Annotated in this window: 43 protein-coding genes, 1 tRNA gene and 1 pseudogene; 28 read left to right on the top strand and 17 right to left on the bottom strand. The window is 60.1% G+C overall.

Going from position 1 to position 49690, the window contains the following annotated elements; translation table 11 throughout:
* Nucleotides 1-95: 95 nt before the first annotated feature.
* From FBY03_RS21000 to FBY03_RS20985, 4 genes and pseudogenes are all read right to left on the bottom strand, one after another.
* A pseudogene (locus tag FBY03_RS21000) lies at nt 96-470 on the bottom strand (response regulator); the annotation flags it as partial.
* Nucleotides 471-1017: 547 nt separating this feature from the next.
* Entirely contained in the window at nt 1018-2868 is a 1851-nt protein-coding gene (locus FBY03_RS20995) for a multicopper oxidase family protein (RefSeq protein ID WP_147174292.1), read from the bottom strand.
* Nucleotides 2869-3150: 282 nt separating this feature from the next.
* Nucleotides 3151-3834: an SCO family protein gene (locus FBY03_RS20990; protein WP_147174291.1), complete on the bottom strand. Its 684-nt coding sequence runs from the start codon at nt 3832-3834 to the stop codon at nt 3151-3153.
* Between the two features lie 23 nt (nt 3835-3857).
* Complete coding sequence (locus FBY03_RS20985; RefSeq protein WP_256678011.1) at nt 3858-5354, bottom strand: multicopper oxidase family protein; 1497 nt, start codon at nt 5352-5354, stop codon at nt 3858-3860.
* 1363 nt (nt 5355-6717) lie between these two features.
* Between FBY03_RS20985 and FBY03_RS20980 the strand changes: the two genes are divergently transcribed.
* The 6 genes from FBY03_RS20980 to FBY03_RS20955 all read left to right on the top strand — a co-directional run bounded on the left by FBY03_RS20980 (nt 6718) and on the right by FBY03_RS20955 (nt 14251).
* Nucleotides 6718-9126, top strand: a complete 2409-nt coding sequence (locus FBY03_RS20980) for a PAS domain S-box protein (RefSeq protein WP_147174290.1) — start codon at nt 6718-6720, stop codon at nt 9124-9126.
* Nucleotides 9123-9752: a response regulator transcription factor gene (locus tag FBY03_RS20975; RefSeq protein ID WP_147174289.1), complete on the top strand. Its 630-nt coding sequence runs from the start codon at nt 9123-9125 to the stop codon at nt 9750-9752. The genes FBY03_RS20980 and FBY03_RS20975 overlap by 4 nt, the downstream gene beginning before the upstream one ends.
* A 150-nt stretch (nt 9753-9902) precedes the next feature.
* Nucleotides 9903-11015 (top strand): ABC transporter ATP-binding protein, encoded by a 1113-nt coding sequence (locus FBY03_RS20970; protein ID WP_147174288.1) that lies wholly within the window; start codon nt 9903-9905, stop codon nt 11013-11015.
* Nucleotides 11016-11058: 43 nt separating this feature from the next.
* A complete protein-coding gene (locus tag FBY03_RS20965) occupies nt 11059-12093 on the top strand; it encodes an ABC transporter substrate-binding protein (protein WP_147174287.1) in 1035 nt (344 codons plus the stop codon).
* 69 nt (nt 12094-12162) lie between these two features.
* Nucleotides 12163-13410: an ABC transporter permease gene (locus tag FBY03_RS20960; RefSeq protein ID WP_147174286.1), complete on the top strand. Its 1248-nt coding sequence runs from the start codon at nt 12163-12165 to the stop codon at nt 13408-13410.
* Between the two features lie 13 nt (nt 13411-13423).
* Entirely contained in the window at nt 13424-14251 is an 828-nt protein-coding gene (locus FBY03_RS20955) for an ABC transporter permease (RefSeq protein WP_147174285.1), read from the top strand.
* Between the two features lie 36 nt (nt 14252-14287).
* Here the strand turns inward: FBY03_RS20955 and lhgO are convergent, their stop codons facing one another.
* The 4 genes from lhgO to FBY03_RS20935 all read right to left on the bottom strand — a co-directional run bounded on the left by lhgO (nt 14288) and on the right by FBY03_RS20935 (nt 17966).
* Complete coding sequence (lhgO, locus tag FBY03_RS20950) at nt 14288-15517, bottom strand: L-2-hydroxyglutarate oxidase (RefSeq protein ID WP_147174284.1); 1230 nt, start codon at nt 15515-15517, stop codon at nt 14288-14290.
* 95 nt (nt 15518-15612) lie between these two features.
* A complete protein-coding gene (locus FBY03_RS20945) occupies nt 15613-15828 on the bottom strand; it encodes a carbon starvation induced protein CsiD (protein WP_256678010.1) in 216 nt (71 codons plus the stop codon).
* A gap of 68 nt (nt 15829-15896) precedes the next feature.
* Complete coding sequence (locus FBY03_RS20940; protein ID WP_147174282.1) at nt 15897-17387, bottom strand: Fic family protein; 1491 nt, start codon at nt 17385-17387, stop codon at nt 15897-15899.
* A 491-nt stretch (nt 17388-17878) separates the two neighbouring features.
* Nucleotides 17879-17966, bottom strand: a tRNA-Ser gene (locus FBY03_RS20935).
* Between the two features lie 187 nt (nt 17967-18153).
* On the opposite strand from FBY03_RS20935, the gene FBY03_RS20930 reads away from it, so the two are divergent.
* From FBY03_RS20930 to FBY03_RS20905, 6 genes are all read left to right on the top strand, one after another.
* Complete coding sequence (locus FBY03_RS20930; protein WP_147174281.1) at nt 18154-18822, top strand: Bax inhibitor-1/YccA family protein; 669 nt, start codon at nt 18154-18156, stop codon at nt 18820-18822.
* A gap of 110 nt (nt 18823-18932) precedes the next feature.
* Nucleotides 18933-19325 (top strand): sulfurtransferase complex subunit TusD, encoded by a 393-nt coding sequence (gene tusD, locus FBY03_RS20925; RefSeq protein ID WP_147174280.1) that lies wholly within the window; start codon nt 18933-18935, stop codon nt 19323-19325.
* 1 nt (nt 19326) lies between these two features.
* Nucleotides 19327-19686 carry a sulfurtransferase complex subunit TusC gene (gene tusC, locus FBY03_RS20920; RefSeq protein ID WP_147174279.1) on the top strand — a complete coding sequence of 120 codons (360 nt, stop codon included), beginning with the start codon at nt 19327-19329 and terminating at the stop codon, nt 19684-19686.
* Nucleotides 19686-19985: a sulfurtransferase complex subunit TusB gene (tusB, locus tag FBY03_RS20915; RefSeq protein ID WP_147174278.1), complete on the top strand. Its 300-nt coding sequence runs from the start codon at nt 19686-19688 to the stop codon at nt 19983-19985. Before tusC ends, tusB begins: the two co-directional genes overlap by 1 nt.
* Nucleotides 19982-20317 (top strand): TusE/DsrC/DsvC family sulfur relay protein, encoded by a 336-nt coding sequence (locus FBY03_RS20910; protein ID WP_147174277.1) that lies wholly within the window; start codon nt 19982-19984, stop codon nt 20315-20317. The genes tusB and FBY03_RS20910 overlap by 4 nt, the downstream gene beginning before the upstream one ends.
* The gene (locus FBY03_RS20905; protein ID WP_147174276.1) at nt 20314-21297 is read left to right on the top strand and encodes a glycosyl transferase family protein; all 984 of its coding nucleotides are present in this window, start codon (nt 20314-20316) and stop codon (nt 21295-21297) included. The genes FBY03_RS20910 and FBY03_RS20905 overlap by 4 nt, the downstream gene beginning before the upstream one ends.
* A 151-nt stretch (nt 21298-21448) precedes the next feature.
* Here FBY03_RS20905 and cysG read toward each other — a convergent pair whose 3' ends face one another.
* From cysG to ftsK, 6 genes are all read right to left on the bottom strand, one after another.
* Nucleotides 21449-22843: a siroheme synthase CysG gene (gene cysG, locus FBY03_RS20900; RefSeq protein ID WP_147174275.1), complete on the bottom strand. Its 1395-nt coding sequence runs from the start codon at nt 22841-22843 to the stop codon at nt 21449-21451.
* Between the two features lie 139 nt (nt 22844-22982).
* Entirely contained in the window at nt 22983-24263 is a 1281-nt protein-coding gene (gene serS / locus FBY03_RS20895; protein ID WP_147174274.1) for a serine--tRNA ligase, read from the bottom strand.
* Nucleotides 24264-24278: 15 nt separating this feature from the next.
* Nucleotides 24279-24653, bottom strand: coding sequence for a fluoride efflux transporter CrcB (gene crcB / locus FBY03_RS20890; RefSeq protein ID WP_147174273.1), 375 nt, complete (start codon nt 24651-24653; stop codon nt 24279-24281).
* Complete coding sequence (locus FBY03_RS20885; RefSeq protein WP_147174272.1) at nt 24650-25975, bottom strand: replication-associated recombination protein A; 1326 nt, start codon at nt 25973-25975, stop codon at nt 24650-24652. Before FBY03_RS20885 ends, crcB begins: the two co-directional genes overlap by 4 nt.
* A 19-nt stretch (nt 25976-25994) precedes the next feature.
* A complete protein-coding gene (lolA, locus tag FBY03_RS20880; RefSeq protein WP_147174271.1) occupies nt 25995-26621 on the bottom strand; it encodes an outer membrane lipoprotein chaperone LolA in 627 nt (208 codons plus the stop codon).
* 31 nt (nt 26622-26652) lie between these two features.
* Entirely contained in the window at nt 26653-29055 is a 2403-nt protein-coding gene (ftsK, locus tag FBY03_RS20875) for a DNA translocase FtsK (RefSeq protein ID WP_178090737.1), read from the bottom strand.
* A 248-nt stretch (nt 29056-29303) separates the two neighbouring features.
* On the opposite strand from ftsK, the gene trxB reads away from it, so the two are divergent.
* The 4 genes from trxB to infA all read left to right on the top strand — a co-directional run bounded on the left by trxB (nt 29304) and on the right by infA (nt 32127).
* Nucleotides 29304-30254: a thioredoxin-disulfide reductase gene (trxB, locus tag FBY03_RS20870; RefSeq protein WP_147174270.1), complete on the top strand. Its 951-nt coding sequence runs from the start codon at nt 29304-29306 to the stop codon at nt 30252-30254.
* Between the two features lie 111 nt (nt 30255-30365).
* Nucleotides 30366-31046, top strand: coding sequence for a leucyl/phenylalanyl-tRNA--protein transferase (aat, locus tag FBY03_RS20865; RefSeq protein ID WP_147174269.1), 681 nt, complete (start codon nt 30366-30368; stop codon nt 31044-31046).
* A gap of 54 nt (nt 31047-31100) precedes the next feature.
* Nucleotides 31101-31808 carry an arginyltransferase gene (locus FBY03_RS20860; RefSeq protein ID WP_147174268.1) on the top strand — a complete coding sequence of 236 codons (708 nt, stop codon included), beginning with the start codon at nt 31101-31103 and terminating at the stop codon, nt 31806-31808.
* 100 nt (nt 31809-31908) lie between these two features.
* The gene (gene infA, locus FBY03_RS20855) at nt 31909-32127 is read left to right on the top strand and encodes a translation initiation factor IF-1 (RefSeq protein WP_002553999.1); all 219 of its coding nucleotides are present in this window, start codon (nt 31909-31911) and stop codon (nt 32125-32127) included.
* A 61-nt stretch (nt 32128-32188) separates the two neighbouring features.
* Here the strand turns inward: infA and clpA are convergent, their stop codons facing one another.
* Together clpA and clpS are read right to left on the bottom strand one after the other, a co-directional pair.
* A complete protein-coding gene (gene clpA, locus FBY03_RS20850) occupies nt 32189-34459 on the bottom strand; it encodes an ATP-dependent Clp protease ATP-binding subunit ClpA (RefSeq protein ID WP_147174267.1) in 2271 nt (756 codons plus the stop codon).
* A gap of 29 nt (nt 34460-34488) precedes the next feature.
* Nucleotides 34489-34851, bottom strand: coding sequence for an ATP-dependent Clp protease adapter ClpS (gene clpS / locus FBY03_RS20845; protein WP_147174266.1), 363 nt, complete (start codon nt 34849-34851; stop codon nt 34489-34491).
* A 229-nt stretch (nt 34852-35080) separates the two neighbouring features.
* Between clpS and cspD the strand changes: the two genes are divergently transcribed.
* On the top strand, nt 35081-35344 hold the full coding sequence (gene cspD, locus FBY03_RS20840; protein WP_147174265.1) for a cold shock domain-containing protein CspD: 264 nt from the start codon (nt 35081-35083) through the stop codon (nt 35342-35344).
* A gap of 70 nt (nt 35345-35414) precedes the next feature.
* On the opposite strand, the gene icd is transcribed toward cspD, so the two are convergent.
* The gene (gene icd / locus FBY03_RS20835) at nt 35415-36671 is read right to left on the bottom strand and encodes an NADP-dependent isocitrate dehydrogenase (RefSeq protein ID WP_025166331.1); all 1257 of its coding nucleotides are present in this window, start codon (nt 36669-36671) and stop codon (nt 35415-35417) included.
* A gap of 365 nt (nt 36672-37036) precedes the next feature.
* Between icd and FBY03_RS20830 the strand changes: the two genes are divergently transcribed.
* From FBY03_RS20830 to FBY03_RS20780, 11 genes are all read left to right on the top strand, one after another.
* Nucleotides 37037-39262: an NADP-dependent isocitrate dehydrogenase gene (locus FBY03_RS20830; RefSeq protein WP_147174264.1), complete on the top strand. Its 2226-nt coding sequence runs from the start codon at nt 37037-37039 to the stop codon at nt 39260-39262.
* Nucleotides 39263-39397: 135 nt separating this feature from the next.
* Entirely contained in the window at nt 39398-39844 is a 447-nt protein-coding gene (locus FBY03_RS20825; protein WP_147174263.1) for an NUDIX hydrolase, read from the top strand.
* A gap of 72 nt (nt 39845-39916) precedes the next feature.
* The gene (gene mnmA / locus FBY03_RS20820; protein ID WP_147174262.1) at nt 39917-41035 is read left to right on the top strand and encodes a tRNA 2-thiouridine(34) synthase MnmA; all 1119 of its coding nucleotides are present in this window, start codon (nt 39917-39919) and stop codon (nt 41033-41035) included.
* Nucleotides 41032-41652, top strand: coding sequence for a high frequency lysogenization protein HflD (gene hflD, locus FBY03_RS20815; protein ID WP_147174261.1), 621 nt, complete (start codon nt 41032-41034; stop codon nt 41650-41652). The genes mnmA and hflD overlap by 4 nt, the downstream gene beginning before the upstream one ends.
* Nucleotides 41653-41655: 3 nt before the next feature.
* Complete coding sequence (locus tag FBY03_RS20810) at nt 41656-42513, top strand: DMT family transporter (protein ID WP_147174260.1); 858 nt, start codon at nt 41656-41658, stop codon at nt 42511-42513.
* An 87-nt stretch (nt 42514-42600) separates the two neighbouring features.
* The gene (gene purB / locus FBY03_RS20805) at nt 42601-43971 is read left to right on the top strand and encodes an adenylosuccinate lyase (RefSeq protein ID WP_147174259.1); all 1371 of its coding nucleotides are present in this window, start codon (nt 42601-42603) and stop codon (nt 43969-43971) included.
* A 78-nt stretch (nt 43972-44049) separates the two neighbouring features.
* The gene (locus tag FBY03_RS20800) at nt 44050-45216 is read left to right on the top strand and encodes a cupin domain-containing protein (RefSeq protein ID WP_147174258.1); all 1167 of its coding nucleotides are present in this window, start codon (nt 44050-44052) and stop codon (nt 45214-45216) included.
* Nucleotides 45209-45634 (top strand): GNAT family N-acetyltransferase, encoded by a 426-nt coding sequence (locus FBY03_RS20795; protein WP_147174257.1) that lies wholly within the window; start codon nt 45209-45211, stop codon nt 45632-45634. Before FBY03_RS20800 ends, FBY03_RS20795 begins: the two co-directional genes overlap by 8 nt.
* 122 nt (nt 45635-45756) lie before the next feature.
* The gene (locus FBY03_RS20790) at nt 45757-46398 is read left to right on the top strand and encodes a histone acetyltransferase HPA2 (protein ID WP_147174256.1); all 642 of its coding nucleotides are present in this window, start codon (nt 45757-45759) and stop codon (nt 46396-46398) included.
* Nucleotides 46395-47204: a secretin N-terminal domain-containing protein gene (locus tag FBY03_RS20785; protein ID WP_147174255.1), complete on the top strand. Its 810-nt coding sequence runs from the start codon at nt 46395-46397 to the stop codon at nt 47202-47204. The genes FBY03_RS20790 and FBY03_RS20785 overlap by 4 nt, the downstream gene beginning before the upstream one ends.
* 513 nt (nt 47205-47717) lie before the next feature.
* Nucleotides 47718-49313, top strand: a complete 1596-nt coding sequence (locus FBY03_RS20780; RefSeq protein ID WP_147174254.1) for an isocitrate lyase — start codon at nt 47718-47720, stop codon at nt 49311-49313.
* Nucleotides 49314-49690 lie beyond the last annotated feature (377 nt).

Below are 49690 nucleotides of genomic sequence, written 5' to 3'. Positions count from 1 at the left end.
CAGCAGGGTGCAGGGGCTGGTGTGTTTGGCGACTGCCAATTTACCTGCATCCCTGACTGTCAATCCTCTCTTCCCCGCGACAATGCGAAGATCCTGATATAGCGCTGCCCGCCGAACACCAGACGAATCGCCTGGACCATTTCCTCGAGGCCTGCGCCCTTGGTCAGGTAGCCTGCCGCACCGGCCTGTAATAAACGCGTAGGGAACGGATCTTCTTCGCAGGCGGTGACCGCGACGACTTTCAAATCGGGGTGGCTGCGAATGAGTTTGCGGGTGGCTTCAAGACCGCCGATACCGGGCATCCTGACGTCCATCAGCACTACATCCGGCTTGAGCTCACGGGTCTTGATCAGCGACTCTTCGCCCGACTGCGCCTGGCCAACGACTTGCAGGCCCTCGATATCGGCCAACATGCGCGTGATGCCCGTACGGACCAGATCGTGGTCATCGACCACCAGCACCCTAATCAAGCGGACACCTCGTTCTGCGTCAGCCGCTCAATGCAGCGCTCTAGATGGGTTGCCGCTGTCATAGCAATAAGCCTCCAGCCGGCTCTAAATTGGCGGAAGATCGCCAAAAACTAAGCGTCAAAAATACTACAAAATATTGATCCGACAACAGAATTACGCAAGCCAGGAAACACGACGCTCAAGCCAGAGTCAAAAATAAATCATCCTATATCAATAACTTACGATTAACTCGCACATCGGAATAGCTTTCCGAGTTTTTCGAATCGCCATGAATTTCGAGCTGCCGGGAGTATACACAAGGAATTTGCATCATGGGCGCCGGGGCTTTGGCAGAACCGAGCAACCGATAGAATTGCCGCAATAGACAGCCCCTGCAGTCGCAACGACTTAGCCATAGCGGCGGCATGGGCTGAGTGCATCAGGGGCGCGGCGCACTCCTCGGTTTGTTGAATATCATCGGCTGAGCGGCACCTGCTGTTGAGGGCGGTTGCGGTGAGGGATCAAGTCATCGTAAACATGCCCCTCAACGCTTGATATCCGCAGGCCCTCAACTACTACCACTGCCACTGTTATCCTCCTCGATGTCCCAGCGCACCATCATCGCGTGGTCTTCGTGGATCAGGTTGTGGCAGTGCATCGGGTGCTTGCCGAGGAAGTCGCGGAAACGTATGAGCACCCTGATAGTCGAGCCACCTTCGAGCACGAAAACGTCTTTGCGCCCCTGCTCATGGGGCGGCACCGGCACCTCTTTGCCTTCTCGGGTCTTGCTGAGAATGCGCCCCTCCTCGAAGTGGATGTGGATGGGGTGGGCCCAGCCGCCGGAGTCATTCACCAACTCCCAGACCTCGGTTGCGCCTTGCCTGATCTTGGCGCGAGTGACGGTAGGGTCGAAGAACTTGCCGTTCACCGCCCACATGCCGTTGCGCCGTTCGAACTCCCAGCGACGCACCTTGGCATTGTCGATTTCCTCCTGGTCGAACGGGCGCAACTCACGTAACACGGCGGGCACCCGGCTAACGTCCTGCTCTGGTGGGTAACGATCGACGATGATCTTCAGCACACGGGTGCCAGGCTTTTCCACGTCCTTGGGCAAACGGGTCTTTTCCTGGCGCAGCCGATTCACCAGGTACAGCTCGGTGCCGATGGGGTATTGGGAAAAGTCCACGACTATATCGGCACGCTCGGTCACGCCGAGCCGAACCTTGAACTGGTCGAGCAGTGGCGCCGGCAGCAAGTTGCCGTCATTAGCGATGTACGTGAAGCGCTGCTCCTTGTCGTCCGGCGTGACCAGATAGAACTCGTAGAAGCGACTCGGCCCGCCATTGAGCAAGCGCAGGCGGTACTTGCGTGCAGCCACCCTCAGCACCGGTTCGATGTAGCCGTTGACTGTCACTTTGTCACCGAGCACCCCTTCCGGATTGACCTGATCCCAGAACAGGATCCCATTGCGGTCGAACAAACGGTCGGAAAAATCCAATGGGTAATCGTAGGGGTAGCTGGGTAGGCGCAGGGCGCTTGGGCTGGGGTCGTGCTCATTACCCGAGTCGATGTGATCGAAAATCAGATAAAAGCCCATCAGGCCACGCACTACGTTAGGCGCGGTAAAGTCCAGCGTGTGATCGTGGTAAAACAGCGTGCCCAGGGCCTCACGCGGGTCGCCGATGCCGTTCTGCTGCTCATCGTAGCCGGCGTAGATATTGGCGTAGAAGTGATCCTTGAACTCCCCGGGCGAGGCCAGGGTCGGGCCGGCCTTGTTGGCGCTGTAGTAGTCGCCTGGAAAGCCATCGCTCTCCGATGCGGTGTGCGCGTTGTGCAGGTGGGTGGAGATCTCCGGCGAGCCGAAGCCCACATGGTCCTGCGGCAGGCGATTGTGAAAGCGGACTATGGTCGGTTGGCCGTAGTAGGCGAAGATAGCCGGTCCAGGTGTGGTTGCCCCCGGCACCTTGCCTTCATAGCCCCAGATGCGCTGTGGCGGATAGGCGGGATTGAAGACCCAGGCGGGATTTTCCTTGGCGCTCAACTCGTAATGGACCGGCGAGTACTGCCGCGCAGTTACGTACAGTTCATTCCAGCGCTGATGCGGGGCGCGACCGGCCTCACCGGCGGCAGTGTTCGCAGCCTCCATGGGCGGTGGGTCGAGAGTGACGGGTTGCAGCTGATCGACCGACGTGGGCAGTTCGATCTGCCAGGGAAGGGTTGGTGGGCTGGTCAGCTGTGCTGCCGGTGCATCGTCATTCTCGTCAGCTCTACCTCGACGACTCTTGGCGCCGCTGTCGGATGCACTCAGTAACAGAGGGGCCGCCAGTGCCGCGCCCGTCAGTTTAAGGAAGCTGCGCCGAGCTGCGCCTTGGGCCGAGTCCTCCACACTGGGCGTCTGCGTAGCCTCAGCGACTGGCATGCGCGCGACCTCCGATTCGCTCGCGTGTAGTTCTCTCTGTTCGTCTACCAAGGATCGGGATTTCATGGGTATAACCCTCTCACCCCAAGCTGTTTATCCTCCCTGCTGACTTGCCAGCCCCTGGCCAGAAAAAATCATCTCAGTGCCAGTAATAGGCCGAACCTCCTAGTGACAGGCGCCAACGACCTGGCGGACGCTGAGCACTCCGCCCCGACGCGTCGAGCCGCAACCAGGGCATAACGCCCTGGCCAGGCCCGTGCTTTGCACAAACAGCGGCTGTACCTAACCGAGACCGCTAGCAGCGCTCTCGGGCCGGTATGCCGTATGCACCATGCTGGAATCGACATGGTTGATGGTGGCCAAAATCCGCTCAGGCTCAGCCAGCGCCGGGGCCATGGTCCAGCGTTCGCTGCGATCGTTACCAATGCGCAACATGCCGGTGTGAGTCCCGAGGTTCCTATCAACTTCCTCGACCGGGTCATAGAAGCCCAAACCATAACGCAGGCGTTTGATATCTGCCTCCGCACCCGTTAGAAACTGCCAGCCGGGCTGCACGCGATGCATCTCGGCATAAGCCTTGAGTACCTCAGGCGTATCCATCAACGGTTGCAGGCTGATCGAGTACATGAAAATGTCGCGCCCCATGCGCTCGCCCAGGAGCTTTTGAACCTTGAGCAGGTTGGCGGTCATGGTCGGGCAGATGTCGCCGCACTGTACGAACATGAAGTTGATGACGGCTATCTTGCCGCGCACCAGGTCGTCGTAGAAGCGAACTCGTTTGCCCTCGTGGCTGTCGAGCCAGACGTTGGGAAAATAGCTGGTCTGCGCGTCGTCCACATTGGCGTCGGCCATGTCGATATCGGCCGACTCGAATACCTCATGCGCCTGCAGCGCAGCGCTATTCCACAACAGTCCGCCCAGTGCCGCCGTGCCTATTCCGGCCAGGAGCTTTCTTCGAGTATTCATAGAAATTCCTCCAGTCTCAGCGACTAGTCGTCTTCTTTGATGTCCCAGCGCAACATCATTGCGTGGTCTTCGTGGATCAGGTTATGGCAATGCATGACGTACTTGCCGACGTAATCGCGGAAGCGTATGAACAGCCGGATGCTCGACATGCCCTGGAGCAGATACACGTCCTTGCGCCCCTGTTCGTAAGGCGGCACCGGCACGGCGACCCCATCCTTGGTCTTGCTGAGGATGCGCCCCTCCTCGAAGTGGATATGAATCGGGTGACTCCAACCGTCATCGATGTTCACCAGCTCCCAGACTTCGGCGCCGCCCTTGGGGATCACCGCCCGCGCACTGTTCGGGTTGAAGAACTGCCCATTGATCGCCCACATGCCGTTCTTGCGCTCGAACACCCAGCGGCGCACCGGCGCGGCGGCGATTTCCGCCAAATCGAGCGGCGGTTGCTCGCGCAATACATTGGGCACCTGACTCAGGTCCTGCTCTGGCGGATAGCGGTCGACGACAAACTTCAGCAGCTGGGTCGCCGCGCCTATGCCATCGGGCATGCGGCTCCTGGTCTGCACCAGGCGATTGACCAGATACAACTCGGTACCGATCGGGTACTGCGAGAAGTCGATGACGATGTCGGCACGTTCGGCCACGGCGATGCGCACGCTGGTCTGATTCTTCAGCGGGGCCGCGAACAGATTGCCGTCGTTGCCGATATGGGTGAAGGTCTGTGATACGCCGTTGGCTTTCTGCAGGTAGAACTCGTAGATCCGGCTGGGGCCAATGTCGAGCAGGCGGAAGCGGTATTTGCGCGCGGCTACCTTGAGTACCGGCTCGATCTTGCCGTTGACCGCGATCTTGTCGCCGAGTGTGCCGTCCGGCTCGACCTGATCGTAGATCAGCCGGCCACCGGCATCGAAGCGGCGGTCGCCAAAGCTCAGCGGGTAATCGTAGGGGTGGCTCGGCAGGCGTAGGGCACTGGGGTTGGGGTCGCGCTCATTGCCCGAGTCGATGTGGTCATACAGCAGATAGAAACCGGCCATGCCGAGGTACAGGTTGGGCGCGGTGAAGTCGAAGGTATGATCGTGGTACCAGAGGGTGCCCAGGGCCTCGCGCTCGTCGCCGATACCGTTCTGCATCTGGTCATAGCCGGCATAGATGTTCGAGTAGAGATGATCCTTCCACTGCCCCGGTTCAGCCAGCGTCGGCCCCGCTTTGAGTGGGCTGAAATAGTCACCGGGAAAGCCATCACTCTCCGAGCCGGTGTGCGCATTGTGCAAATGCACCGAGATCTCCGGCGAACCGAAGCCAGTATGATCCTGCGGTAAGCGGTTGAAAAAACGCACCACCACAGGCTGACCATAGCGGGCCATGATGGTCGGCCCCGGTGTAGTCGCCGCCGCACCTGCACCTATGGCGTAGCCCCAAATGCGCTGCGGTGGATAGGCCGGGTTGAACACCCAGGCCGGGTTTTCCTTGGCATGCAGCTTGTAGTGGACCGGCGGATACTGTCGCGGGGTGGCATACATCTCAGCCCAGCGTTGATGTTTGTTCCGCCCGCATTCACCTCTGTCGACTTGCGCCTCGCCCGTCGGGGCCAAGCCTAGGGTAGCGGGCTGCAGCGGAGTGATAGCGCTGGGCAGTTCCTCGACCCAGGGAATGGTTGGTGGGCTGGGCGGCAGTACCACCGGGCCGGGTTCCGGAGCTGGGGCAGGTGTCGGATTCGGTGCGCGACGTCGCCCGGCGCTGCTATCGGGCGACGCGAACAGCAAGGGTGCCGCCATGGCAGCGGCGGTGAGCTTGAGAAAGGACCGCCGCCCCTCGCCCTTCGCCAGCGATCCGGGAGCGCTCGATTGAGGTTCCCAGCCCCCAGCCTTGATGGAAACTTGCCAGGTTCCCGGTTCTAGCTTGTCCACGTTTGCCAAAAATTTCGAATTCATGACCCTACCCTCCCAACATTGTTCTCACGCGACCATGCCTCTGGTATGGCCAGGTAAAAATCGTGCTCCGCACGAAGCGAAGAAAACTGGGTGGCGCCCATGGCAATAAATTGCGGACATGCACGCCTGCGCTGAATCGCGTCTGCTCGTCAGTGCTCTGTTGTCTGCTGGGAGAGAGGGGTCAAGCTAATGGCAGCACTGCGGTACGTTACCGGGGCTGCCACTCAGAGAAAGGCGGCCCACGTAAGTGAGCCGAAAAAGCCAGATCGGATACATACGCCATTACGACTCGAATGAGTGTCACCCTGTCCATGACGCACTCCCGTTGTGTTGGTGTTGGCACCTACTGCACTGCCCGCCCTGCGTAAAGACTTGCAAATTCGTCCCTCTCCCACGCTTAACTAAAGGATCGACCTTCCACCTTGTCAAGGATTTGTCGGAATCAATATCAAGTCGACATCAGATTCTTATCACTTTGTTTTTACTTGATTATTTATATTGAATGGCATTTAGCCATCATCCTGCACGGCATTTGAGCAATAACAGCGCTGGCACGCCTTCGCGCCGAACTGCTGGACAACCACGGCGATAATCGGATGAAACGTACAAGAGCGGCAGAGCTCTGAGGCCCGCACCTCACTGCCATGGCCCTCCAGCGACGAGCCCGGCAGTGAGCCTGACCCGCACAGCAGCGCAACTGGATCGCCCTCGGCTCGAGCCACATCGCGCCCTGGCAGGCACTGTAAACGGCTCAGAACAAGCCTCTGCCGCCGTAGGTCAAGCTGCGCGCAGGAGGCTCTGGCCAGTAACCGCCATAGCCACGGATCGCCATGGGCTGCGTTATGCGTGATGATAAAGGCCGCCACAGATCGACCAACCCACAAGCTGAACGGCGCGCCCCGGGTGAAGCACACCGGCGCGCCTCTGCAGCTTAGGCAGGACTCTTTCCAGAATGAACCGACCGTTCCCCCGCTTCGTCTTGCTGCTTGTGGCGTGCCTCGGTCTGGCCTGCGCGAATGCTGCGCCGCCGCCCGTGCGCCCGGCGTTCAACCCGCAACAACAGGCCTGGCTCGAACAGCATCGCGAACTGCGCGTCGGCCTGCTCATGCAGGCCCCCTGGGCTCAGTACAATCAACGCCAGCAGCGGCTCTCCGGTGCCAATGTCGAATTGATGACCCGCCTGCTCCAGGCGATGGATGTGACGCCGGTTTGGCTACGCTTCTCCAGCCAGGCCAAGCTGGAGGCAGCGGCGCGGCGCGGCGAGCTGGATCTGGCGCCGGGGCTGCAGCAGACCCCCAGGGGCTTACGTCAATGGCTCTACTCTGACCCCTACATGCGCGTGCCGCACCTGATCGTGGGTGAGCAGCGCGGCCACAGTGCAGTCGACCTCGACCGTCTCGAGCGCACCCAATCCATCGCGCTACGCACGCCCAGCCCGGCGGCTGACTACCTGAGCGGCACCTACCCCAATCTGTTACTGCTGGCGGTCGGTTCGGAGCGTGCTGCCTTGCAGCGCTTAGTGCGGCAGCAGGCGAACTACGCGGTGGTGGATGAAGCCCGCCTCAGCCTGCTGTTACGCGAACCGCAGTTTGCCGGCCTGAACATCGTCGGCGATATTGGCCTGCCCCAATTGCTGCGCATCGCCAGCCGCCGCGACGAGCCGCTGCTGGCGGAGATTGTCGAGCTGAGTCTGCAGGCCCTGCCCGCCCGCGCGGTGGATCAATTGCGCGAGCGTTGGCTGCCGCTGAAATACCCACAGGTCAGCGACTCCCTGGCTTTTTGGCGAGGGCTGAGTCTGTTGCTGCTGATAGCCGGACTCGGCGCCAGCGCGACCACCCTGCACCTGCACCGGCAGCGGCGCGAACTGGAGGGCCAACTGCTTACTAGCCGCCATGAGCTGAGCCAGCGCGAGGTGGCTGAACAGGCCCTGCATTTGAGTCAGTTCTCCATCGACCACAGCACGGTCGGGATTCTCTGGGTCAACTGGGACAGCCATGTGCGCTACGCCAACCATGCCACCGAAACCATGCTCGGTTATGCGCCCGGGACGCTGGTGGGCCGGCCGTTGCGCGAGCTGGAACCGAGCCTGGACATGGATCGCTGGTTGAACTTGTGGCGCAAAGTGCGCAGCCATGATGAAGCCCCGCAGAGTTTCGAGATCGACTGTCGGTGTGTCGATGGCAGTCACCTGCCGGTGGATGTTTCGCTGAGTTTTCTGCGTTTTCGCGATGCCGAATACCTGGTGGTATTTCTCACCGACGTCACCGAGCGCCGCCGCGCCAGCGCAGCGCTGCAGGAGAGCGAGGCACGCTTCAAGGGTATCGCCGGTAGCGTGCCCGGGCTGGTGTTCCGCCTGGAACGAACGGTCGCCGAACAACCGGTGGTATTCGCCTACATCAGCGAAGCCAGTGCGGAACTCGTCGGCTATCCGGCGGCAGAGTTGCAGCAGGCCGACCGCGGCATCCGTAGCCTGGTTCACCCGGACGACCAGCTCAGCTATCGGCGCAGTCAGGACGCCGCACTTGCCGGCAACAGCGACTGGTCCTGGCAAGGGCGCATCATTACCCGGGACGGTCAGGTGCGTTGGGCCGACATCAAGGCCACCGCGCGCAGCCTGGGCGAGGGTCGCATGCTGTGGGACGGCATCGTCTGGGACATCACCGAGAACAAGCAGGTGGAGCTGGAGCTGGCCGAGTCGCGCGGTCGCCTGCGCCAGTTGTCCGCGCACCTGGAGAGCGTGCGCGAGGAAGAGAAGGCGCGCATCGCCCGTGAGGTGCACGACGAACTGGGTCAGGTACTCACCGTGCTCAAGCTGGAGACCGCCATGTGCGAGCTGGCCTTCGCCAACCAGGTAGCGGGACTGGACGAGCGTCTGGAGAGCATGAAGCGCCTAATCGCCCAGCTGTTCCAGCTGGTGCGCGATGTCGCCACCGCCCTGCGTCCACCAATCCTTGATGCCGGTATCGCCTCGGCCATCGAGTGGCAAGTACGCCGCTTCGAGGCTCGCACGCAAATCCCCTGTCTGGTCGAGGTGCCCGATAACCTGCCTAAACTGACCGATGCCAAGGCCATCGGCCTGTTTCGCATTCTTCAGGAGGCCTTAACCAACGTCATGCGCCACGCTGAGGCACATAGCGTGCAGGTGCACCTGAGCCTGGAAAACGATGAGCTGTGCCTGCACGTCAGCGATGACGGCAAGGGCTTCATTCCGGGACCGCGCGAGGCCGGACAATCGTTCGGCCTGGTCGGCATGCAGGAGCGGGTACTGATGCTCGGCGGCAGTTTGCAGATTGACAGCCAGCCCGGCGAAGGGACTACGCTGTGCGTGCGAGTGGCCCTGGGCGAAGAGGAAATGGCGTGATCCGAGTATTGGTGGCAGAAGACCACACCATCGTACGTGAAGGCATCAAACAGTTGATCGGCATGGCCCAGGATCTCGAAGTCGTGGGTGAGGCGAGCAATGGCGAACAGCTGCTCGAGTGCCTGCGGCGGGCCCCCTGTGATGTGGTGTTGCTGGACATTTCCATGCCGGGTGTCAGCGGGCTGGAGGCTATTCCACGGATTCGCGCCTTGGCCAATGCGCCGGCCATCCTGGTATTGTCCATGCACGACGAGGCGCAAATGGCCGCCCGTGCGCTCAAGGTGGGCGCCGCCGGTTATGCCACCAAGGACAGTGAACCTGCCCTGTTGATTACCGCCATCCGCAAGGTGGCCGGCGGCGGGCGCTACATCGATCCAGCGCTGGCAGACCGCATGGTGTTCGAGGTCGGCCTGACCGACTCGCGGCCACCGCACGCGCACCTGTCTGAGCGCGAATTTTCGGTGTTCGAGCGCCTGGTGCGTGGCGAAGGCGTCAACGACATCGCCCTGCACCTGGCCGTCAGTAACAAGACCATCAGCACCCACAAGGCCCGCCTGATGCAGAAACTGGGTTTGCATTCGGTGGCCGACCTGGTGCGTTACGCCATGGAGCACAAACTGATCTGAGTCGGCAGCCGCCTTACTTGCTGTAGGGCAATCCCTACAGCAAGTTCTCCGATGGCCTGATAACCACTTGTCATCCCGCCCGATTTCCGCCGCCTTGCATCGGCCCTAGTCTGTGCTCAACAGCGTGCAGACAACAACAAGGGTGCGGCGATGACCGAGTCTCAGGCAAACGATGTGCTGGTGAGCTTTCGTGGCGTACAGAAGAGCTACGATGGCGAAAACCTGATCGTTAAAGATCTCAATCTGGATATCCGCAAAGGTGAGTTCCTCACCCTGCTCGGCCCTTCGGGATCGGGCAAGACCACCAGCCTGATGATGCTGGCCGGTTTCGAAACGCCGACTGCCGGCGACATCCTGCTCGGCGGTCGTTCGCTCAACCGGCTGCCACCGCACAAACGTGACATCGGCATGGTGTTCCAGAACTACGCCCTGTTCCCGCACATGACAGTGGCCGAGAACCTGGCCTTCCCCTTGTCGGTGCGCGGCATGTCGCGCACCGACACCAAGGAGCGGGTCAAGCGCGCGCTGTCCATGGTGCAACTGGACGACTTCCGCAATCGCTATCCAGGCCAGCTATCCGGTGGTCAGCAACAGCGCGTGGCCTTGGCTCGGGCACTGGTGTTCGAGCCGCAGCTGGTGCTGATGGATGAACCCTTGGGTGCCCTGGATAAGCAGCTGCGTGAACACATGCAGATGGAGATCAAGCACCTGCACCAGCGCCTGGGCGTGACCGTGGTCTACGTGACCCACGATCAGGGCGAGGCGCTGACCATGTCCGACCGCGTCGCGGTGTTCCATGAGGGCCAGATCCAGCAGATCGCCGACCCACGCAGCCTCTATGAAGAACCGCATAACACCTTCGTCGCCAACTTCATCGGTGAGAACAACCGCCTCAATGGTCGACTGGTCAGCCAGGATGGCGATCGCTGCGTAGTCAGCCTGGAGCGCGGCGAACAGGTAGAGGCGCTGGCGGTCAATGTCGGCCAACAAGGTGCGCCAGTCACCCTGTCGATCCGCCCTGAGCGCGTGCGCCTGAATGGTTCCAGCGAAACCTGTCGCAACCGCTTCTCTGGGCGCGTAGCGGAGTTCATTTACCTCGGCGACCACGTCCGGGTGCGCCTGGAAGTCTGTGGCAAGAGCGATTTTTTCGTTAAACAACCGATTGCAGAACTCGACTCTGCCCTGGCAGTGGGCGATGTCGTGCCCATCGGTTGGCAGGTCGAGCACGTTCGCGCGCTCGACCCGTTGTTAGAGGGGCACTGATCCTTACGCGTTTTACCAACCCAGCACTGTGGAGAAAACAACAATGACCAAGATTCTCTCTCTCACCGCCCTAGCTCTGGCCGTGACCTGCACGGCACCGGCGATGGCCGCCGACTTGACGGTGATTTCCTTCGGTGGCGCCAACAAGCAGGCGCAGATCAAGGCCTTCTACCAGCCCTGGGAAAAGAACACGGGCGACAAAGTTATTTCGGGCGACTACAACGGTGAAATGGCTAAGGTGAAAGCCATGGTCGACACCAACAGCGTGTCGTGGAGCCTGGTAGAGGTGGAGTCGCCGGAACTGTCGCGCGGCTGTGACGAAGGCATGTTCGAGGAGCTCGATCCCGCCCAATTCGGCAACGCCGAGGACTTTGTCCCCGGCGCAATCCAGCCCTGCGGCGTCGGTTTCTTCGTCTGGTCCACTGTTCTGGCCTACAACGCCGACAAGCTCAGCGCCGCGCCAAGCGGCTGGGCCGACTTCTGGGACACCCAGAAATTCCCGGGTAAGCGCGGCCTGCGCAAGGGCGCCAAGTACACCCTAGAATTCGCCCTGATGGCCGACGGCGTGGCGCCGAAGGATGTCTATGGCGTGCTGGCCACCAAGGAAGGCCAGGACCGGGCCTTCGCCAAGCTCGACCAGATCAAGCCGAGCATCCAATGGTGGGAAGCCGGCGCCCAGCCGCCGCAGTTCCTCGCCTCCGGCGACGTGGTAATGAGTTCGGCCTACAACGGCCGTATCGCCGCGGTACAGGACGAAAGCAACCTGAAGGTGGTGTGGAACGGCGGCATCTATGACTTCGACAGCTGGGCCATCCCCAAGGGTGCCAAGGATCTGGACGCCGCACAGAAATTTGCCGCCTTCAGCGTGCAGCCCGAGCAGCAGAAGATTTACTCGTCGAACATCGCCTACGGCCCGGCCAACAAGCAGGCGATCAAGCTGCTCGACCCCAAACTGCTGAAAGACATGCCGACCACGCCGGAAAACATCGCCAATCAGGTGGCCATCGACGTGACCTTCTGGGCTGATTACGGCGAGCAGCTGGAGCAGCGCTTCAACGCCTGGGCCGCGCGCAACTAAGCGACGTCCCGGTTGAGCCCCTCTGCCTGTGGCGCAGAGGGGCGTTCCCCCTGAATTTCGGAGTTCGCTATGGCCATTGCAGTGCCCCTGACCGAGGTTGCCGGCCCCTCCCTGAAGAGCCGCCTGGCGCGTGCCGAACGCTTCAACCGCCTGAAAGCTCAGGCGCTGATTGCGCCGCTGCTGCTGTTTCTCGTGCTAGTGTTCCTGGTGCCGATTGCCGCGCTGCTCTACAAGAGTGTGAGCAATCCCGAGGTGGTGGGCACTATGCCGCGCACCGTCGAGGCCATCGCCGACTGGGATGGCAAGGCGCTGCCCGCTGAGCCGGTATACCGGGCGATCAGCCTGGACCTGGCCGAGGCGCGCAAGAACAGGACCATTGGTGACTTGTCAAAGCGCATGAACATGGAGCAGGCCGGTTACCGCAGCCTGATGATGAAAACCGCTCGCGCCTTGCCGCTCAAGAGCGAGCCGACGTCCTATAAGGATGCCCTGGAGGGCATGGACGAACGCTGGGGCGATCCGGCCTATTGGCAGGTAATCCGCCGCAATACCAGTAGCATCAGCCCCTATTACCTATTGGCTTCACTGGATCATCGCATCGACGATCTCGGTGAGTTGGCGCCCGCCTCGCCGGACCAGGCGATCTACCTGGAAATCTTTGCCCGCACCTTCTGGATGGGTTTGGTGATCACGGCTATTTGCCTGCTGCTGGCCTACCCCCTGGCCTACCTGCTGGCCAACCTGCCGACCCGGCAGAGCAACCTGCTGATGATCCTGGTGCTGCTGCCCTTCTGGACCTCGATTCTGGTCCGCGTGGCAGCCTGGATCGTGTTGCTGCAATCCTCCGGCTTGATCAATGGTGCATTGCTCAGCCTGGGCATCATCGATAAGCCCCTGCAGCTGGTGTTCAACCGCGCCGGGGTCTACATCTCCATGGTGCACATCATGTTGCCGTTCATGATTCTGCCGATCTACAGCGTGATGAAGGGCATCTCGCCGACCTATATGCGCGCCGCCATTTCACTCGGTTGTCATCCGTTTGCCAGCTTCTGGCGGGTGTATTTCCCGCAGACCCTGGCCGGCGTCAGTGCCGGTTGCTTGCTGGTGTTCATCCTGTCCATCGGCTACTACATCACCCCGGCGCTACTCGGCAGCCCGAACGACCAGATGGTCAGCTACTTCGTGGCCTTCTACACCAACGTCAGCATCAACTGGGGCATGGCCACGGCACTCGGCGGTCTACTGCTGCTCGCTACCCTGGTGCTCTACGTGGTGTACAGCTGGCTGGTCGGCGCAAGTCGCCTGCGCTTGAGTTGAGGAGAGAGTCGAGATGCTAAGCCCCTATATGTCGCCGATCGAACGCGTCTGGTATTACGCACTGCGCAGTCTCTGCGGCCTGGTGCTGCTGTTTCTGATCCTGCCGGTGCTGGTGATCATTCCACTGTCCTTCAACTCCGGGAGTTTCCTGGTCTACCCACTGCAGGGCTTTTCCCTGCAGTGGTATCAAGACTTTTTCGAGTCCGCCGGCTGGATGCGCGCCCTGAAAAACAGCTTGATCATCGCACCCGCAGCCACGCTGATTGCCATGCTGCTGGGCACCCTGGCCGCGATCGGCTTGACCCGTGGCGATTTTCGCGGCAAAGCCCTGGTGATGAGCCTGTTGATCTCGCCCATGGTGGTGCCCGTGGTGATTGTCGGCGTGGCCAGTTACCTGTTCCTGGCGCCGCTGGGCATGGGCAACAGCTATGTGTCGTTGATCCTGGTGCACGCGGTACTAGGTGTGCCCTTCGTGATCATCACCGTGTCGGCGACCCTGCAGGGCTTCAACTACAACCTGGTGCGCGCCGCCGCCAGCCTCGGTGCGTCACCGCTCACCGCGTTCCGCCGGGTGACCCTACCGCTGATCGCCCCCGGGATGATTTCCGGCGCGCTGTTCGCCTTCGCCACCTCGTTCGACGAAGTGGTGGTGGCCCTGTTCCTCGCCGGCCCGGAGCAAATCACCCTGCCGAGGCAGATGTTCGCCGGTATCCGCGAAAACCTCAGCCCGACCATTGCCGCGGCAGCGACCTTGCTGATCGGCTTCTCCATCCTGTTGCTGCTGACCCTGGAATGGTTGCGTGGGCGCAGTGAAAAACTGCGTACCCAACAACCTGCTTGAACCGCCTGGAACAAGCGACTGTCATGACCCTGCAGTTCAAGCAGGCTGCCTGGTCTTGGCAAAACTGGGCAGTCCCTGCAGCTGTGCATCAATCTGCTTGATGATGTAAGCCCCGATCGGGATGGCCGAGGTCGCCGCCGGCGACGGTGCGTTGCAGACGTTGACGCTGCGCCGAGTATTGCGGAACAGGAAATCCTCGATCAGCTTGCCGTCCTTGGACACCGCCTGGGCGCGGACGCCGGCCGGGTACGGCTTGAGATCCTGTACCTGGAGGCTGGGGCAGTACTTGCGCACCAGCTGCAGATAGCCGCGTTTGTACAGCGAGTTCTTCATCTCGATCAGTCCGGGCCGCAGGTTGTCCTTGAGCACCTTGAGGATGCCCGGGGTGGTCAGCATCTCGAAGGTGTCGGTCAGGGAGATGTCGCGCTTGCGGTAGTCCTCGCGTTTGAGCGCCAGCACCGCATTCGGGCCGACCGTCACGCTGCCATCGATCATGCGGGTCAGGTGCACGCCGAGGAACGGCATGGATGGATCGGGAATCGGGTAGATCAGGTGGTTGACGATGCGGTTGTGCTGCTCAGGCAGCAGGTAGTACTCGCCACGGAACGGACAGATGCTGAAGCCCGGATCAAGGCCCAGCAGGCGCACCATGCGGTCGGCCATCAGGCCCGAGCAGCTGACCATAAAGCGCCCGCTGTAATCGCCGGTCTCGGTATGTACCCGCATCTCGCTCGCCAGTTCCTGCAAACCGCTGACTTCAATTCCATAGCGAATCTCGCCGCCGCGCTTCTGGAATTCGCGGGCCATGGCCGCGGTGACCTCGGTATAGTTGACGATGCCGCTGGAGGGCACGAAGATCCCGCCAATTCCGCTGATATTGGGTTCGCGCTCCCTGAGCTGCTCCGCAGACAACCACTCGCGCTCCAGGCCATTGGCTGCGGTGCGCTCCCACAGCGCGCGCATGCGCTGCATTTCCACCTCATTGGTGGCGACCAGCAACTTGCCGCACTCATCGTAGGCAATGCCCTGCTCATCACAGAACGACTTGGTGGCGCGATTGCCCTCCAGACAGAACTGAGCTTTCAGGCTGCCCGGCGTGTAATAGACCCCCGCGTGGATGACGCCGCTGTTGTGCCCGGTCTGGTGCTTGGCTGGCCCGGACTCTTTCTCGAGCAGCAGGATTTTCGACTCTGGGTAGGCCTTGATCAGCTGCATGGCGGTCGACATACCAATGATGCCGCCACCGATGATCACGAAATCGTACACAGCGTTCACCTCTAGCAGACCGGCGTTATCGCGCGGCCAAACAACCAGGGCTACACGAGAGCGTTCTGGTTCGATTGTTTGCGCCCAAGGGGCGATTATTGACCCTGCTGGTGACCCAGTTTCGGATAACTGAAATACCCGCGCCGACGCATCAGCTCGCGACACCAACCTGGATGAGCGATAAAGCGATCACGGCCGTACTGCCAGTACAGCTTGTTGATCGGCAGCAAGGATTTGCATTCCAGCGCCTGCCCCGGCCACTCAGCCACAGTCTTGCTGAAAACCTCCACCTTCGCCTTGGCGAAAGTCAATTCGAAGAGACCTGGCGATGGCGCAGAGGCTCGATGATTAGCGAGCAACCCGACTCCGCACCATGGGCTCAGTCAGCAGCGTCCTGGGCCGTAGGCAACACCTTCCTGGCTTGCTCTTCGATGCAATCGAACGCCCCGGGGGGCACGCTGTATTCGAATTGCTTACGCCTGTGCTTCGACACAACGCCCCGATTATCGAGGCACATCATCACCAGCCTGGACAGATCGCTGCCACGTATGTCGAAGCGCTCGTTCACGGCCTTGATCACCCGGTCGTAGCGCTCGAGAAACTCAGCTTCCTCACGCAGCTCGACCTCCAAGGCATGCTTGGCCATGCGCAGGGTGAACTCGACCGAGGCCGTCGCATCCCAGAACCGGTAGATACTCGACTGGCCTAGGAAGTCGAAGGCCAGTCGATCGCCATCCAGCCAGGTAACGCTCCAACGTTCGCGCGCTGGCCGCGAGAACTCCTGCAGCGTCAGCAGGTAGTCCTGCTCCTGCCGCTTCATGGCGACCGAAACCGGCAGCAGCAGACCATTGTCCAGCGCACCGGCCCGGCACAGGGTCTGGTGGATGAGGAAGCGCGAAAGGCGGCCATTGCCATCCATGAACGGGTGCAGGAAGACAAAACCAAACGAGGTCACTGCCGCCACGACCAGCGGGTCGACCTGCGCAGCAGCCTCGTTGGCGAAGGCCATCAACTCATCCATCAGTTCGCGCAATAGCTCCGGTGCAGGCGGCACATAGCTGACGCCGGCAGCGCCGCGCAGGCCGTTATGCAAGTGGTTCTGTTGATGGCGAAACAGCGCGGCTTGGTCCAAGGGATTGGAGACCGTGCTGTTCTGCAATTCGACCAGGTACTCCTCGGAGAGCGCGCGGCGGTCATGGGCCTGACGCAGGAGCTGGATAAATCGTCGCGACTTATCCTCCGTGGGCGCCTCTTTTTCAATCGCGAAGGAATCACTGGTTTCGTGCAAGTAGGCCCAATTGATCGCCCGATCCATCATGTCCCTGGGCAACGAGGCCATGAACTCCTGTGCCCGCGTCAGGATGTCCGCATCCAGTAGTTTCTGGATGGCCGGGGTACGCTCGACCGTCGCGCAATAGCGCAGCGAACCCAATCCATTGAAATCGATTCGCCAGCGCGCATTGCGCACGGAAAGGCCCGTTATGTAGTGTTCGGGATCGAACAGCGGCGCCACAGCCCCGCGCACCGGGGCCGGTTGGTCGAGTTGCTGAGCGCTAAAAGCTTCCCACAGAAAGCACGCCTTGCGGATATAGATGCCGTTAGGCGACTGGCCAAGCGCGTCGAGTAACGCACCGGGCTCTATCCGCGGCAATGCCTCGGCCAGTATTGCCAGATTCACCCCTTCGTGCTTGAGCGCGAAGAGAATATGCTGGAGGTACTCGCCTTCTCCGGGTGCGATATTGCGCGGGATGGCCAGGCAGCCGTTGATCTCCGTCTTACGGGTCACGGGTTTGATGATTGCCGGCCTTTTCGGCGCAAATGCAGTGAGCCCCAGCGCCTCTCGTAGATAGGCATATCCCACGGCGGACATGGCGGTCCCTCGGTAAATGTGCAATCGGCGGGGTACAGGTAGTTTTTTTTACACGATCGAAGTTTTTTTTACAAATAACAGTTTTTTGCGTTTATTTCTTACACCCGCAAATCCCCTCCACCAGGAAAGAGCTGATCGTCGAAGCGAGTGATTGCCACTGACTTCCAGCTTTAACAGTTCGACTGGCAACGTCTTGATGCCCCAGCCACTGTTGAGCAGTGATCAGCGCCCCTGCGTGTTCCGTTGCACAACCTTCACCGGGAGGATGCTGGTGACCCATAACGGGAAAACCAAACAGGCTATCCAGTGCGCAGAAAAGCGCGACTTGAAATCATAGAAGGGGCGAGATGCATCGACGCGCGCCAGCCCTAGCTGACAGGTAACGCAGCGGGAAAATATTCGTGCGCAGTTGAAGTGCGAGAATAGCTGGAGGGAACAGCGGACCACAGAAACGACAAGGCCCCGAAATACGGGGCCTTGGTGCATCTGTATGGCGGAAGCGTAGAGATTCGAACTCTAGGACAGTTTCCCGTCGGCGGTTTTCAAGACCGCTGCCTTAAACCACTCGGCCACGCTTCCAAAATTTTTACGGCAATGTTCATGGCCGTTTTTTAATCGCCCAATCACGCCTTGGCTTGACTGAGGGCGGCAATCTTACCGGAACGCAACACACTGTCAAACTCTAAAGGTTGGCAGTGTGCATGGCTCTGTTATGATCCCCACAACCCTGATTCATGGATCTACTAGTCTTTACAGGAGTGTCGCCATGCGCGAACAAGATTACGCACTCAGTCACACGCAGGTTGAGCAGCAGGAAGTCAGCCGCGTCTTGCGCAACACCTACGGCCTGCTGGCCATCACCCTGGCCTTCAGCGGCCTGGTGGCTTATCTGGCGCAACGCGCCAACGTGCCTTACCCGAACTTTATCGTGGTGTTGGTCGGCTTCTACGGTTTGTTCTTCCTCACCGCGAAGCTGCGCAACTCGCCATGGGGCCTGGTTTCCACCCTCGCCCTGACCGGTTTCATGGGCTACACCCTCGGGCCGATCCTCAACCGTTACATGGGGATGTCCAACGGCGCGGAAGTGGTCAGTTCGGCCTTTACCATGACGGCGCTGGTGTTCTGTGGCCTGTCCGCCTATGTGCTGACGACCCGCAAGGACATGAGCTTCCTCAGCGGCTTCATCACCGCGGGTTTCTTCGTCCTGATCGGCGCCATGCTGGCGGGCTTCTTCTTCCAGATCAGCGGCCTGCAATTGGCGATTAGCGCTGGTTTCGTGCTGTTTTCCTCGGCCTGCATCCTCTACCAGACCAGCGCGATCATCCACGGCGGCGAGCGCAACTACATCATGGCGACCATCAGCCTGTATGTGTCGATCTACAACCTGTTCGTCAGCCTGCTGCAGATTTTCGGCATCATGGGCGGCGACGACTGATCCCTAGTGGTAGCCTGAAAGCCCGCTTCGGCGGGCTTTTTCATGCCTGCGGGGAGCATCTTGCGCGCTGAGGCATTATCATTCCGCCAGATATCTTCGCTGGACCTTCCATGAAATTTGCCATTGCCCTCTTCTCCGCGCCGCATGCGCCCTCCTCGCGTCGCGCCTTGCGCTTTGCCCAGGCAGCCTTGGCTGGCGGCCATGAGATAGTGCGGCTGTTTTTCTATCAGGAGGGTGTACACAGCGCCTCGAGCAATGTCGTCACCCCGCAAGACGAGCTGGACGTATCCGGCGAGTGGCGCGATTTCGTCCGCGAGCAGCAGCTGGACGGCGTGGTGTGCATTGCCGCTGCGTTACGTCGTGGCGTGCTGAATACCGAGGAAGCTCAGCGCTACGAGCACCCTGCCGCCAACCTGAGCGATCCCTGGGCGCTTTCCGGGCTCGGCCAATTGCATGAGGCGGCACAAATGGCGGATCGTCTGGTGTGTTTTGGAGGGCCTTGAGATGAAAAAATCGCTGCTGATCATCAGCCGCCAAGCCCCCTGGTCAGGCCCAGGCGCGCGCGAAGCGTTAGACATCGCCCTCGCCGGCGGCGCCTTTGATTTACCCATCGGCATGCTGTTTCTCGACGATGGGGTGTTTCAGCTGACTGCCGCGCAGCAGCCCAAAACCCTGCAACAGAAAGACTTGAGCGCTAACTTGCAGGCGCTGCCGATGTTCGGCGTAGAGTCGCTGTATGCGTCCGCGCGCAGCCTGCAAGAGCGCGGTTTGGCTGAGCAACCCCTGACGCTGGCCGCAAAGGCCCTGGATGATGCCGCGCTCGCTGCCCTTATCGACCGATATGACCAGGTGATCACCCTCTGATGGCCACGTTGCATGTGCTTTCTCATTCCCCCTTTAGCGACAGTCGCTTGAGCAGTTGCCTGCGCCTGCTGGGCGCCAACGATGGCTTGCTGCTTAGCGGCGATGCGGTCTACGCTTTGCAGCCCGGTAGCGCGCAGCGCCAGGCCCTGGAGTTGATGCCAGACAACATTGGTCTATTTGCCCTGGACGAAGACCTGACCGCGCGGGCCGTCAGCGCGCCGCAGCGGGTACAGGTGGTCGACTACGCGGGGTTTGTCGAGCTCAGTTGCCGCTTCGACAAGGTCAATAGCTGGCTATGACTCAGTTGATCGTCGACGGCCGCAGCATTGCACTGGATAAAGACGGCTACCTAGTTAATCTCGATGACTGGTCCGAGGCCGTAGCCACAGCCCTGGCGCAGCAGGACACGCTGAATCTGAGCGCAGAACACTGGGAAATTCTGCAGCTGTTGCGCGCGTTCTATAGCGAGTTCCAGCTGTCGCCGGCCAATCGCCCCCTCATCAAGTACGTGGCCCTCAAGCTCGGCCCGGAAAAAGGCAATAGCCTGCACCTCAATCGCTTGTTCAATGGCGCTCCCGCCAAGCTCGCCGCCAAGCTGGCGGGTCTGCCCAAACCGACGAATTGCCTATGAACCTTGTCACGCCCCCGGAACACCCCTTCGCTCAGTTCGTGCGCATCCTCGGCAAAGGCAAGCGCGGCGCGCGCAACCTCACGCGCGCAGAAGCCCGTGAAGCCATGGGCCTGTTGCTCGACGACAAGGTCGAGGACACCCAGCTCGGTGCCTTCCTCATGCTACTGCGGCACAAAGAGGAAAGCGCCGAGGAAATGGCCGGCTTTGCCGAAGCGGTGCGCGAGCGCCTGCAGGCGCCGCCGATAGCCGTCGATCTGGACTGGCCCAGCTATGCCGGCAAGAAGCGCCATCTGCCGTGGTTTCTCCTGGCCGCCAAAGCACTGGCGCAGAGCGGCGTGCGTATTCTGCTGCACGGCGGCGGCGCGCATACCGCCGGACGCCTGTACAGCGAACAAGTGCTCGCACAACTGGCTATTCCGTTGTGCCGCAGTTGGAGCGAAGTCGAACGAGCGTTGCAGCAACAGCAATTGGCCTTTATCCCGCTGGGCGACTGGATGCCACGGCTGCAACGGATGATCGACCTGCGCAACACCCTCGGCTTGCGCTCGCCGATCCACTCGCTGACCCGGATTCTCAACCCCTTGGCGGCACGCTGCGGCCTGCAAAGCATCTTTCACCCGGGCTACCAGGCGGTACACCGCGAAGCCAGTCAGTTGCTCGGCGATACGGCCATTGTGATCAAGGGCGAAGGCGGCGAGATCGAAATCAATCCGGATGCCACCAGCCACCTGTACGGCACGGCGAGTGGAGAAAACTGGGATGAAGACTGGCCGCCACTGTCGCCGCAACGTCACGTCAAACCCGAGTCGCTGAACCCTGCGCACTTGCAGGCATTTTGGCGGGGCGAAGTCGCGGACGCTTACGGCCAACTCGCCGTGCTGAGCAGCATGGCACTGGCGTTACGCGGTCTTGGTACACCGCGAGACGAGGCCTTCAGCCGAGCGCAGCAGTGCTGGGATGCGCGCGACATATCGAAATAACCGCATGAGCAGGCAGATTTTTGCGGTTTTCAATCGGCCTACTCTGGTTAGACTGGATCCCTAAGCCGTACGGCTAAAGGGGTCGGGAATGGGGTTATTGGTCGAAGGGCAGTGGCAGGATCAGTGGTATAGCGCTTGCCGTAGCCGCGACTTAAACCTCGGTCTGAGCGCCTTCGAACCAGGCCAGTTTGTCGCGCAACTGCACCACCTCACCGACTATCACCAAGGTCGGTGCATGCACGTTGTGCTGCGCGACCAGCTCCGGCAGATTGGCCAAGGTGCCGGTAAACACTCGCTGATTGCTGGTGGTGCCTTGCTGGATCAGCGCTGCCGGCGTGCTGGCGGCGCGTCCGTGGGCAATCAGTTGCTGGCAAATCACCGGTAAGCCGACCAGGCCCATATAGAACACCAGGGTCTGACTTGACGCAGTGAACTCTGCCCACGGCAGATCGCAGCTACCGTCCTTGAGGTGGCCGGTGACGAAGCGTACCGATTGCGCGTAATCGCGGTGGGTCAGCGGAATCCCGGCATAGGCCGCGCAGCCGCTGGCTGCGGTGATGCCGGGCACCACCTGAAAAGGAATACCCTGAGCCGCTAATTCTTCGATCTCTTCGCCACCCCGGCCGAAGATAAATGGATCGCCGCCCTTCAAGCGCAGCACCCGCTTGCCTTCTTTGGCCAGGGTGACCAAGCGCTGATTGATCTGATCCTGCGGCACCGAATGGGCGGATCGCTGCTTGCCGACATAGATGCGCTCGGCATCGCGGCGACACAATTCGATAATTGCCGGCGCGACAAGGCGGTCGTAGAGCACCACATCGGCCTGCTGCATCAAACGCAGTGCACGGAAGGTCAACAGATCGGGATCGCCCGGACCGGCACCGACCAGATAGACCTCACCCAAGGCCTGCGGTATGGCGCCGGCCACTTTCTGCGTGAGCAAACGCTCACCCTCATGCAACTTGCCGGCAAACACGCTCTCGGCGATCTGCCCTTGAAATACATCCTCCCAGAACACCCGGCGTTGCTGCACATCAGGCAGCAGGCCTTTAACCTGAGCGCGGAAGCGTTTCGCCAACCCTGCCAGCTGGCCGTAAGTCGCTGGAATCCAGGTTTCGATCTTGGCGCGGATCAGTCGCGCCAACACCGGAGCATCACCCCCGCTACTGACGGCGACGATCAGCGGCGAACGATCGACGATGGCCGGGAAAATCACGCTACACAGCTTCGGCGCGTCCACCACATTGACCGGGATACCGAGCGCCTGAGCCTGTGCGGAAATCTGCGCATTCAAGGGTTCGTCATCGGTGGCGGCAATGATCAGCGCCACACCCTCCAGGTCGCTTGCCTGATAGCCTCGCAGCAACAACTGATTGGCGCCCTGCCCGGCGAGCTCGCGCAGATCGTCCCGCACCTCTGGCGCGACGACTCTCAGGGTAGCCCCGGCGTCCGCCAGCAAGCGGGCTTTGCGCAGCGCCACTTCACCACCACCGACCACCAGCGCCAGGCGATCGTGCAGTTTGTGAAACAGGGGAAGGAAATCCATGGCAAATACCCAAGATGCGCCATCCTGGCGGATGGCTTAGAGAAAAGTAGCCTGCGATCTTACGGCGGACACGGGAGAACCTGGCCAGCGCAGGCCATGCGAGCGTGGTTGAGCCCGCATAGCCGAAAGCTCAGCGGTTTTAGCCGATTACCTCGATGCCGGCCATATAGGGCTTGAGCACGTCCGGAACGCGGATCGAGCCATCGGCCTGCTGGTAGTTCTCCAGTACCGCCACCAGGGTGCGGCCTACGGCCAACCCGGAACCATTCAAGGTGTGCAGCAACTCGGGCTTGCCGGTTTCCGGGTTACGGTAGCGCGCCTGCATGCGCCGCGCCTGGAAGTCGCCACAGTTGGAGCAGGAGGAGATTTCCCGGTACTTGTCCTGACTCGGCACCCAGACTTCCAGGTCGTAGGTCTTGGTCGCACCGAAGCCCATGTCGCCGGTGCACAAGGCCAGCACGCGGTACGGCAGTTCAAGCAGTTGCAGCACCTTCTCGGCATTGCCGGTGAGTTCTTCCAGGGCCGCTTCGGAAGTGCTCGGCTCGACGATCTGCACCATCTCGACTTTGTCGAACTGGTGTTGGCGAATCATCCCGCGGGTGTCGCGTCCGGAAGCGCCGGCTTCGCTACGGAAGCACGGGGTGTGGGCGACGAACTTCAACGGCAATTGTTTGGCATCGACAATCTCGCCCGCGACGATATTGGTCAGCGACACTTCGGCGGTCGGAATCAGGTACAGGTCGGCCTCGTTTTCGCGGCTGATCTTGAACAGATCCTCCTCGAACTTCGGCAACTGACCCGTGCCTTGCAAGGCAGGAGCTTGCACCAGGTACGGGGTATAGGCCTCTTCGTAGCCATGTTCGCCGGTGTGCAGGTTGATCATGAACTGCGCCAGGGCACGGTGCAGTCGAGCGATAGGCCCTCGCAACAAGGCGAAACGGGCGCCGGAGAGCTTCGCCGCGGTCTCGAAGTCCAGCCAACCATGCTGTTCGCCCAGGCTGACGTGATCCTGGATCGCGAAATCGAAGGATTTCGGCGTGCCCCAGCGGCGTACTTCGACATTGGCCTCTTCATCCTCGCCGACCGGCACCGACTCGTGTGGCAGGTTGGGGATGTTCAGCAGCAGGCTGTCCAGTTCGCTCTGAATAGCGTCCAGTTCCTGCTTACCGGCGTCCAGCTCGCTGCCCATGCGGTCGACATCGGCCAGCAATGGCGCGATATCCTCACCGCGCTGCTTGGCCTGGCCAATGGCCTTGGAGCGACTGTTGCGCTCGGCCTGCAGTTGTTCGGTGCGGGTTTGCAACGTCTTGCGCTGGGCTTCCAGCGCTTCGAAACGCGCCACATCCAGTTCGAAGCCGCGCGTCGCCAGGCGTTGGGCAATTTCGTGGAGTTGGCTGCGCACCAATTTGGAATCAAGCATGTTCGTCTCTCATCATCAGAGTTTGGTCAGGGACAAGCCCGCCCAGGTGGCGAGCAGGCCGCCGAACACGCTGAGTGTCACATAGCCAATGGCCAGCAGCAGTTGCCCGCTTTCCAGCAAGCGCAGCGTGTCGAGGGAAAAGGAAGAAAACGTCGTCAGGCCACCGAGAAAGCCAACCAGCAAACCGGCGCGCAACTCCAGCGGAACATCCGGACGGAGCAGGAACAGGCCATAGAAGTAGCCAATCAGTAAACAGCCGACGATATTGACCAGCAAGGTGGCGATATTGAAGTGCTGCGGCCAATGGCTGTTGATCCAGTTGGCGGTCGTGAAGCGCAGCAGGCAGCCGGCTGTACCGCCTGCAGCGACCGCAACAAACACGCCGATCATGGCTTTCTCCGCTGCCGCGGGCTGACGCGATCTTGGGCGGCGAGATGATTCAGCTTGTCGCGGATCTTCAATTCCAAGCCACGTGCAACCGGCTGGTAGTACTGGCGCGGTGGCAACTGCTCGGGGAAATAATCCTCACCCGCCGCATAAGCCTCTGGCTCATCGTGGGCATAGCGATACTCGTCGCCATAGCCCAACTCTTTCATCAGTTTGGTCGGAGCATTGCGCAAATGCAGCGGCACTTCCTGCGAACCATGTTCAGCGGCATCGCGCATGGCCGCCTTGAAGGCGTTGTACACAGCATTGCTCTTCGGCGCGCAGGCCAGGTAGACGATGGCCTGCGCCACGGCCAACTCGCCTTCCGGGCTACCCAGGCGCTCCTGCACATCCCAGGCATTCAGGCACAGTGTCAGCGCTCGCGGATCGGCATTACCGATGTCTTCGCTAGCCATACGCACCACGCGACGGGCGATATACAACGGGTCGCAGCCACCATCGAGCATGCGCGCGAACCAGTACAAGGCGCCATCGGGGCTGGAGCCACGCACCGACTTATGCAGTGCGGAAATCTGGTCGTAGAACGCTTCACCGCCCTTGTCGAAACGCCGACGGCTGTCGCCAAGCAGGTCGAGCAACAGCTCGTGGCTGATTTCGCCGCCGTCTTCGGCCAGGTCCGCGGCGTTTTCCAGAAAATTCAGCAGGCGCCGGCCGTCGCCATCCGCCGCGGCCAGGAGAATCTTGAAGCTTTCCTCCGGCAGACTCAGTTGCCGCTCAGCCAGGCCTTTCGGGTCGCTCAAGGCGCGGGCCACCAACTTGCGCAGCGCCGCTTCGTCAAGGCTTTTCAGCACATAGACCCGTGCGCGCGAGAGCAAGGCGTTATTCAACTCGAACGAAGGATTTTCGGTGGTGGCGCCGATAAAGATCAGCGTGCCGTCCTCGACGTAAGGCAGGAAGGCGTCCTGTTGCGACTTGTTGAAGCGGTGCACTTCATCGACGAACAAAATGGTGCGCCGACCGTACTGTGCGGCGTGCTGCTGGGCAATCTCGACCGCCTGACGGATTTCCTTGACCCCGGAGAGCACCGCGGAAATCGTCTCGAAATGCGCATCGGTCACCTGGGCCAATAAACGCGCCAGAGTCGTTTTGCCGACACCCGGTGGTCCCCAGAAGATCATCGAGTGCAGCGCGCCCTGCTCCAGCGCCTCACGCAGCGGTTTACCACGGGCGAGCAGGTGCTCCTGACCGACATACTCGTCCAGAGTGGCCGCGCGCAAACGGGCAGCCAGTGGTTGCGCGACAGGAGCCTTGCTAAATAGATCCATGGAACCGGGCTAAGACCTCTTACTCTTGAATGACGTCCACGCCGTCCGGAATGTCGAAGCTGAACTGCCCGTCATCCAGTTTCTCGTTCATCTTCACACTGAGGAACAAAATATTGGTGCGCTGGCCGATGCTGTCGATCAACTGCATGTCATTCAACACGCCACTGCGAAACGACAGACGCAAGCTATCGAACAGGGTGTCCTTGGCCTTGGGCTTGAGAATGAAATCGACCACGCTACCGCCTTCCTTGTAGCTGATGTCGAAATTCTCGCTGATCTTCGAGACGTCACCCGACAGCAACAGTGCAGGCGTGTGCGTCAGGCGCTGGTCGAGGGTCTGAATGGTTACCTGTTGCAGGTCCGGATCGTACAACCAGACCTTCTTGCCATTGGATACCAGCAACTGCTCCATCGGCTCGTCGGTGTGCCAGCGAAACAAGCCAGGGCGCTTCAACACCAACTGGCCCGCGGTTTCCTGCAGCTGAGTGCCGCTACCGTCCAGGGTCAGTTGCGAGAAGCGCGCACTGATGGTTTGAGCCTGGTTGAGCAATTGCGTCAGACGCTGCACCGCCGCCTCGTCGGCCGCCAGGGCAGACATGCTGGAAACGCTTAGAACAACCAACAACAGCATGCGAATCAGGCGCATGAAAGTCCTCTTAAAAGTCGATATGTAGGCGTTAGTCGCGAACGGGGCTCGGCGCGATCACTTCACGCGAGCCGTTGGTATTCATGGACGTCACCACGCCGGCCATTTCCATGGCTTCAATCATCCGCGCGGCGCGGTTGTAGCCAATCTTCAGCTTGCGCTGTACCGCGGAAATCGAAGCGCGGCGACTTTCGGTGACAAAGCGCACGGCCTCGTCATACAGCGGGTCTGACTCACTGCCCTCGCTACTGCCCTCGCTGCTACCGTCAAAGCCACTGCCAGCCTCTTCAACGCCGGCGAGGATGTCTTCGATGTAATCCGGGGTGCCACGCTGCTTCCACGCATCGACGACACGGTGCACCTCTTCATCGGAAACGAAGGCGCCGTGCACCCGAATCGGCAGTCCGGTACCGGGCGGCAGATAGAGCATGTCACCATGGCCAAGCAATTGTTCGGCGCCACCCTGATCGAGAATGGTACGCGAATCGATCTTGCTCGACACCTGGAAGGCCATACGGGTCGGGATGTTGGCCTTGATCAGGCCGGTGATCACGTCTACCGATGGCCGCTGGGTGGCGAGAATCAGGTGAATACCCGCAGCCCGCGCCTTTTGCGCGATGCGCGCGATCAATTCTTCGACCTTCTTGCCGACGATCATCATCATGTCGGCGAACTCGTCGACCACTACCACGATAGTCGGCAGTGGTTTCAGCAGCGGCGCCTCATCGTGAATGCTTTCGCGCTTGTACAGCGGATCTTCCAGCGGTTGTCCGGCATCGATGGCGTCTTTGACCTTGCGGTTGAAGCCAGCCAGGTTGCGTACGCCCATCTTCGACATCAGCTTGTAGCGCCGCTCCATCTCGGCCACGCTCCAACGCAGGGCATTGGCCGCCTCCTTCATGTCGGTCACGACCGGGCAGAGCAAGTGCGGGATACCCTCGTAGATCGACAGTTCGAGCATTTTCGGGTCAATCATGATCATCCGCGCCTCCTCCGGCGTGGATTTGAACAGGATCGACAGGATCATCGCGTTGACCCCCACCGACTTGCCCGAGCCGGTGGTGCCCGCTACCAGCAGGTGCGGCATGCGCGCCAGGTCGGTAATCACCGGTTTGCCACCGATGTCATGCCCTAGAGCCAGGGTGACCGGCGACTTGGCTTCATCATATTCGGGCGAGGACAGCACCTCGGAGAAGCGTACGATCTGCCGGTCTTCGTTGGGTATCTCGATGCCGACTGTGGTTTTACCCGGAATGACTTCCACCACCCGCACACTGATCACTGCCAGCGAACGGGCCAGGTCTTTGGCCAAGTTGGAAATGCGGCTGACTTTTACCCCTGCGGCCGGCTGTATTTCAAAGCGCGTGATCACCGGACCGGGATGAACCGATTCGACCAGCACCTCGACACCAAACTCCTTGAGTTTGATCTCCAATAGGCGCGACATGGCCTCGAGAGACTCTGGCGAATATTTCTTCTGGACCTTTTCCGCCACATCGAGGATAGCAATCGGCGGCAGCGTGCCCTCCACCGCGCTATCGACGAACAACGGCGCTTGCTTTTCTTTCAGCACACGCTTGCTCGGCTCAGCGGTTTTCGCTGCAGCAGGCGGGGTAATGATCGGCGCGATGCGGTTCTCACGCTCGCTCATGTGCTTGCTCAGGGTTTCTTCGCGAGCGAGCAGGCGCTCTTTGACTTTGGCTTGCTCACGGCGGTCATGCACCATCGGGGCTGCCACGTTGCTAACCTGCTCATCGACTTCGCGTAGTTGCAGTGCCAGCTGTTTGCGCTCGACCCGAGCGCTCCACCAGCGGTTGACCAGATTCTGGATCAATTCGAACAAGTCCAGGGTGATCTTGCCGGTCAGGTCCATCACTTTGAACCAGGACAAGTCGGTAAATACCGTCAAGCCAAAGAGAAAAAGTGCAATAAACAGCAGGGTACTGCCCTGCACATTCAGCGCGCCTTCGGCCAGCTGACCAATACTTTCACCCAGGGCACCACCAGCTGAAGCCGGCATGCTTGAACCGGCGTCAAAATGGATATCGGCCAACGCCGCCCCCGACAACACCAGGAATACCAAGCCGATCAGTCGCCAGGAAAACAGCCAGCCACTCCAGTGCCAGGGTTTATGGCGGTCGCGAAACACTTGCAGGGTCTTAACCCCGAGCAATAGCGGAAACAGATAGGCGAAATAGCCCAGGGCCATGAATAGGATGTCGGCGAACCACGCACCGGCGCGACCGGCTGCGTTGTGCACCTGTTCCACATTGCTGGTGTGCGTCCAGCCTGGATCGGCCGCATCGTAAGTCAGCAACGCCATCCACAGATAAAGGCAGAGTGCGCCAAGGGCAATCAGTGCGCCCTCTTTCAATCGGTAGGGCAGTTGCTGGCGCCAGATCGGTGCCTGAGCTGTAGTGCTAGAGTTCTTCAAAACGCATCTATTCCTGCGCCGATGGGGCGCGCCGAATCATCGGTTAACGGCGAAAGTGAGGCCTATTGTACGGGTTTGTCCGACTGCTGCCACACAGCCCTGCTAGGGTAAACTCTGTACCGTCGGAGCCTCGTGTCGCTGACTCCTGTTCACCCTCTGCTTCGGTGTAGCATAGCCGGCATCATCTTCCGTGCGGCTCAATTGGAGCATGCATTCTCTTTTGTGACAAAGGCTTATGAGGTGTTTTTATGAGCGAAGTCAAGCATTCACGCCTGATCATCCTGGGCTCCGGCCCTGCCGGTTATAGCGCTGCCGTATACGCCGCTCGCGCCAACCTCAGACCTGTAGTCATCACTGGTATCGAACCTGGCGGCCAGCTCACCACCACCACCGAAGTGGATAACTGGCCGGGTGACGTCGAAGGCCTGACCGGCCCGGCGCTGATGGAGCGTATGCAAAAGCACGCCGAGCGCTTCGATACCGAGATCATCTATGACCACATCCACACAGCCGAGTTGCAGGCTCGCCCTTTTACCCTCACAGGCGACAGTGGCACCTACACCTGTGATGCCTTAATCATCGCCACCGGCGCCTCGGCCCAGTACCTAGGCCTGCCCTCGGAAGAAGCCTTTGCCGGCAAGGGTGTTTCAGCCTGCGCCACCTGCGATGGATTCTTCTATCGCAACCAAGTGGTTGCCGTCATCGGTGGCGGCAACACGGCCGTGGAGGAAGCGCTGTACCTGGCCAATATCGCCAAGGAAGTGCATCTGGTCCATCGTCGCGACAAACTGCGCTCGGAAAAAATCCTGCAGGACAAACTGTTCGACAAAGCCGCCAACGGCAACGTTCACCTGCACTGGAACCACACCCTGGATGAAGTGTTGGGGGATGCCAGCGGCGTGACCGGAGTGCGCCTGAAGGATACGACCAACGGGATAGCCAAAGAGTTGCCGCTGACCGGCGTATTCATCGCCATCGGTCATAAGCCCAATACCGACCTGTTCCAGGGCCAGCTGGAAATGCGCGACGGCTACCTGCTGATCAAGGGTGGCAGCGAAGGCAATGCCACCGCAACCAGCATCGAGGGCGTCTTTGCCGCCGGCGACGTCGCCGACCACGTTTACCGTCAAGCCGTCACCTCGGCTGGTGCGGGCTGCATGGCAGCACTGGATGTCGAGAAGTTTCTCGACGACAACTGATAGCCCCTGGGCGGGTGCCTGGGAGCCTGTCGGACTTGAGCGCCCGCAAGTAGGGCGGCATCAGTCCGACAGGCTCCTGGCATCCGCCCTACCCTCTTCCGGCTGCGCTAAATGCTGACCTGGCTGCAACGCGACTCACTGAATTTTCCACCCCTGAGCAAGGCCCTGCGCGAACCCAATGGTTTACTCGCAGCCGGCGGTGACTTGAGTGCTGATCGTTTGATTCAGGCTTATCGCCACGGCTGCTTCCCCTGGTACCAGGAAGGCCAGCCCATCCTCTGGTGGTCGCCCGACCCGCGCACCGTGCTTTTCCCGCATGAGCTGCATATCTCTCGCAGCTTGCACAAGGTGCTGCGCCAAGCACGCTATCAAGTGACGTTCGACCAAGCCTTTGCTGCCGTCATCCAGGCTTGCGCCGCGCCGCGCGAATACGCTGAGGGCACCTGGATCACAACAGATATGCAGCATGCCTATCTTCAGCTGCATAAGCGCGGCATAGCCCACTCGGTCGAAGTCTGGCGCGATGGCGAGCTGGTCGGCGGGCTGTATGGGCTGGCGATGGGTCAACTGTTTTTTGGCGAGTCGATGTTCAGTCGCGGCGACAACGCCTCCAAGGTCGGCTTTGCCACCTTGGTCGAGCACCTGAAAACCTGGAAATTTGCGCTTATCGACTGCCAGATGCCGACCCAGCACCTGCATAATTTCGGGGCCCGCGCCATCGCCCGAGCCGACTTCAGTGACTACCTGAAATACCACCTCGACCAGCCCAGCGGGGCGGACTGGCTTATCTAGGCGTGTGCGGCAGCCTGGCATACACTTACTTTAGGCTTCTCCCGAGACGCAATCATGACCGAGCTGGCTCGTTTAAAGTTTTACGCCACTCAGCCCCATCCGTGCAGCTATCTGCCCGAAGAGCAGGCCACGACGCTGTTCCTCGACCCCAGCCAGCCCATGGATGCGGACGTCTACGCCGAGCTCTCGGAAATGGGTTTTCGGCGCAGCGGTGACCACCTGTACCGCCCCCACTGCCAACGCTGCACAGCCTGCGTGCCGGCACGAATTCCCGCCGCACAGTTCACCCCTAACCGTCAGCAACGGCGGATCATCAAACGCAACCAGGACGTGCAGGTACGCGCAGTACGCCCGGCCTTCACCGAAGAGTATTACGACCTCTATGCTCGCTACATCGAGCGACGGCATGCCGATGGCGACATGTACCCACCTAGCCGCGAGCAGTTCTCGACCTTTCTGGTGCGTGACTTGCCATTTTCTTGTTTCTTCGAGTTCCGCAAGGACAACCGACTATTGGCGATCGCAGTAACCGACGCCCTGCCCAACGGACTTTCTGCGGTTTACACGTTTTATGACCCTAGTGAAGAGCGCCGAAGCCTGGGTCGATTCGCCATCCTGTGGCAGATAGGCGAAACCGCACGACGAGGCCTATATGCCGTCTATCTCGGCTACTGGATCAAAAATTGCCGAAAAATGAATTACAAGACGCAATATCGCCCGATTGAGCTGTTCGTCAATCAACGCTGGGTCACGCTTACCTGAATTCCTTGGCGGAAACCTCTATTTTCGGGCACAATGCACGCCGCTTTTGCCTGGGGCCAGTTGCACCGGGCCATTCATTGGATACCGAGGGCTTTACTGCATGTCGAAAGAAGACAGCTTCGAAATGGAAGGCACTGTCGTCGACACCCTGCCCAACACCATGTTTCGTGTGGAGTTGGAAAACGGGCACGTCGTTACCGCGCACATCTCCGGAAAAATGCGCAAGAACTACATCCGCATTCTGACTGGCGACAAGGTTCGCGTTGAGCTGACACCTTATGACTTGAGCAAAGGTCGCATCACCTACCGCGCTCGCTAAGTTTAAGCACCAGTAAAAACGCCCGGCATAGCCGGGCGTTTTTGTCAGTAGAAAATAGCCTTCAAGCCATTTCGGCAGTGGTTTCAAAGTCGAAAGTCAGCTCGCCATTGCTGATATCGATATGCACCACGCCACCATGCTCAGCCAGCTCGCCAAACAGAATCTCTTCCGCGAGCGGACGCTTGATCTTATCTTGAATCAAGCGCGCCATCGGTCGAGCCCCCATCTGCACGTCGTAGCCTGTCTCCGCCAGCCAGTTGCGAGCAGCATCGCTGACCTCAAGCATGACGCGTTTGTCCTCGAGCTGCGCCTGCAACTCGGTGAGGAACTTGTCGACGATGCTCTTGATCACCTCATGGCTCAGGCGACTGAACTGGATAGTAGTATCCAGACGGTTACGGAACTCCGGCGTGAAGCTCTTCTTGATCACTTCCATGGCATCGGACGAGTGATCTTGATGAGTGAAGCCGATAGAGGCCCGCGATGCGGTCTCCGCGCCCGCGTTAGTGGTCATAATCAGGATGACGTTGCGGAAATCTGCCTTACGCCCGTTGTTATCGGTCAGCGTGCCGTGATCCATTACCTGCAGCAGCAGGTTGAAGACTTCCGGATGCGCCTTCTCGATTTCATCGAGTAGCAATACGCAATGCGGCATCTTGGTGATCGCCTCGGTCAGCAAACCACCCTGATCGAAGCCGACATAACCCGGCGGAGCGCCGATAAGGCGAGAAACGGTATGCCGTTCCATGTACTCGGACATATCGAAACGCACCAACTCAATCCCCAAGGCTTTGGCCAATTGACGCGCCGCCTCGGTTTTACCGACCCCGGTAGGACCGGCAAACAGGAAAGAGCCAACAGGCTTATCCGGCGCCTTGAGACCGGCGCGCGACAATTTAATCGCCGTTGAAAGCGAGTCAATCGCCGCATCCTGACCAAACACCGTGAGCTTGAGGTCGCGCTCAAGGTTGCGCAGCAACTCCTTGTCCGAGCTGCTGACATGCTTAGGCGGAATCCGTGCAATTTTAGCCACAATATCCTCGACCTGCGCCACCTCAATGCGCTTGACGCGCTTATCCACCGGCTGCAGACGCTGATAAGCACCCGCCTCGTCAATCACATCGATGGCCTTGTCCGGCATATGGCGATCATTGATGTAGCGCGAGGCCAACTCCGCGGCTGCACGCAAGGCTTCGTCGCTGTACTCGATGCTGTGGTGTTGCTCGAAACGCGCTTTCAGGCCGCGCAGAATACCGACTGTGTCCTCGACGGAGGGCTCGACTACATCGACTTTCTGGAAGCGCCGCGCCAGGGCGCGATCCTTCTCGAAAATACCGCGAAACTCCTGGAAGGTGGTCGAGCCAATGCAGCGAATTTCCCCAGAAGAAAGCATCGGCTTGAGCAGATTGGATGCATCCATCACCCCACCTGAGGCCGCTCCCGCACCGATGATGGTGTGGATCTCGTCGATGAACAGAATCGCATGCGGACGCCTGCGCAGTTCATTGAGCAGCGCCTTGAAGCGTTTCTCGAAATCACCACGATATTTAGTGCCGGCCAACAAGGCGCCCAGATCCAGCGAATAGACCACGCTATCAGCCAGCAAATCCGGAACTTGCAGGTCAACGATGCGTTTAGCCAGACCCTCGGCAATGGCGGTCTTGCCGACACCGGCCTCGCCGACCAGCAACGGATTATTCTTGCGTCGCCGGGCGAGGATCTGCGCCACGCGCTCCACTTCAAGCTCGCGACCGACCAGAGGATCAATCCGCCCCTGACGCGCCAGCTCGTTGAGGTTGCTGGCGTAAGCATCCAGTGGGTTGCCCGAGGTCGAAGACTCCCCGCCTTCTTCGTCCTGCATCTCCTGGTCGGGGTCAGAATGACCGCCATGCCCCGGCACCTTGGAAATGCCATGGGCAATGAAGTTGACCACGTCGATCCGCGCAACACTCTGTTGCTTGAGCAAAAATACGGCCTGGCTTTCCTGCTCGCTGAAAATCGCCACCAACACGTTGGCGCCCGTCACCTCGCGCTTACCAGAGCTTTGCACATGGAATACTGCGCGCTGCAAAACACGCTGGAAGCCCAAGGTTGGCTGGGTTTCACGCTCTTCGTCATGCAGAGGAATCAGTGGCGTGGTGGAGTCGATGAATTCCTGTAGATCATGCCGCAACTTGTCGAGGCTGGCGCCACACGCGCGCAAGACGCTGGCGGCGGCTTCGTTATCCAGCAGAGCCAGCAGGAGGTGCTCAACCGTCATGAACTCATGACGCTTGGTGCGAGCCTCTTTGAAGGCCAGATTGAGGGTGACTTCGAGCTCTCGATTTAACATAGCTTCACCTCATGCCCAAGCGGCCGGCGCTAACCGTCCTTCTCGATCTCACAGAGTAATGGATGCTGGCACTCTCTCGCGTATTGGTTGACCTGCGTCGCCTTCGTTTCGGCGATGTCGCGGGTAAACACTCCGCAGACTGCCCGCCCCTCTGTGTGGACGGTCAGCATCATCTTGGTCGCCAGCTCCCGATTAAAGTTGAAAAACACCTCGAGCACCTCGACTACGAAATCCATCGGTGTGTAGTCGTCATTGAATATGACCACCTTATACAGCGGTGGTGCCTGTAACGCCGGCTTAGATTCCTGTACGGCAAGACCGAAAGAATCGTCCTCATGCGTTGCTGGGCGATCCTGATTGAATGTTAGTCGAATCTGGCTACTTGCATGCATGTGGGGAAAAGGTTCGTGGTTGGACGAAGACAGGGACTAGAAGGAGTTTGAACGGCTTCTCAGCCAGTTGCAGCATCGCCTTGACTATCGGCAAAACGGTGTTACAAACAATAAATACCCACTCATGGGTATGTGGGATTCCGCGCCCTCGCCCAACCCGGTTGATTAATGCGCGGAATCGAAGTGGATGATACTCCAGTGATGGGGTCCTTTGCAGAGGGATATGAGCATGCTTAGCGGTAAGGTCAAGTGGTTCAACAACGCCAAGGGCTATGGATTTATCCTGGCCGACGGCCGAGATGAGGACCTGTTCGCCCACTACTCGGCGATCCAGATGGAGGGCTATAAAACGCTCAAAGCGGGTCAGTCGGTGAGTTTCGACATCATTCAGGGTCCTAAAGGACTCCATGCTGTGAATATAAGCGCGAGTTCGGCCTCTATCGAAGCGCCAGGCATGGCCAGCCTGCCTCAAGGCAACACGATTGAAGTCTGAACCTTAGGGTGGTTGCCTGCTCATGAAAAAGGCCGGTCATTGACCGGCCTTTTTCTTACCACCGATCAGCTCACATGTGCGTGATCATGGCGTCGCCGAACTGCGAGCACGACATCAGCTTGGCACCTTCCATCAGGCGCTCGAAGTCGTAGGTCACGGTCTTGGCCGAGATAGCGCCGTTGGTGCCCTTGATGATCAGGTCGGCAGCTTCTACCCAGCCCATATGGCGCAACATCATTTCGGCAGAGAGGATCAGCGAACCCGGGTTGACCTTGTCCTGGCCCGCATACTTCGGTGCAGTGCCGTGGGTCGCTTCGAACATGGCGATGGTGTCTGACAGGTTGGCGCCCGGCGCGATGCCAATACCGCCCACTTCGGCCGCCAGGGCGTCGGACAGGTAGTCACCGTTGAGGTTCAGAGTGGCGATTACATCGTACTCGGCCGGACGCAGCAGGATCTGCTGCAGCATGGCGTCGGCGATAGCATCTTTAACGATGACATTCTTGCCGGTTTTCGGGTTCTTGAACTGCATCCAAGGACCGCCATCGAGCAGGGTTGCGCCGAATTCCTCGGCCGCAATTTCGTAGGCCCACTCTTTGAAGGCACCTTCGGTGAACTTCATGATGTTGCCTTTGTGCACGATGGTCAGCGAGTCACGGTCGTTATCGACCACGTACTGCAACGCCTTGCGTGCCAGACGCTTGGTGCCTTCTTTGGAAACCGGCTTGACGCCAATGCCGCAGTTTTCATCGAAACGAATCTTGGTTACACCCATTTCCTCTTTGAGGAACTTGATGACCTTGTCTGCTTCCGGCGAACCGGCCTTCCACTCAATACCGGCATAAATATCTTCGGAGTTTTCGCGAAAAATGGTCATGTCGACATCGCCAGGCTTTTTCACCGGGCTAGGCACGCCTTCGAACCAGCGCACGGGGCGCAGGCAAACGTACAGGTCCAGTTGCTGACGCAGCGCTACGTTGAGGGAACGGATACCGCCACCGACGGGCGTAGTCAGCGGGCCTTTGATGGAAACGACGTAGTCTTTGACAGCGTCCAGAGTCTCCTGTGGCAGCCAGGTGTCCTGGTCGTATACCTGAGTGGCCTTCTCGCCGGCGTAGACTTCCATCCAGGAAATCTTGCGCTTGCCGCCGTAGGCTTTTTCGACAGCCGCATCGACGACCTTGATCATCACCGGACTGATATCGACGCCGATGCCATCACCCTCGATGTAAGGGATGATCGGGTTATTCGGTACATTGAGGGACATATCGGCATTGACGGTGATTTTGTCACCGGTTGCTGGCACCTGGATCTTTTGGTATCCCATGCTGGACTCCGTCTTGTGGTTAACAGTGCGCATCGCCCGAGAGTAACCCAGTTGAATCGGGCGAAACCATATGTTCGTTGGTCTTATGCACAAGGGCATTCTGCGACGCACAGTCGCAGTGGTATACTGCTTAGGTGACTAACGAGTCATAAGGGGTTGCCTGTCTTGAACGAGACGCCCGCCTCTTGAATCTGCCGAATTGCTACCGCGACTCGACGGCTCGAAGTGCTCGACACTCTACTGGTGCATCCAACATCACCGCGGCAAGTCCTCGACTTCCGGCTCGCTCACACAGCGAACCACGGCGCCTACCTGCGCATGTCGAGGGTTTGTGTACGCTCAGCGAAGAAGAGAGTTAACCCTAAATGTCCACCCGTTCGAAGATCATCTATACCTTCACCGACGAAGCCCCAGCCCTCGCCACCTACTCGCTTCTACCTATTGTAGAAGCCTTCGCAGCCTCTGCTGGCATCGCCGTCGAAACACGCGACATCTCTCTTGCAGGGCGCATCCTTGCAAGCTTTGCCGACCGACTGGATGCCGACAAGCAAGCCGAGGACGATCTCGCCAAGCTGGCTGTCCTGGCCACCATGCCAGACGCCAATATCATCAAGCTGCCGAACATCAGCGCCTCGGTACCACAACTCAAGGGTGCCATCGCCGAACTGCAGGCTCAGGGCTACAATATTCCCGACTTCCCTGAAGACCCGCAGACCGACGCCGAGAAAGACGCCCAGGCCCGTTACAGCAAGGTCCTCGGCAGCGCGGTCAACCCGGTCCTGCGTGAGGGCAACTCTGATCGTCGCGCGCCTGCGGCAGTCAAAGCCTTCGTCCGCAAGCACCCGCACTCCATGGGCAAGTGGAGCATGGCGTCGCAGTCCCATGCCGACTACATGCGCGGCGGCGATTTTTTCTCCAGCGAACAATCGATCACCATGGCCCAGGCCGGTGACGTACGCATCGAGTTTATTGGCAAGGACGGCCAGGTCGTAGTCAAGAAGCAACTCGCCCTGCAAGAAGGCGAAGTGTTCGACAGCATGTTCATGAGCTGTCGCAAGCTACGCGAGTTCTTCGAAGCAACCCTGCAGGATTGCAAGGAGACCGGCGTCATGTGGTCGCTGCACGTCAAGGCGACGATGATGAAGGTGTCCCACCCGATCGTCTTCGGCCATGCCGTCAGCGTGTACTACAAAGAGGTGTTCGATAAGTACGCCGAGCTGTTCGACGAGTTGGGCGTCAACCCGAACAACGGCCTGAGCAGCGTCTACGACAAGATCAAGAATCTGCCCGCCTCGCAGCAGGAAGAGATCCTCCATGACATCCACGCCTGCTACAGCGGCCGCCCGGAAATGGCCATGGTCGACTCGGTCAAGGGCATCACCAACCTGCACATCCCGAGCGACGTGATCGTCGACGCCTCGATGCCGGCCATGATCCGCAGCTCCGGGCAAATGTGGGGCAAGGACGGCAAGCTGAAAGACGCCAAGGCCGTCATGCCGGAAAGCACCTACGCCCGCATCTATCAGGAGATGATCAACTTCTGCAAGACCAACGGCGCGTTCGACCCGACCACCATGGGCAGCGTACCGAACGTCGGCCTGATGGCGCAGAAGGCCGAGGAATACGGCTCCCACGACAAGACCTTCGAAATGACCGCCGACGGCACCATGCGTGTGGTCCTGGCTGACGGTACTGTGCTGATGCAGCACGAAGTCGAAGCCGGCGATATCTGGCGCGCCTGCCAGACCAAGGACGCGCCGATCCGCGACTGGGTCAAGCTGGCCGTGACCCGCGCCCGCCAGTCCGACACCCCGGCCATCTTCTGGCTGGACCCGGAGCGTGCTCACGACCGTCAACTGCAGAAGAAGGTCGAAGCCTACCTGCAGGAACATGATCTGAACGGCCTGGACATCCGCATGATGGGCTACAACGAAGCCATCCGCGTGAGCATGGAACGCCTGATTCGCGGCCAGGACACCATCTCGGTGACCGGCAACGTATTGCGCGACTACCTGACCGACCTGTTCCCGATCATGGAGCTGGGCACCTCGGCCAAGATGCTCTCCATCGTGCCACTGATGGCCGGTGGCGGCATGTACGAAACCGGTGCAGGCGGTTCGGCGCCCAAGCACGTCCAGCAACTGATCGAAGAGAACCACCTGCGCTGGGATTCGCTCGGCGAGTTCCTGGCCCTGGCGGTGTCTCTGGAAGAGACCGGGATCAAGAGCAACAACGCGAAAGCCAAGTTGCTCGGCACAACCCTGGACGCGGCCACCGGCAAGCTGCTGGACAACAACAAGTCGCCTTCGCGCAAGACCGGCGAGTTGGACAATCGCGGCAGCCATTTCTACCTGACCCTGTACTGGGCACAGGAACTGGCCGCGCAGACCGAAGATCTCGAGCTGCAAGCGCAGTTCAGCCCGCTGGCGAAGGCCCTGAGCGACAACGAGGCCGCCATCGTGGCCGAGTTGAACGCTGTCCAGGGTAAGCCTGTCGAGATTGGCGGCTACTACCGCGCCAATCCGCGGCTGGCCAGCCAGGTCATGCGCCCGAGCGCGACCTTCAACGCCGCCCTCGCCGCACTGGCTTAAGCACTAAGACCCGGCGCCCATGGGCGTCGCAACATGGAAACCCCGGCCCCTGCGCCGGGGTTTCTGCTTTCGGCCTGACAGAAGCGCACAGACGCGGCTGTTATGCTCACCATTTGTCAGCACAGGTAGCGTTTTATGGATTGGCACCCTCACATCACCGTGGCCACGGTCATCGAAGACCAGGGCCGCTTCCTCCTGGTCGAAGAGCTGGCCGAGGGTCGTGCGGTATTCAACCAGCCTGCCGGCCACCTGGAGGCGGACGAAAGCCTCCTGCAGGCCGCCGTACGCGAAACCCTCGAAGAAACCGGCTGGGATGTCGAGCTGACTGGCGTCACCGGCATTTACCTGTATACAGCCCCCAGCAATGGGGTGACCTATCAACGCGTCTGCTTCGCCGCCAAAGCGCTGCGACAGCATCCTGAACTCGCACTGGATGATGGCATCATCGGCCCACGCTGGCTGACCCGCGACGAATTGGCTGCCCAACCGGAGCGCTGGCGCAGCGAGTTGGTGTTGCGCTGCATCGACGACTACCTGGATGGCGCGTGCTTCCCGTTAACCCTGATCCGCGACCCGGCTTAACGCCTGGCTAGTCGCCGCAACGAGCCGGCCCTGCTAGAATCGCGTCCTTTTGAACCTCTGCACACTCAGCCCATGCCCGATCCAACTGCAACCCGCGTAATCGTCGGCATGTCCGGCGGCGTCGACTCGTCCGTTTCTGCCCTGCTGCTGCTGGAGCAGGGTTATCAGGTCGAAGGCCTGTTCATGAAGAACTGGGACGAGGACGACGGCACCGAATATTGCACCGCCATGGATGACCTGGCCGACGCCCAGGCCGTGTGCGACAAGATCGGCATCAAGCTGCACACCGCCAACTTCGCGGCGGAGTACTGGGACAATGTGTTCGAGCACTTCCTTGCCGAGTACAAGGCCGGGCGCACCCCCAACCCGGACATCCTGTGCAACCGCGAGATCAAGTTCAAAGCCTTTCTCGACTATGCGCTGATGCTCGGTGCCGATCTGATCGCCACCGGTCATTACGTCCGCCGCCGCGATAACCACGGCCGTACCGAGCTGCTCAAGGGTCTGGACCTGAACAAGGATCAGAGCTACTTCCTGCATGCGGTCGGCGGCGAGCAGATCGCCAAGACCTTGTTCCCGGTCGGCGAACTGGAGAAACCCCAGGTGCGCGCCATCGCCGAGAAATACCAGCTGGCCACGGCGAAGAAAAAGGACTCCACCGGTATCTGCTTCATCGGCGAGCGCCGCTTCAGCGATTTCCTCAAGCAATACCTGCCCGCACAGCCCGGCGATATCGAAACCACCGAGGGCGAGGTCATTGGTCGCCACCATGGTTTGATGTACCACACCATCGGCCAACGCCAAGGCCTGGGTATTGGTGGTTTGAAAGACGCCAGCGACGAACCCTGGTATGTCCTGGAGAAAGACTTAGTGCGCAACGTACTAGTGGTTGGTCAAGGTAACGAGCATCCCTGGCTATTCTCCAGCGCCCTGCTTGCCTCGCAGATTTACTGGGTCAACCCTGTCGACCTTGGCAGCCCACGGCAATTGACCGCCAAGGTGCGCTACCGCCAGGGTGACCAGTCCTGCACGTTGGAACAGACGGCTAATGGCTACCGAGCCTCGTTTGCCATGCCACAACGGGCGGTCACACCGGGCCAGTCCGTGGTGTTCTATGACGGCGAGGTGTGCCTCGGCGGCGGCGTGATCGAAACAGCCGAGCCCTGGAGCAGCAAGGGCCCGCGCCCATGACGCCAACACAGGAACAGCTGGTGGCACTGGCTGCGGTCTTCGAATCGGCGGTACTGGTCGATAAGCTCGCGCGCACCGGCCAGATCGGCGAAGCCGATCTGACCTGCATGCTCGGTAGCCTATTGGTCCGCGACCCGCAGAACACTCTGGATGTTTACGGCGGCGATGACCTCAACCTGCGCGACGGCTATCGCGCCCTGGTCAGTTCACTGGAGCGCGACCCCGCCAGCCTGCAGCGCGAACCGCTGCGCTATGCCCTGGCCCTGCTCGCGCTGGAACGGCAGTTGTCCAAGCGCGACGACATGCTGCAGGTCATGGGCAAACGCCTCGATCAGATTCAGCAACAGGTCGAGCACTTCGGGCCGATTCACGAGAACGTGGTCGCCTCCTGCGGCAGCTTGTACCAGGACACCATCAGCACCTTCCGTCAGCGCATTCAGGTGCAAGGCGACATGCGCCACCTGCAACAACCGAGCAATGCCTCGAAGATCCGCGCCCTGCTACTCGCCGGTATTCGCGCGGCGCGCTTGTGGCGTCAGCTCGGCGGCCACCGCTGGCAGCTGGTGTTAAGTCGCGGCAAATTGCTTAAAGAACTCTACCCGCTGCTGCGTAGCTGACCCATGGCCGCACGCATGGTCAATCCCATGCGAGGCGCCGCGCTGCTGGCGCTCTCCGCACTGTTATTCGCGCTGATGGGGCTTGGCGTGCGCGAAGTCTCCAGTAGCGTCAACAATGAGTCGGTGGTGTTTTTCCGCAACCTTGTCGGCGTGCTGTTCTTCCTCCCGCTGATCCTGCTCAAAGGCGTGCGCCCATTGAAAACGGGCCGCCTCAAGTCACATCTGTGGCGCACCACCTTCGGCCTGGCGGCGATGTATTGCTTCTTTTATGCCATCGCCCATCTGCCACTGGCCGATGCCATGCTGTTCACTTATTCGGCCCCGGTCTTCACTCCACTGATCGCCTGGTGGTGGCTGAAAGAGCCGCTGAGCAAGCGCATCCTGGCCACCACCATCATCGGCCTGATCGGCGTGCTGCTGGTCGCCAAGCCCTCCGCCGCCCTGCTCGACAGCCAAGCGCTGATCGGCATGGCAGCCAGCATTCTGGCGGCCTTTGCCTTTGTCTCGATCCGCGAGATGAGTGACACCGAGCCGGCCTTTCGCATGGTCTTCTACTTTTCCCTGTTCAGTGCGTTGATCTCGGCGATCCCGCTCGCCTGGACTTGGCAGCCGCTGAACCAGCATGAGCTGGGTTTGCTGCTGGTCATCGGCCTGCTCGCCACCACCAGTCAGATCATCATGACCAAGGCCTATAGCCTGGCGCCGCCGGGCTTGATCGGCCCCTTCGCCTACCTGGCCATCGTGTTTGCCGGCCTGATCGCCTGGCTGCGCTGGGGCGAGACCCCGGACCTGACATCGCTGTTCGGCGCCGCCTTGATTTTCGCTTCCAGCCTGCTGGCGGTTCGCCGTCGAGCTCGCTGAACGGCCATCGACCAAACGCGGTCAGAGCGCCGATTTCATGTATGATATGCGCCCTTTTCGTTGCCCGACTGCCCGAGAACGCCTTCTATGCAGCTTTCTTCGCTCACTGCGGTTTCCCCCGTCGATGGCCGCTACGCCGGCAAAACCAGCGCACTGCGCCCCATTTTTAGCGAATACGGTCTGATCCGTTTCCGCGTTCTGGTTGAAGTGCGCTGGCTGCAGCGCCTCGCCGAACATGACGGCATTGCCGAGGTCGCACCCTTCTCGGCCGAAGCCCAGGCCGTACTCAACGAACTGGCGGAAAACTTCGCCATCGAGCACGCCGAGCGCGTGAAAGAAATCGAGCGCACCACTAACCACGATGTCAAAGCCGTGGAGTACCTGCTCAAGGAACAGGCCGCCAAGCTGCCTGAGCTGGACCAGGTCAGCGAGTTCATCCACTTCGCCTGCACTTCCGAGGACATCAACAACCTGTCCCACGCGCTGATGCTGCGCGAAGGCCGCGACAACGTGCTGCTGCCGCTGATGCGCCAGACCGCCGAAGCGATTCGTGAGCTGGCAGTGAAGTTCGCCGACGTACCGATGCTCTCGCGCACCCACGGCCAGCCAGCTTCGCCGACCACCCTGGGTAAAGAACTGGCTAACGTGGTCTATCGCCTGGAGCGGCAGATCACCCAGGTCGCGGCTGTGCCTTTGCTGGGCAAGATCAACGGCGCCGTGGGTAACTACAACGCGCACCTGTCGGCTTATCCGCAGATTGACTGGGAAGCCAACGCCCGGCAGTTCATCGAAGGCGACCTTGGCCTGCAGTTCAACCCCTACACCACGCAAATCGAACCGCACGACTACATTGCCGAGCTGTTCGATGCGATTGCCCGTTTCAATACCATCCTGATCGACTTCGACCGTGACATCTGGGGCTATATCTCCCTGGGCTATTTCAAACAGCGCACCATTGCTGGAGAAATCGGCTCCTCGACCATGCCGCACAAGGTCAACCCGATCGATTTCGAGAACTCCGAAGGCAACCTCGGTATCGCCAACGCACTGTTCCAGCACCTGGCCAGCAAGCTGCCGATCTCGCGCTGGCAGCGCGACCTGACCGATTCCACGGTGCTGCGCAATCTCGGCGTCGGCTTCGCCCACAGCGTGATTGCTTACGAGGCCAGCTTGAAAGGAATCAGTAAGTTAGAGCTGAATACTCAACGTATTGCTCAAGACCTGGACGCCTGCTGGGAAGTACTCGCCGAGCCGATCCAGACGGTGATGCGCCGCTATGCCATCGAAAACCCCTACGAAAAGCTGAAAGAACTGACCCGGGGCAAAGGCATCAGTCCAGAGGCACTCCAGACCTTTATCGATGGGCTGGACATGCCCGCCGAAGCCAAGGCCGAGCTCAAGCGGCTGACCCCGGCCAACTACATCGGCAACGCCGTGGCCCAGGCCAAGCGCATCTAAGCGGCAACAGCCCTCCCTACGCCCGGCTGTGCCGGGCGTTTTTATTTATGGGTAATTACTCATTTCAAAGGCTTACCGATGAATCCTGATATTCCACTGCAACTTCTGGGTGGCCTGACCGCGCGCGAATTCCTGCGTGATTACTGGCAGAAGAAACCGCTACTGGTGCGCCAGGCGATGCCCGACTTCGAAAACCCGATCTCGCCCGACGAATTGGCCGGTCTGGCGCTGGAGGAGGAAGTCGAATCGCGCCTGGTCCTCGAACACGGCGAGCGCCCCTGGGAGCTGCGCCGCGGTCCATTCGCCGAAGATGCCTTCGCCCATCTGCCCGAACGCGACTGGACCCTGCTGGTGCAAGCGGTCGATCAGTTCGTCCCGGAAGTCGGCGAATTGCTCGAGCCATTCAACTTCCTGCCCAAGTGGCGCATCGACGATGTCATGGTCAGCTTCGCCACACCCGGTGGCGGCGTGGGCCCGCACTTCGACAACTACGACGTATTCCTGCTGCAAGGCCACGGCAAGCGCCGCTGGCAAATAGGCCAGACCTGCAACTCCGAGAGCCCTTTGCTCGAGCATGCGGATCTCAAGATTCTGGCCGAATTCGATAAAACTGAAGAATGGGTACTGGAACCCGGCGACATGCTCTATCTGCCGCCGCTCCTGGCCCACTGTGGTACCGCTGAGGATGATTGCATGACCTATTCCGTCGGCTTCCGCGCGCCGAGCGCCGCCGAAGTACTCACCCATTTCACCGATTTCCTGGGCCAGTTCCTGCCCGACGAGGAGCGCTACAGCGACGCCGATGCGCAGCCGACCAGCGATCCCCACCAAATCCAGCGCGACTCGCTGGATCGCTTGAAAAACCTGCTCAACGAGCACATGGGCGACGAACGACTGCTGATGACCTGGTTCGGCCAATTCATGACCGAACCGCGTTACCCGGAATTGATCGGCGGCATCGAAATGGACGAGGGCGTCTTCCTCGGCAACCTGCAAGACGGTGCCGTCTTGATCCGCAACCCCAGTGCCCGCCTGGCCTGGTCCGAGGTCGGCGAAGATCTGGTGCTGTTCGCCAGCGGTCAGAGCCGCCTGCTACCGGCCAATCTGCGTGAGCTGCTCAAGCTCATTTGCGCAGCGGACGCGTTACATAGCGACAACCTTGACCAGTGGCTGAGCGACGACACCGGGCGTAATCTGCTCTGGGAACTGGTCAAGCAAGGCAGCCTGGAGTTTGCCAATGAATAGCATTCACGTCCGCCTGGCCGACTGGCAGAAGGACAATGCCGAGCTTCGACGCATTCGCGAAGCGGTATTTATCGCCGAACAATCCGTGCCACCGGAGCTCGAATGGGACGCTGAAGATGCCGAGGCCGCGCATTTTTTAGCCTATGAAGGTGACTACCCGATTGGTACGGCGCGCTTGCTGCCCGACGGGCATATTGGCCGCATGTCGGTACTCAAGGACTGGCGCGGCCTGAAAGTCGGTGACGCGCTGATGCGTGCAGTCATCGCCGAGGCGGAAAAACGTGGTCTGCAGCGCCAAATGCTCAGCGCCCAGGTGCATGCCACAGCCTTCTATGAACGGCTAGGCTTTGCCATCGTCAGCGGTGAATACCTCGACGCCGGCATCCCCCACGTGGACATGGTGCGCGACAGCAACTAGAAGAACTGATCCGCTACCCGCTTAGTGCTTGATGCTACATTGCACCTACTGCCCTGAGCCTGCGGGTGCTGCCGCTCCTTGCCTTGGCTCGGGGAATCAAGCACAGGCTCGGAGAGGTCAGGATGAACGACAAAAACGCCCCGCCAGACGCAACCGACAGCAACGCGGCAGAAACGCTTCCTGCTATCGAATTCGAGTCTTCGGGGCGTTTCGCCGTCCACAACCCAGAGCCAGTGGTCACCGACACCGCGCGTTGTGAACCCGCCCCTTTCACTCTCGGCGAACACCAGCCGCTGGAGCGTTTCAATCAGGCCGATGAGGCCCGAGCCCATGCCCTCGCCCTGCTCCAACAAGCCCGACGCAGTCTGTGTATCTACACTGACGACCTGGAGCCCTGGCTCTATCATCACAGCAGCATCGAGGAGGCCTGCAGGCGGTTTCTCCTCGCCAATCCGAAGAATCGCCTGCGTATCCTGGTCAAAGACCTCAGCCGCAGCGTGAAAGACGGACACCGCCTGCTCAGCCTGTCACGCCGCCTGACCAGCAGCTTGCGTATTCGCAAGCTGCACCCGGACTATCCCTGTGAAGTCGCTAGCTTCCTGCTCGCCGATGACAGCGGTATGCTCTTGCGCCCCGAGCCCGGCCAGTTCGCCGGCTATGCCTTATACCAGGACCCAGGCCGAGTTCGCCTGCAACAACGAACCTTCGACCTGGCCTGGGACACCAGCATCCTCGACCCTGATTTGCGGAGTTTCCTGCTATGAATGCTCGCGCCCTAATCGCCGCCCTGCTGCTCAGCCTCAGCCAGGCCCTGAGTGCCGCCACCGAAGTCATCCCGCTGAATTACCACACCGCCGACGAAATGCGCCCGCTGCTGCAATCGGTGCTGGGCAATGAGGGCCACATCAACGCGTATGGCAACCAGTTGGTGGTCAATGCCACGCCGGCGAAGATCGAGGAAATCCGCGCCTTACTGAGCCAGCTGGACACCCAGCCGCGCCGCCTACTGATCAGCGTCGACAGCTCCGACTCGACCTACCAGACCGATCGCGGCTACCGCGCCGACGGTTCGATCAGCGCTGGCAATGCCGAGGTGATAGTCGGCCAGGGCGAAATCAATGGCCGCGACCAGGTACGCATCATCCGTCGCAACACCGAGAGTCGCGGTGGTGGCACGCAGCAGGTGCAGACCAACGAAGGCTATCCCGCCTTGATTCAGATCGGCCAGAGCGTGCCCATTACCACCAGCAGCCATGACGGCTACGGCCAGGTGTACAACAACTCCCAGTACCGCGACGTCACACGCGGTTTCTACGTGACCGCCAGCCTCACCGGGGACATCGTGCACATCAGCATCAGCAGTAACCGCGACCGCCTGAATCAATCACAGCCCGGGGTGATTGACGTGCAAAGCACCGATACCCGGGTCAGCGGCCGGCTTGGCGAATGGATCAGCATCGGCGGCGTCAACGAGCAAAGCCAGGTCGATCGACAGGGCTTTGGACAGCAGCGCTCGACCCAGGGCCGCGAAGACATGAGCTTGCGCGTGAAGGTCGAAATCGTTGATTGAATACGTGGCCGGCATGACTCATCAGTCGCTTTAGAAATTATGTAGTAGTACTAAAAAACCACTACAAAACGTTTGACGAACACTTTCTGCAGAGGCATTATGGCCTCGCTCCCGCTAATCAGGGGCCCTGGAAAGGGCCTCCCGGGTCGCTCTCCGACTTACCGTTGGGACGGCTCGTGTTGTAAAGCCCACAAGGCAGTTCGACGAGATTGCGACTGGAACGAAGTTGTCCTGAGGGACGGGGAAGCGTTTTAACGTATAGCCAGCATGGCAGCACAGTCTACTGAGTCGTCCAACGGCATCCACGAGCCGGTAAACGCCAAATGACCTGGTCATTTGCAGCAGCTGTAGTCAGCGAACTGTTCGTCTCGTCACCCCCTCCTCCCAGTTTCAATGCGTCCTGGTCACTCTCTCGATGTTCTGCGGTGAGCCCCCGCAACCAAAGCCTTGTTCACTCAGGTTTTGAGTGGGAAAGCCGGTGCTCAACCAAACACATACTTTGAAGGATTGACCATGTCAGCTTATCAAAACGACATCAAAGCCGTAGCGGCTCTTAAAGAGACAGCCGGTAACAGCTGGAGCGCTATCAACCCTGAGTCCGTCGCCCGCATGCGCGCTCAGAACCGCTTCAAAACCGGTCTTGATATCGCCAAGTACACTGCCGCCATCATGCGTAAAGACATGGCCGAGTACGACGCTGACAGCTCCGTCTACACCCAGTCGCTGGGTTGCTGGCATGGTTTTATCGGTCAGCAGAAGATGATCTCCATCAAGAAGCATCTGAAGACCACCAACAAGCGCTACCTCTACCTGTCCGGTTGGATGGTGGCTGCACTGCGTTCTGACTTCGGTCCGCTGCCGGATCAGTCGATGCACGAAAAAACTGCCGTATCCGGCCTGATCGAAGAGCTGTACACCTTCCTGCGCCAGGCCGATGCCCGCGAGCTGGATCTGCTGTTCGTCGACCTGGACGCTGCCCGCGCTGCTGGCGACGCTGCCAAGGCCGCTGAAATTCAGAGCAAGATCGATAACTACGAAACTCACGTAGTACCGATCATCGCCGACATCGACGCCGGTTTCGGTAACCCGGAGGCCACCTACCTGCTGGCCAAGCGCATGATCGAAGCAGGCGCGTGCTGCATCCAGATCGAAAACCAGGTGTCCGACGAGAAGCAGTGCGGTCACCAGGACGGCAAAGTGACCGTTCCCCACGAAGACTTCCTCGCCAAGATCAACGCAGTTCGCTACGCGTTCCTCGAGCTGGGTGTCGATGACGGCGTGATCGTTGCACGTACCGACTCCCTGGGTGCTGGCCTGACCAAGCAAATCGCCGTGACCAAGCAGCCGGGCGACCTGGGCGACCAGTACAACGCCTTCCTCGATTGCGAAGAAGTGTCCGCTGCCGAACTGGGCAACGGTGACGTGGTCATCAACCGTGGCGGCAAGCTGCTGCGTCCTAAGCGTCTGCCTAGCAACCTGTTCCAGTTCCGCAAAGGCACCGGCGAAGACCGCTGCGTGCTGGACTGCATCACCTCGCTGCAGAACGGTGCCGACCTGCTGTGGATCGAAACCGAGAAGCCGCACGTTGGCCAGATCGCGGCCATGGTTAACCGCATCCGCGAAGTGATTCCGAATGCCAAGCTGGTGTACAACAACAGCCCGTCCTTCAACTGGACCCTGAACTTCCGTCAGCAAGTGTTCGATGCATTCGTCGCCGAAGGCAAAGACGTTTCCGCCTACGACCGCGCCCAGCTGATGAGCGTCGAGTACGACCAGACCGAGCTGGCTCAGGTTGCAGACGAGAAGATCCGCACCTTCCAGCGTGATGGTTCGGCTCAGGCCGGTATCTTCCACCACCTGATCACCCTGCCTACCTACCACACCGCCGCGCTGTCCACCGACAACCTGGCCAAAGGGTACTTCGCAGACCAGGGCATGCTGGCGTACGTCAAAGGCGTTCAGCGTGAAGAGCTGCGCCAAGGCATCGCTTGCGTGAAGCACCAGAACATGGCTGGCTCCGACATCGGTGACAACCATAAAGAGTACTTCGCTGGTGAAGCCGCGCTGAAGGCCGGTGGTAAAGACAACACCATGAATCAGTTCGGTTAAACGCAACTGACTCACCCAGCCAGGATCGAGTCTTCTGGCTGAGCGCCGGTACAAAAAACCCCTGCAGCGATGCTGGGGTTTTTTATGTGTGCAACCTACTGCTTACGCCAACGACCTACACGTCCTCCCCAAAACCCTTCCCGCGCGTGACCCGCTAAGCCTTGGCCTGCTCCGCACACCTCGACAGGTGATCGAACCTGCTCAAACCAGTCGCCGTGGCCTAGGGTCTGTTGCCGTTTCATTCGCGGCCGCGCCGTAGCCTGTTTTTGCGCGAGGCAAGGCTGCGGATTCCACGACACTTGGACACTCAGCCCACGATCATTTGGACACTCGTTCCATGCTCACTTGGACACCTGATCCACGTCCACTTGGACAGG

The organism is Pseudomonas sp. SJZ079 (genome assembly GCF_007993865.1).
GTDB lineage: Bacteria > Pseudomonadota > Gammaproteobacteria > Pseudomonadales > Pseudomonadaceae > Aquipseudomonas.
The sequence above is the reverse complement of the archived record's forward strand: the minus strand, read 5'-3'. Positions and strand labels throughout refer to the sequence as shown.

What these genes read in the sequence shown, in the direction of transcription:
- FBY03_RS20995 (WP_147174292.1), bottom strand. Translation starts at nt 2,868, where the DNA reads ATGCCAGTCGCTGAGGCTACGCAGACGCCCAGTGTGGAGGACTCGGCC.
- FBY03_RS20990 (WP_147174291.1), bottom strand. Translation starts at nt 3,834, where the DNA reads ATGAATACTCGAAGAAAGCTCCTGGCCGGAATAGGCACGGCGGCACTG.
- FBY03_RS20985 (WP_256678011.1), bottom strand. Translation starts at nt 5,354, where the DNA reads ATGTATGCCACCCCGCGACAGTATCCGCCGGTCCACTACAAGCTGCAT.
- FBY03_RS20980 (WP_147174290.1), top strand. Translation starts at nt 6,718, where the DNA reads ATGAACCGACCGTTCCCCCGCTTCGTCTTGCTGCTTGTGGCGTGCCTC.
- FBY03_RS20970 (WP_147174288.1), top strand. Translation starts at nt 9,903, where the DNA reads ATGACCGAGTCTCAGGCAAACGATGTGCTGGTGAGCTTTCGTGGCGTA.
- FBY03_RS20965 (WP_147174287.1), top strand. Translation starts at nt 11,059, where the DNA reads ATGACCAAGATTCTCTCTCTCACCGCCCTAGCTCTGGCCGTGACCTGC.
- FBY03_RS20960 (WP_147174286.1), top strand. Translation starts at nt 12,163, where the DNA reads ATGGCCATTGCAGTGCCCCTGACCGAGGTTGCCGGCCCCTCCCTGAAG.
- FBY03_RS20955 (WP_147174285.1), top strand. Translation starts at nt 13,424, where the DNA reads ATGCTAAGCCCCTATATGTCGCCGATCGAACGCGTCTGGTATTACGCA.
- FBY03_RS20940 (WP_147174282.1), bottom strand. Translation starts at nt 17,387, where the DNA reads ATGTCCGCCGTGGGATATGCCTATCTACGAGAGGCGCTGGGGCTCACT.
- FBY03_RS20930 (WP_147174281.1), top strand. Translation starts at nt 18,154, where the DNA reads ATGCGCGAACAAGATTACGCACTCAGTCACACGCAGGTTGAGCAGCAG.
- tusD (WP_147174280.1), top strand. Translation starts at nt 18,933, where the DNA reads ATGAAATTTGCCATTGCCCTCTTCTCCGCGCCGCATGCGCCCTCCTCG.
- tusC (WP_147174279.1), top strand. Translation starts at nt 19,327, where the DNA reads ATGAAAAAATCGCTGCTGATCATCAGCCGCCAAGCCCCCTGGTCAGGC.
- tusB (WP_147174278.1), top strand. Translation starts at nt 19,686, where the DNA reads ATGGCCACGTTGCATGTGCTTTCTCATTCCCCCTTTAGCGACAGTCGC.
- FBY03_RS20910 (WP_147174277.1), top strand. Translation starts at nt 19,982, where the DNA reads ATGACTCAGTTGATCGTCGACGGCCGCAGCATTGCACTGGATAAAGAC.
- FBY03_RS20905 (WP_147174276.1), top strand. Translation starts at nt 20,314, where the DNA reads ATGAACCTTGTCACGCCCCCGGAACACCCCTTCGCTCAGTTCGTGCGC.
- cysG (WP_147174275.1), bottom strand. Translation starts at nt 22,843, where the DNA reads ATGGATTTCCTTCCCCTGTTTCACAAACTGCACGATCGCCTGGCGCTG.
- serS (WP_147174274.1), bottom strand. Translation starts at nt 24,263, where the DNA reads ATGCTTGATTCCAAATTGGTGCGCAGCCAACTCCACGAAATTGCCCAA.
- crcB (WP_147174273.1), bottom strand. Translation starts at nt 24,653, where the DNA reads ATGATCGGCGTGTTTGTTGCGGTCGCTGCAGGCGGTACAGCCGGCTGC.
- FBY03_RS20885 (WP_147174272.1), bottom strand. Translation starts at nt 25,975, where the DNA reads ATGGATCTATTTAGCAAGGCTCCTGTCGCGCAACCACTGGCTGCCCGT.
- lolA (WP_147174271.1), bottom strand. Translation starts at nt 26,621, where the DNA reads ATGCGCCTGATTCGCATGCTGTTGTTGGTTGTTCTAAGCGTTTCCAGC.
- trxB (WP_147174270.1), top strand. Translation starts at nt 29,304, where the DNA reads ATGAGCGAAGTCAAGCATTCACGCCTGATCATCCTGGGCTCCGGCCCT.
- aat (WP_147174269.1), top strand. Translation starts at nt 30,366, where the DNA reads ATGCTGACCTGGCTGCAACGCGACTCACTGAATTTTCCACCCCTGAGC.
- FBY03_RS20860 (WP_147174268.1), top strand. Translation starts at nt 31,101, where the DNA reads ATGACCGAGCTGGCTCGTTTAAAGTTTTACGCCACTCAGCCCCATCCG.
- infA (WP_002553999.1), top strand. Translation starts at nt 31,909, where the DNA reads ATGTCGAAAGAAGACAGCTTCGAAATGGAAGGCACTGTCGTCGACACC.
- clpA (WP_147174267.1), bottom strand. Translation starts at nt 34,459, where the DNA reads ATGTTAAATCGAGAGCTCGAAGTCACCCTCAATCTGGCCTTCAAAGAG.
- clpS (WP_147174266.1), bottom strand. Translation starts at nt 34,851, where the DNA reads ATGCATGCAAGTAGCCAGATTCGACTAACATTCAATCAGGATCGCCCA.
- cspD (WP_147174265.1), top strand. Translation starts at nt 35,081, where the DNA reads ATGCTTAGCGGTAAGGTCAAGTGGTTCAACAACGCCAAGGGCTATGGA.
- icd (WP_025166331.1), bottom strand. Translation starts at nt 36,671, where the DNA reads ATGGGATACCAAAAGATCCAGGTGCCAGCAACCGGTGACAAAATCACC.
- FBY03_RS20830 (WP_147174264.1), top strand. Translation starts at nt 37,037, where the DNA reads ATGTCCACCCGTTCGAAGATCATCTATACCTTCACCGACGAAGCCCCA.
- FBY03_RS20825 (WP_147174263.1), top strand. Translation starts at nt 39,398, where the DNA reads ATGGATTGGCACCCTCACATCACCGTGGCCACGGTCATCGAAGACCAG.
- mnmA (WP_147174262.1), top strand. Translation starts at nt 39,917, where the DNA reads ATGCCCGATCCAACTGCAACCCGCGTAATCGTCGGCATGTCCGGCGGC.
- hflD (WP_147174261.1), top strand. Translation starts at nt 41,032, where the DNA reads ATGACGCCAACACAGGAACAGCTGGTGGCACTGGCTGCGGTCTTCGAA.
- FBY03_RS20810 (WP_147174260.1), top strand. Translation starts at nt 41,656, where the DNA reads ATGGCCGCACGCATGGTCAATCCCATGCGAGGCGCCGCGCTGCTGGCG.
- purB (WP_147174259.1), top strand. Translation starts at nt 42,601, where the DNA reads ATGCAGCTTTCTTCGCTCACTGCGGTTTCCCCCGTCGATGGCCGCTAC.
- FBY03_RS20800 (WP_147174258.1), top strand. Translation starts at nt 44,050, where the DNA reads ATGAATCCTGATATTCCACTGCAACTTCTGGGTGGCCTGACCGCGCGC.
- FBY03_RS20795 (WP_147174257.1), top strand. Translation starts at nt 45,209, where the DNA reads ATGAATAGCATTCACGTCCGCCTGGCCGACTGGCAGAAGGACAATGCC.
- FBY03_RS20790 (WP_147174256.1), top strand. Translation starts at nt 45,757, where the DNA reads ATGAACGACAAAAACGCCCCGCCAGACGCAACCGACAGCAACGCGGCA.
- FBY03_RS20785 (WP_147174255.1), top strand. Translation starts at nt 46,395, where the DNA reads ATGAATGCTCGCGCCCTAATCGCCGCCCTGCTGCTCAGCCTCAGCCAG.
- FBY03_RS20780 (WP_147174254.1), top strand. Translation starts at nt 47,718, where the DNA reads ATGTCAGCTTATCAAAACGACATCAAAGCCGTAGCGGCTCTTAAAGAG.